The organism is Curtobacterium sp. MCLR17_034 (genome assembly GCF_003234485.1).
Lineage (GTDB): Bacteria > Actinomycetota > Actinomycetes > Actinomycetales > Microbacteriaceae > Curtobacterium > Curtobacterium flaccumfaciens.
In genome coordinates, this window is record NZ_QKTH01000011.1 from 1 (window position 1) to 55,274 (window position 55,274).

At 70.9% G+C, this 55,274-nt stretch carries 54 protein-coding genes, 4 tRNA genes and 1 pseudogene (1 of these 59 running past the window's edge); 36 read left to right on the plus strand and 23 right to left on the minus strand.

Annotation, left to right across the window (positions count from 1 at the left end):
* Nucleotides 1–111 precede the first annotated feature (111 nt).
* The 5 genes from DEI98_RS11905 to DEI98_RS11925 all read right to left on the minus strand — a co-directional run bounded on the left by DEI98_RS11905 (nt 112) and on the right by DEI98_RS11925 (nt 3,855).
* Nucleotides 112–456, minus strand: coding sequence for a metallopeptidase family protein (locus DEI98_RS11905; protein ID WP_035807616.1), 345 nt, complete (start codon nt 454–456; stop codon nt 112–114).
* Between the two features lie 139 nt (nt 457–595).
* Nucleotides 596–671, minus strand: a tRNA-His gene (locus DEI98_RS11910).
* Between the two features lie 75 nt (nt 672–746).
* Entirely contained in the window at nt 747–1,385 is a 639-nt protein-coding gene (gene orn, locus DEI98_RS11915; protein ID WP_071405505.1) for an oligoribonuclease, read from the minus strand.
* A gap of 782 nt (nt 1,386–2,167) precedes the next feature.
* Nucleotides 2,168–3,409 carry an MFS transporter gene (locus tag DEI98_RS11920; RefSeq protein WP_111100853.1) on the minus strand — a complete coding sequence of 414 codons (1,242 nt, stop codon included), beginning with the start codon at nt 3,407–3,409 and terminating at the stop codon, nt 2,168–2,170.
* Complete coding sequence (locus DEI98_RS11925; RefSeq protein ID WP_111024208.1) at nt 3,406–3,855, minus strand: MarR family winged helix-turn-helix transcriptional regulator; 450 nt, start codon at nt 3,853–3,855, stop codon at nt 3,406–3,408. The genes DEI98_RS11920 and DEI98_RS11925 overlap by 4 nt, the downstream gene beginning before the upstream one ends.
* 83 nt (nt 3,856–3,938) lie before the next feature.
* On the opposite strand from DEI98_RS11925, the gene DEI98_RS11930 reads away from it, so the two are divergent.
* Together DEI98_RS11930 and DEI98_RS11935 are read left to right on the plus strand one after the other, a co-directional pair.
* Nucleotides 3,939–4,229 (plus strand): hypothetical protein, encoded by a 291-nt coding sequence (locus DEI98_RS11930; RefSeq protein WP_071405508.1) that lies wholly within the window; start codon nt 3,939–3,941, stop codon nt 4,227–4,229.
* A gap of 29 nt (nt 4,230–4,258) precedes the next feature.
* The gene (locus DEI98_RS11935) at nt 4,259–4,519 is read left to right on the plus strand and encodes a thioredoxin family protein (RefSeq protein ID WP_027464648.1); all 261 of its coding nucleotides are present in this window, start codon (nt 4,259–4,261) and stop codon (nt 4,517–4,519) included.
* On the opposite strand, the gene DEI98_RS11940 is transcribed toward DEI98_RS11935, so the two are convergent.
* The 3 genes from DEI98_RS11940 to DEI98_RS11950 all read right to left on the minus strand — a co-directional run bounded on the left by DEI98_RS11940 (nt 4,463) and on the right by DEI98_RS11950 (nt 7,916).
* Entirely contained in the window at nt 4,463–5,902 is a 1,440-nt protein-coding gene (locus DEI98_RS11940; protein WP_111100854.1) for a DUF6716 putative glycosyltransferase, read from the minus strand. The two genes, DEI98_RS11935 and DEI98_RS11940, sit on opposite strands and share 57 nt — an antisense overlap.
* A gap of 353 nt (nt 5,903–6,255) precedes the next feature.
* Nucleotides 6,256–7,128 (minus strand): N-acetylneuraminate synthase family protein, encoded by an 873-nt coding sequence (locus DEI98_RS11945; RefSeq protein WP_071405510.1) that lies wholly within the window; start codon nt 7,126–7,128, stop codon nt 6,256–6,258.
* Complete coding sequence (locus tag DEI98_RS11950) at nt 7,125–7,916, minus strand: cytidylyltransferase domain-containing protein (RefSeq protein ID WP_111100855.1); 792 nt, start codon at nt 7,914–7,916, stop codon at nt 7,125–7,127. The genes DEI98_RS11945 and DEI98_RS11950 overlap by 4 nt, the downstream gene beginning before the upstream one ends.
* A gap of 152 nt (nt 7,917–8,068) precedes the next feature.
* Here DEI98_RS11950 and DEI98_RS11955 point away from each other — a divergent pair.
* Nucleotides 8,069–8,141 (plus strand) — tRNA-Arg (locus DEI98_RS11955).
* A gap of 62 nt (nt 8,142–8,203) precedes the next feature.
* Here the strand turns inward: DEI98_RS11955 and DEI98_RS11960 are convergent.
* Together DEI98_RS11960 and DEI98_RS11965 are read right to left on the minus strand one after the other, a co-directional pair.
* Nucleotides 8,204–9,544: a hypothetical protein gene (locus DEI98_RS11960; protein ID WP_111100856.1), complete on the minus strand. Its 1,341-nt coding sequence runs from the start codon at nt 9,542–9,544 to the stop codon at nt 8,204–8,206.
* Between the two features lie 89 nt (nt 9,545–9,633).
* The gene (locus DEI98_RS11965) at nt 9,634–9,900 is read right to left on the minus strand and encodes a hypothetical protein (protein WP_017886047.1); all 267 of its coding nucleotides are present in this window, start codon (nt 9,898–9,900) and stop codon (nt 9,634–9,636) included.
* A 150-nt stretch (nt 9,901–10,050) separates the two neighbouring features.
* Here DEI98_RS11965 and msrA point away from each other — a divergent pair, with 150 nt between their 5' ends.
* From msrA to DEI98_RS11980, 3 genes are all read left to right on the plus strand, one after another.
* The gene (gene msrA, locus DEI98_RS11970; RefSeq protein ID WP_071405513.1) at nt 10,051–10,578 is read left to right on the plus strand and encodes a peptide-methionine (S)-S-oxide reductase MsrA; all 528 of its coding nucleotides are present in this window, start codon (nt 10,051–10,053) and stop codon (nt 10,576–10,578) included.
* Nucleotides 10,579–10,615: 37 nt separating this feature from the next.
* Nucleotides 10,616–10,819 (plus strand): hypothetical protein, encoded by a 204-nt coding sequence (locus DEI98_RS11975; RefSeq protein WP_027464651.1) that lies wholly within the window; start codon nt 10,616–10,618, stop codon nt 10,817–10,819.
* A gap of 119 nt (nt 10,820–10,938) precedes the next feature.
* Nucleotides 10,939–11,622, plus strand: coding sequence for a single-stranded DNA-binding protein (locus tag DEI98_RS11980; protein WP_111100857.1), 684 nt, complete (start codon nt 10,939–10,941; stop codon nt 11,620–11,622).
* A gap of 72 nt (nt 11,623–11,694) precedes the next feature.
* On the opposite strand, the gene DEI98_RS11985 is transcribed toward DEI98_RS11980, so the two are convergent.
* Nucleotides 11,695–12,432, minus strand: a complete 738-nt coding sequence (locus DEI98_RS11985) for a hypothetical protein (RefSeq protein ID WP_071405515.1) — start codon at nt 12,430–12,432, stop codon at nt 11,695–11,697.
* A 189-nt stretch (nt 12,433–12,621) separates the two neighbouring features.
* On the opposite strand from DEI98_RS11985, the gene ettA reads away from it, so the two are divergent.
* On the plus strand, nt 12,622–14,307 hold the full coding sequence (gene ettA / locus DEI98_RS11990; protein WP_071405516.1) for an energy-dependent translational throttle protein EttA: 1,686 nt from the start codon (nt 12,622–12,624) through the stop codon (nt 14,305–14,307).
* Between the two features lie 32 nt (nt 14,308–14,339).
* On the plus strand, nt 14,340–14,792 hold the full coding sequence (locus DEI98_RS11995) for a thioesterase family protein (protein ID WP_071405517.1): 453 nt from the start codon (nt 14,340–14,342) through the stop codon (nt 14,790–14,792).
* Here DEI98_RS11995 and DEI98_RS12000 read toward each other — a convergent pair.
* Nucleotides 14,779–15,642 (minus strand): acyl-CoA thioesterase II, encoded by an 864-nt coding sequence (locus DEI98_RS12000; RefSeq protein WP_111100888.1) that lies wholly within the window; start codon nt 15,640–15,642, stop codon nt 14,779–14,781. The two genes, DEI98_RS11995 and DEI98_RS12000, sit on opposite strands and share 14 nt — an antisense overlap.
* Nucleotides 15,643–15,733: 91 nt before the next feature.
* On the opposite strand from DEI98_RS12000, the gene DEI98_RS12005 reads away from it, so the two are divergent.
* On the plus strand, nt 15,734–16,435 hold the full coding sequence (locus DEI98_RS12005) for a hypothetical protein (protein WP_071405518.1): 702 nt from the start codon (nt 15,734–15,736) through the stop codon (nt 16,433–16,435).
* Between the two features lie 82 nt (nt 16,436–16,517).
* Complete coding sequence (locus DEI98_RS12010; protein WP_111100858.1) at nt 16,518–17,360, plus strand: NAD(P)H-binding protein; 843 nt, start codon at nt 16,518–16,520, stop codon at nt 17,358–17,360.
* A gap of 218 nt (nt 17,361–17,578) precedes the next feature.
* Here the strand turns inward: DEI98_RS12010 and DEI98_RS12015 are convergent, their stop codons facing one another.
* The 3 genes from DEI98_RS12015 to pepN all read right to left on the minus strand — a co-directional run bounded on the left by DEI98_RS12015 (nt 17,579) and on the right by pepN (nt 21,816).
* Complete coding sequence (locus DEI98_RS12015) at nt 17,579–18,040, minus strand: globin (protein ID WP_258370845.1); 462 nt, start codon at nt 18,038–18,040, stop codon at nt 17,579–17,581.
* 56 nt (nt 18,041–18,096) lie between these two features.
* Nucleotides 18,097–19,161, minus strand: a complete 1,065-nt coding sequence (locus DEI98_RS12020) for a mechanosensitive ion channel family protein (protein WP_111057866.1) — start codon at nt 19,159–19,161, stop codon at nt 18,097–18,099.
* Between the two features lie 75 nt (nt 19,162–19,236).
* On the minus strand, nt 19,237–21,816 hold the full coding sequence (pepN, locus tag DEI98_RS12025) for an aminopeptidase N (protein WP_111100859.1): 2,580 nt from the start codon (nt 21,814–21,816) through the stop codon (nt 19,237–19,239).
* A 213-nt stretch (nt 21,817–22,029) separates the two neighbouring features.
* On the opposite strand from pepN, the pseudogene DEI98_RS12030 reads away from it, so the two are divergent.
* Nucleotides 22,030–22,589, plus strand: a pseudogene (locus DEI98_RS12030) (disulfide bond formation protein DsbA).
* Nucleotides 22,590–22,655: 66 nt separating this feature from the next.
* On the opposite strand, the gene DEI98_RS12035 reads toward DEI98_RS12030, so the two are convergent.
* Complete coding sequence (locus DEI98_RS12035) at nt 22,656–23,174, minus strand: GNAT family N-acetyltransferase (RefSeq protein ID WP_111100860.1); 519 nt, start codon at nt 23,172–23,174, stop codon at nt 22,656–22,658.
* On the opposite strand from DEI98_RS12035, the gene DEI98_RS12040 reads away from it, so the two are divergent.
* The 3 genes from DEI98_RS12040 to DEI98_RS12050 are packed head-to-tail and all read left to right on the plus strand — an operon-like array spanning nt 23,173 to nt 25,315.
* Nucleotides 23,173–23,814 carry a helix-turn-helix domain-containing protein gene (locus tag DEI98_RS12040; protein WP_084741142.1) on the plus strand — a complete coding sequence of 214 codons (642 nt, stop codon included), beginning with the start codon at nt 23,173–23,175 and terminating at the stop codon, nt 23,812–23,814. The genes DEI98_RS12035 and DEI98_RS12040 overlap by 2 nt on opposite strands.
* A gap of 46 nt (nt 23,815–23,860) precedes the next feature.
* The gene (locus DEI98_RS12045; RefSeq protein WP_027464669.1) at nt 23,861–24,349 is read left to right on the plus strand and encodes a ribose-5-phosphate isomerase; all 489 of its coding nucleotides are present in this window, start codon (nt 23,861–23,863) and stop codon (nt 24,347–24,349) included.
* Nucleotides 24,350–24,385: 36 nt separating this feature from the next.
* Nucleotides 24,386–25,315, plus strand: a complete 930-nt coding sequence (locus tag DEI98_RS12050) for an Fpg/Nei family DNA glycosylase (RefSeq protein WP_071246661.1) — start codon at nt 24,386–24,388, stop codon at nt 25,313–25,315.
* Between the two features lie 28 nt (nt 25,316–25,343).
* Here the strand turns inward: DEI98_RS12050 and DEI98_RS12055 are convergent, their stop codons facing one another.
* Together DEI98_RS12055 and DEI98_RS12060 are read right to left on the minus strand one after the other, a co-directional pair.
* Nucleotides 25,344–26,816, minus strand: a complete 1,473-nt coding sequence (locus DEI98_RS12055; protein WP_111100861.1) for an amidohydrolase — start codon at nt 26,814–26,816, stop codon at nt 25,344–25,346.
* Nucleotides 26,813–27,472 (minus strand): FMN-binding negative transcriptional regulator, encoded by a 660-nt coding sequence (locus DEI98_RS12060; protein ID WP_110864894.1) that lies wholly within the window; start codon nt 27,470–27,472, stop codon nt 26,813–26,815. Before DEI98_RS12060 ends, DEI98_RS12055 begins: the two co-directional genes overlap by 4 nt.
* Nucleotides 27,473–27,651: 179 nt before the next feature.
* On the opposite strand from DEI98_RS12060, the gene DEI98_RS12065 reads away from it, so the two are divergent.
* The 9 genes from DEI98_RS12065 to DEI98_RS18690 all read left to right on the plus strand — a co-directional run bounded on the left by DEI98_RS12065 (nt 27,652) and on the right by DEI98_RS18690 (nt 37,023).
* Entirely contained in the window at nt 27,652–29,238 is a 1,587-nt protein-coding gene (locus DEI98_RS12065; RefSeq protein ID WP_258370817.1) for an ABC transporter substrate-binding protein, read from the plus strand.
* An 8-nt stretch (nt 29,239–29,246) separates the two neighbouring features.
* Nucleotides 29,247–30,647 carry a M14 family zinc carboxypeptidase gene (locus tag DEI98_RS12070; protein ID WP_111100862.1) on the plus strand — a complete coding sequence of 467 codons (1,401 nt, stop codon included), beginning with the start codon at nt 29,247–29,249 and terminating at the stop codon, nt 30,645–30,647.
* Nucleotides 30,647–31,588 carry an ABC transporter permease gene (locus DEI98_RS12075; protein ID WP_110864891.1) on the plus strand — a complete coding sequence of 314 codons (942 nt, stop codon included), beginning with the start codon at nt 30,647–30,649 and terminating at the stop codon, nt 31,586–31,588. Before DEI98_RS12070 ends, DEI98_RS12075 begins: the two co-directional genes overlap by 1 nt.
* On the plus strand, nt 31,585–32,475 hold the full coding sequence (locus DEI98_RS12080; protein WP_110864890.1) for an ABC transporter permease: 891 nt from the start codon (nt 31,585–31,587) through the stop codon (nt 32,473–32,475). The genes DEI98_RS12075 and DEI98_RS12080 overlap by 4 nt, the downstream gene beginning before the upstream one ends.
* A gap of 70 nt (nt 32,476–32,545) precedes the next feature.
* A complete protein-coding gene (locus tag DEI98_RS12085) occupies nt 32,546–33,955 on the plus strand; it encodes a serine hydrolase (protein ID WP_258370835.1) in 1,410 nt (469 codons plus the stop codon).
* Nucleotides 33,952–34,533, plus strand: coding sequence for a GbsR/MarR family transcriptional regulator (locus DEI98_RS12090; RefSeq protein ID WP_110864889.1), 582 nt, complete (start codon nt 33,952–33,954; stop codon nt 34,531–34,533). Before DEI98_RS12085 ends, DEI98_RS12090 begins: the two co-directional genes overlap by 4 nt.
* Nucleotides 34,530–36,191: an ABC transporter ATP-binding protein gene (locus DEI98_RS12095; protein ID WP_111100863.1), complete on the plus strand. Its 1,662-nt coding sequence runs from the start codon at nt 34,530–34,532 to the stop codon at nt 36,189–36,191. Before DEI98_RS12090 ends, DEI98_RS12095 begins: the two co-directional genes overlap by 4 nt.
* Nucleotides 36,192–36,439: 248 nt before the next feature.
* Nucleotides 36,440–36,769 (plus strand): hypothetical protein, encoded by a 330-nt coding sequence (locus DEI98_RS12100; RefSeq protein WP_035807629.1) that lies wholly within the window; start codon nt 36,440–36,442, stop codon nt 36,767–36,769.
* Between the two features lie 101 nt (nt 36,770–36,870).
* Nucleotides 36,871–37,023, plus strand: coding sequence for a hypothetical protein (locus DEI98_RS18690; protein WP_163343414.1), 153 nt, complete (start codon nt 36,871–36,873; stop codon nt 37,021–37,023).
* A gap of 67 nt (nt 37,024–37,090) precedes the next feature.
* Here DEI98_RS18690 and DEI98_RS12105 read toward each other — a convergent pair whose 3' ends face one another.
* The 3 genes from DEI98_RS12105 to DEI98_RS12115 are packed head-to-tail and all read right to left on the minus strand — an operon-like array spanning nt 37,091 to nt 40,249.
* On the minus strand, nt 37,091–37,948 hold the full coding sequence (locus DEI98_RS12105; protein WP_111095452.1) for a DMT family transporter: 858 nt from the start codon (nt 37,946–37,948) through the stop codon (nt 37,091–37,093).
* 30 nt (nt 37,949–37,978) lie between these two features.
* Nucleotides 37,979–38,641, minus strand: coding sequence for a response regulator transcription factor (locus DEI98_RS12110; protein ID WP_027464682.1), 663 nt, complete (start codon nt 38,639–38,641; stop codon nt 37,979–37,981).
* 39 nt (nt 38,642–38,680) lie between these two features.
* A complete protein-coding gene (locus tag DEI98_RS12115) occupies nt 38,681–40,249 on the minus strand; it encodes a sensor histidine kinase (RefSeq protein ID WP_111100864.1) in 1,569 nt (522 codons plus the stop codon).
* A 132-nt stretch (nt 40,250–40,381) separates the two neighbouring features.
* On the opposite strand from DEI98_RS12115, the gene DEI98_RS12120 reads away from it, so the two are divergent.
* Complete coding sequence (locus DEI98_RS12120; RefSeq protein ID WP_111100865.1) at nt 40,382–41,212, plus strand: helix-turn-helix domain-containing protein; 831 nt, start codon at nt 40,382–40,384, stop codon at nt 41,210–41,212.
* A gap of 368 nt (nt 41,213–41,580) precedes the next feature.
* Here DEI98_RS12120 and DEI98_RS12125 read toward each other — a convergent pair whose 3' ends face one another.
* Nucleotides 41,581–42,612 (minus strand): LacI family DNA-binding transcriptional regulator, encoded by a 1,032-nt coding sequence (locus DEI98_RS12125; protein ID WP_071246680.1) that lies wholly within the window; start codon nt 42,610–42,612, stop codon nt 41,581–41,583.
* Nucleotides 42,613–42,730: 118 nt separating this feature from the next.
* Between DEI98_RS12125 and DEI98_RS12130 the strand changes: the two genes are divergently transcribed.
* From DEI98_RS12130 to DEI98_RS12160, 7 genes are all read left to right on the plus strand, one after another.
* Nucleotides 42,731–44,005 carry a sugar ABC transporter substrate-binding protein gene (locus tag DEI98_RS12130; protein ID WP_110864882.1) on the plus strand — a complete coding sequence of 425 codons (1,275 nt, stop codon included), beginning with the start codon at nt 42,731–42,733 and terminating at the stop codon, nt 44,003–44,005.
* Nucleotides 44,006–44,038: 33 nt separating this feature from the next.
* The gene (locus DEI98_RS12135) at nt 44,039–44,917 is read left to right on the plus strand and encodes a carbohydrate ABC transporter permease (protein ID WP_027464687.1); all 879 of its coding nucleotides are present in this window, start codon (nt 44,039–44,041) and stop codon (nt 44,915–44,917) included.
* A complete protein-coding gene (locus DEI98_RS12140) occupies nt 44,914–45,900 on the plus strand; it encodes a carbohydrate ABC transporter permease (RefSeq protein ID WP_204166197.1) in 987 nt (328 codons plus the stop codon). The genes DEI98_RS12135 and DEI98_RS12140 overlap by 4 nt, the downstream gene beginning before the upstream one ends.
* Nucleotides 45,900–47,297: a cellulase family glycosylhydrolase gene (locus DEI98_RS12145; RefSeq protein WP_111100866.1), complete on the plus strand. Its 1,398-nt coding sequence runs from the start codon at nt 45,900–45,902 to the stop codon at nt 47,295–47,297. Before DEI98_RS12140 ends, DEI98_RS12145 begins: the two co-directional genes overlap by 1 nt.
* A gap of 14 nt (nt 47,298–47,311) precedes the next feature.
* A complete protein-coding gene (locus DEI98_RS12150) occupies nt 47,312–50,332 on the plus strand; it encodes a glycoside hydrolase family 38 C-terminal domain-containing protein (RefSeq protein ID WP_111100867.1) in 3,021 nt (1,006 codons plus the stop codon).
* Nucleotides 50,333–50,396: 64 nt separating this feature from the next.
* Entirely contained in the window at nt 50,397–51,374 is a 978-nt protein-coding gene (locus DEI98_RS12155) for an endo-beta-N-acetylglucosaminidase H (RefSeq protein ID WP_111100868.1), read from the plus strand.
* A gap of 221 nt (nt 51,375–51,595) precedes the next feature.
* The gene (locus tag DEI98_RS12160) at nt 51,596–51,886 is read left to right on the plus strand and encodes a DUF1905 domain-containing protein (RefSeq protein WP_111092286.1); all 291 of its coding nucleotides are present in this window, start codon (nt 51,596–51,598) and stop codon (nt 51,884–51,886) included.
* A gap of 23 nt (nt 51,887–51,909) precedes the next feature.
* Here the strand turns inward: DEI98_RS12160 and DEI98_RS12165 are convergent.
* Nucleotides 51,910–51,983, minus strand: a tRNA-Gly gene (locus DEI98_RS12165).
* 54 nt (nt 51,984–52,037) lie between these two features.
* Between DEI98_RS12165 and DEI98_RS12170 the strand changes: the two genes are divergently transcribed.
* The 5 genes from DEI98_RS12170 to DEI98_RS12190 all read left to right on the plus strand — a co-directional run.
* Nucleotides 52,038–52,313, plus strand: coding sequence for a hypothetical protein (locus tag DEI98_RS12170; RefSeq protein ID WP_111030539.1), 276 nt, complete (start codon nt 52,038–52,040; stop codon nt 52,311–52,313).
* A 94-nt stretch (nt 52,314–52,407) separates the two neighbouring features.
* Nucleotides 52,408–52,484: transfer RNA gene (locus DEI98_RS12175), tRNA-Pro, on the plus strand.
* A gap of 53 nt (nt 52,485–52,537) precedes the next feature.
* Nucleotides 52,538–53,845: a trigger factor gene (gene tig / locus DEI98_RS12180; RefSeq protein WP_027464695.1), complete on the plus strand. Its 1,308-nt coding sequence runs from the start codon at nt 52,538–52,540 to the stop codon at nt 53,843–53,845.
* Nucleotides 53,846–54,012: 167 nt separating this feature from the next.
* A complete protein-coding gene (locus DEI98_RS12185) occupies nt 54,013–54,642 on the plus strand; it encodes an ATP-dependent Clp protease proteolytic subunit (RefSeq protein WP_071405541.1) in 630 nt (209 codons plus the stop codon).
* A 26-nt stretch (nt 54,643–54,668) separates the two neighbouring features.
* Nucleotides 54,669–55,274 carry the 5' portion of an ATP-dependent Clp protease proteolytic subunit gene (locus DEI98_RS12190; RefSeq protein ID WP_027464696.1) on the plus strand. Its footprint extends 54 nt past the window's final position, so the window shows 606 of its 660 coding nt (coding positions 1–606); the start codon lies at nt 54,669–54,671; its stop codon lies beyond the right edge, outside the window.

A 55,274-nucleotide genomic window follows, 5' to 3' on the forward strand; every position in this document is an offset into this window, starting at 1 on the left:
GGAGTACGCGCTGCACGGGCGGGGCCGGTGGGGGCGTGGGAGCAGTACCACGAGGTGGGGCCGACGCGGTTCTGAGGTGCGTGGGCGGGTGCGCGGGCGCGTCGCTGGCCGCTACGCCCAGCCGAGCTCGTGCAGCCGCTCGTCGTCGATGCCGTAGAAGTGGCCGATCTCGTGCACGAGGGTGGTGTGCACCTCGTCCTTGAGCTCCTCGACGGTGTCGCACTCGGCCAGGTGCTGCTTGCGGAACACCACGATGCGGTCGGGCAGCTCGCCGAAGCCGTACTGCCCTCGCTCGGTGGCCGCGATGCCGTCGTACACGCCGAAGAGCTCTTCGCCGTTCTCCGGTTCGTCCTCGACGACGAACACCACGTTGTCGAGCCCGTCGACCATCTCGTCGGGGAGCAGGTCGAGTTCGTCGGTCACGAGTTGCTCGAACGCGTCGGCGGACATCTCCATCACGGGTGGATCGTCCCACACCGCGCTGACCACTCGGGGCTCACCACTCGGGGCGAAGCCGCACGGCGCAGGAGGCGTCCAGGCAAAACACTGAGGGAGAGCCCCGGTTGCGTCACACGCAACAGGACTCTCCCTCGACTGGGGTGAATAACGGGTCTCGAACCCGCGACCTCCTAGACCACAACCAGGCGCTCTACCAACTGAGCTATATCCACCATGTTCGAACCGGCGGACCGGCGCGACCACTCAATAGTAGTACATGCGGGACGGGGTGCGGACCACCCGTGTCACTACTCGGCCGCGGGCTGCGCCAGCCGTGACTCCCACTTCGCCACGACGTCGGCCTGCACGGCACGCACGTCGTCCGTGCTCGGGCCGGGCTCGGCGACGAAGCCGGCGCGGCGGTAGTACTCGAGCTCGCGGATCGACTCGAGGATGTCCGCGAGGGCCCGGTGCCCACCGTGCTTCTCGGGCGCGTTGAAGTACACGCGGGGGAACCAGCGGCGGCAGAGTTCCTTGATGCTCGACACGTCGACGCTGCGGTAGTGCAGGTGCCCGTCGACCCGCGGCATGTACTTCGACAGGAACGCACGGTCGGTGCCGATGGTGTTGCCGGCGAGGGGGGCGGAGCCCTCGGCGGGGACGTGCTGGAGGATGTACTCGAGCACCTGGTACTCGGCGTCCGCCAGGCTCACGCCGTTCGGGATCTCGTCGATGAGCCCCGAGGTGACGTGCATGTTCGTCACGAACTCGTTCATGTTGTCGAGCGCCGACTGGTCCGGCTTGATGACGATGTCGAAGCCGGGGTGCACTGGCTCGAGGTCGAAGTCGGTGATGACCACGGCCACCTCGACGAGTTCGTCGACCTCGAGGTCGAGGCCGGTCATCTCGCAGTCGATCCAGACGAGGCGGTCATTCGCGGTTGCCATGTCCCCGATCCTATTCCCGCCCCGCGTGCCTCCCGTACGTGCCGCTGCGTCGTCCCACCCGTGCCCGACCGTGTCCGCCCGTTCCGCGAGCGGGCGAAATGCCGCGGTCGCCCTGCGGAGGCACCCGGACGTTCCGCCCGCTCGTCCGGGACGCGAGCCGCATGCGGTGCAGGCGACCGCCAGGAGGCCCGTGGCGACCCCGGCAGGCCGCCCCGCGCCTCCAGGCGGTCGCCCTTCACCCCGCCTGCCGCGCCGATCCCGCCCGCTCCCGCCTCCTCACCACGAGCGGGCGAAATGCCGCGGTCGCCCTGCGGACGGACCGCGGTATTCCGCCCGCTCGCCGACTGCGGTTGCGCCCCGGTCGCGGCTTCGCCCGCCCGCGTCCAGCCGAGCGGGCGAAATGCCGCGGTTGCCCTGCGGGCGCACCCGGATGTTTCGCCCGCTCGTCCGCGACGCGAGCCGCATGCAGTGCAGGCGACCGCCTGGAGGCCCGGGGCGACCCCGGCAGGCCGACCCGCGCCTCCAGGCGGCAGCTCTCTACCCCGCCTGCCGCACGGTTCTGGCCAGCCCCGTGCGAGCGGGCGAAATGCCGGACTCGCTCTGCAGTCGAGGCCGGGCATTTCGCCCGCTCGCGGGTGGAGCGTGCAACAGGGGGCGAGCGAGCCCCCGCGCGGACGCACGAACGGGCGAAATGCCGGGGTGCCCACGGGGGACACTCCGGCATTTCGCCCGTTCGTGGAGAAGTGGGGAAGGGGGAAGGCCCCCACCGCGCGCCCCGGCGGCTAGGCCATGTCGCCGGCGGTGATGGCCTCGGCCTCGATGCGCTCCGGCTCGGGACCGTCGTCGACGCGACGCAGGACCCTGGTGGTGCAGAGGATCACGACGAATGCGACCGCGACGGACGCACCCGCGAAGACGTAGGCGGCCGAGGGGGAGTACGCGTCGGCGAGCAGGGTCGCGACGGGCGGGGCGATGGCGCCGCCGATGAAGCGGACGGCGGAGTAGGCGCTCGAGGCGACGGAGCGGGGGAGGTCGGTGGCCTCCATGACGCACTCGGTGAGCACGGTGTTCAGGACACCGAGCACGAGGCCGCCGATGACGACGCAGATGATCAGGCCGACCTGGGAGCGCACGACGAGGGCCGCGGCGAACAGGTCGAGCGCGAGCAGGGGCAGTGCGATCTTCAACACCGTCGTCCTCCGGAGACGGGCGGTGAGCATCGGGGCGACCCACACCGACGTGATCGCGAGACCGACACCCCAGCCGAAGAACGTGAACCCGATGCCGAGCGCGCCGAAGCCGAGCGGGAACGGCGTGTACGCCAGCAGGACGAAGAAGCCGATGTTGTAGAACAGCGCGGTCGCGGCGAGGGCGGCGAGTGCCGGACGGGTCAGGGCGCGGAAGGGTGCGGAGAGCTTCGTCGGCGTGGGCTTCTCGAGGCTGCCGGTCTTCAGCAGGGCGACGATGGCGATGAACGCGACGGCCATCAGGGTCGTGACGCCGAAGAACGGGCCGCGCCAGCTCACCGAGCCGAGCAGACCTCCGACCAGGGGACCGACGGCGATGCCGAGGCCGAGTGCTGCCTCGTACAGGATGATCGCCGAGGCGGTGCCGCCGGACGCTGCCCCGACGATGGTCGCGAGCGCGGTGGAGATGAAGAGCGCGTTGCCGAGACCCCAGCCGGCGCGGAAGTCGATGATGCTCCACACGCTGTTCGACGTCGCGGCGAGCACCGAGAAGAGCACGATCAGGGCGAGTCCGATGAGCAGGGTGCGCTTCGCGCCGATGCGGCTGGAGACCCAGCTGGTGAAGAACATCGCGACACCGGTGACGGCGAGGTAGCTCGTGAAGAGCAGCTCGGTCTGCGCCGGAGTCGCCTTGAGGGACGCCGCGATCGCCGGGAGGATCGGGTCGACGAGCCCGATGCCCATGAACGCGACGACGCAGGCGAAGGCGATCGCCCAGACCGCGGACGACTGCTTGAGGATGGAGCCGGACTGGCCGGCGGGTGCGTGGGCGTTCACGCGGGGATCTCCGTTCCGTTGGGGGTTGTCCGGGTGCGCTGGGCGATCAGGTTCGCCGCGTGGTGCAGGACGTCCCAGTCGTCGTCGGTCAGGTCGGCGAACAACGGACCGACCGTGCTGGTGAGGGTGGAGCGCCAGGAAGCGAGTCGTTCGCGTCCGGCCTCGGTGAGTTCGATGAGCTGCCCGCGGGAGTCGTCCGGGTCGACGCTGCGGCTGACCAGGCCGTCGGCGAGCATGCCGGCGACGAGTCGGGTCATGGTGGGCTGCGCCACGCGGGAGGCGGTGGCCAGTTCTCCGAGTCGCAGGGGTTCGTCGGTCTCGAGGATGCCGAGCGTGCGCCAGACCGCGGTGGACGTGGTGTTGCCCGTCGACTGGACGGCGCTGCGGATCAGGCGGTTGACGGAGACGAGGAGGGTCTCGATCGTCTGCTCTCGCGGTGTTTCCATAGCTGAACTATATAGCCGTGCTATGAATAGCGCAACGACGGGCTGGACAGACTGCACCAGCCGCCGCCTGGTAGAAGGGAGGCATGAGCGACATCACCATCCACGAAGGCGACGAGTACACCGCGATCTTCCACGGCGGCCCCTTCGACGGCACGACCGACACCCGCACCGCCACGAGCGACGCGCTGGACGACGAGGTCACGGTGTTCGCCGACGTCGAGGGCCTGCAGACGGCCTTCACCTACCGCGCCACCAAGTCCCGCCAGGTCCTCGACCAGATCTCGGTCGAGTTCACCTACGAGCCCGGCGAGTCCGACCCGGTCGACGACCTGCAGGACCGCGGCGACCGCAGCGGCGAGTTCGACCGGGAGTAGAACCCCCACCCGCCGCGTTGCAGGACCACATGCAGCTCGACCTCTGGACGTCCGCCTTCTGTGCGCCGTGTGCCGCCGCCCGCCGGGTGTCGGCCGAGGCGTCGGCGCTCGTCCCCGGGCTCACCGTGACCGAACGCGACGTGGCGGCGCACCCCGACGACGCGGAAGACCTCGGTATCCGGTCCACGCCCACGATCATCGTGCGGCAGGACGACGGCACCGAGGTCTTCCGTTCACCCGGCGTCCCGACCCGCGACCAACTCCTGCTCGCGGTGGCCAAGGCGCTCTGAACGAGCCGCCGCCGCGGCCGGGGCGGCCGCCGCCGCAGCCGTCCCAGCGGTGGCCCCCGGCGCGGGCACAGCGGCCCGCGCCCCCGCACGCTGCGACGTCGGCGCCGCCACCACCACGGGTTCCGGCGGATCGACCAGTGCCCGCACGCGTCGTGCCAGACGCTTCGTGCCCCGGATCGGCGCCCCGATGCCCAGTGCCACCAGTCCGAGCGGGCTGCGATCGGCCCCACCGAGGGCGTTCTTCCGCTCCCACGCACGGCGCAGCACCCCACCGCGACTCCGCCGTGCCGGTGCCCGATCCACCAACGTGCCGGCGTCCCGTCGGGCCATCAGCTCCACGAGCCGGTGCTGCCAGTCGTCCTCCGAGGCCGGGTGGAAGTAGTTGTCCCGCATCCACTCCGGCCGGACGACGCCGAACCGTCCGTCGACCAGGTCGACGGCGTCACCCTCGAGGCCGCTCCCCACGAACACCTCGTTGATCAGGTGCCGGCCGATCCCGAAGTCGGTCAGCGTGAGCGCGGGCACGCCTCGCGCCGCCGCCTCGAGCACCGCGGTCGAGCTGATCGTCACGAGCGCCACCGCACGGTCGAGGTGCTCAGCCATCGGCCCGCTCTCCACCACGAGGTTGGTCGGCGCGTCCGCGGGCACCAGGTCCGGGTACGGGTGCTCCTCGCGGTGTGTCTGGTGCTCGCCGGCCGCAGCGCGCGTCTTGATGACGACGCGCCACTCCGGGTGCGCCCGCGCCGTCTCGACGAGCCACCGCATGACGAGTGCCCGGTCGGCCCGCTCGAACGGCACACTCGGCTGCGCAGCGAAGACGACGGAGTCACGGCCCGTCGAGTCCGCACCATCGCTTGCGCCGGCACCGCTGGTCGCGCCGGCACCCCGCGCGAAGGGCAGCGTGGCGAGCGCGAAGTGCGGCTCGACGCCGCCCTGGCGCGCCATCTCCTCGTACGCGCGGACCTCACGGTGGCTGTGCAGCACGAACAGGTCGGCCCGGGCGCGGAAGAAGATGCCCTTCCACTTCGACGGGAACGAGATCCCCGGCAGCCCCGAGACCAGCGCCGGCCGGTCCGGGATCCGCCGGTGCACCTCGTCGATAACGAGCTCGGCCACCGGTCCGATCAACGACACCAGGACGGCGTCCGGTGGGTCCTGTCGGAGCTCCTCGACGACGGCGTCGACGTCCTTCGGCGCGGGCGGTTCGCGGTGCAGGTGGGCGAGGCGCCGGTCCAGCCCGCGGAACGCCGACCGCAGCTGCTTCGGGCTCGCCGACCGCGGGGTCGCCACGGTGCGCAGCTCCAGGTCCCAGTCCGCCGGGGCGCTCGCCAGCAGGTGGGCGCCCCACTTCGCGAACGAGTCGGTGTCGACCAGGCCGACCACGCGTCGGACGCGTGGAGACGCGTCGGACGGGAGGCGCGCCTCCAGTCCGACTGTCGACCCGCTGCCGTCAGCCGGCGCTTCCAAGGCGCGGGTCCCGTCGACCGGGCCGGTCACGTGTGCGCCGCCCACGCCCGCTCCGCTCACGCGCCGACGCGACGCAGCTTCGCGAGCGGTGCCTGCTCGCCGGCGGTCGGATGGGGACTGCATCCGCTCACGCGCCGACGCGACGCAGCTTCGCGAGCGGTGCCTGCTCGCCGGCGGTCGGATGGGGACTGCATCCGCTCACGCGCCGACGCGACGCAGCTTCGCGAGCGGTGCCTGCTCGCCGGCGGTCGGATGGGGACTGCATCCGCTCACGCGCCGACGCGACGCAGCTTCGCGAGCGGTGCCTGCTCGCCGGGGAAGATCCTCTTCACGCCGTCGCCGAGGGCGGTCTCGATGATGCGGATGTCGCGGGCGAGCGTCTTCAGGCCGTGCGGCTCGAGCGACGCGGCGTGGTCGGAGCCCCACATCGTGCGGTCGAGCGTGATGTGGCGCTCGACGGCCGTGGCACCGAGGGCGACCGCGGCGATGGAGATCTGCAGGCCGGGCTCGTGGCCGGAGTACCCGACGGGGACGCCCGCGTAGCGGTGGGCGAGGGTGTCGATCATGCGGAGGTTCGCCTCCTCGGCCGGCAGCGGGTAGGTCGACGTCGCGTGCATGAGGACGAGGCGGTCGGTGCCGAGGGCCTCGACGGCGGCGTCGATCTGCTCGAGCGTGGACATGCCGGTCGACAGGATGACGGGCTTGCCGGTCGCGGCGACGGCGGCGAGCATGCCGAGGTCGGTGACGGACGCCGAGGCGATCTTGTAGGCAACGACGTTGAGGTCCTCGAGGAAGTCGACCGACGGCTCGTCCCACGGCGACGCGAACCAGTCGAGCCCGCGGAGGGTCGCGTGGTCACCGATCTCGATGTACTGGTCGCGGTCGAACTCGACTCGGTAGCGGTACTCCAGGTAGGTCATGTCGCCCCACGGGGTGCTGCGCGGGGTGTTCTTCATGTGCTCCGGCGTGGAGATCGCGGGGGTGCGCTTCTGGAACTTCACGGCCTGCAGGCCCGCGTCGGCGGCGACGTCGATGAGCTGCTTCGCGATGTCGACGTCGCCGTTGTGGTTGAGGCCGATCTCGCCGATGAGGTACGCGGGGTGGCCCGCGCCGATCGTGGACGTACCGATGGTGACGGTCATGGTGCTCCGTTCGGTGCGGGGGTGGCCCGCGTCGGGGATGGGTCTCGGGTCGTGGTGGGTGCTGGGGCCGGGTCGCCGACGCGTGCGTCGGTCAGCGCGCCGGGCGCGCCCGGCGCTTCGGCGAGGGCTTCGGCGAGGGCCAGGTCGGCCTCGTCGTCGATGTCGATCGCGCCGGCGCCGTCGACGACGGCCAGCTCGACGCGGCCGTGGAACCGGTGCCGGTTCTCGAGGAAGCCCGCCGTCCGCATCACGTAGAAGGCGCCGGTCTCGCGGTACTCGGGCTCGCGGTCCTGCCGGCGGGGCCTGGTCGCAGCGTCGTGGTTCACCGCGACCGCGGTGCCGTCCGGGGCGGTCCGCCACAGGAACGCGTGCGACGGCGTGGCGGCGAACACTGCGTCGGCGTGCCCGTCGATCACACGCGCGACGGCGGCGTCGAGGTCGGCCGGGTCGATGAACGGCGAGGTCGCCTGCAGGAAGACGAGGACCTCGGGCAACGGGGTGCTGATCGCGTCGAGGACGTGCAGCAGGGCTGACTCCGAGGACGCTTCGTCACCGGCGAGCTCGGCCGGACGGCGGACCACGGCGGCACCGGCGGCGACCGCCTCGGCAGCGATGGCGTCACCGTCGGTCGTGACGACGACCTCGTCGATGCGCGTGGCACGTCGTGCCGACTCGACCGCCCGACGGACCAGCGAACGGCCCGCGACCGTGCGGAGGTTCTTGCCGGGGATCCCCTTCGACCCGGCACGTGCTGGCACGACGGCGAGGACGGAACCGGTGGTGCGCATGCTCCGGACGCTACGAAGCGCGGGTGTCGCGGAGGGGAACGGGCGGCAGACGGCGGCCGACCGTTGGGCGACCGCCGGGTCCTGTCATGGCGACGCGGCGGGGCGCGCATCGAGCGTCCGGTGGCCGCTCGCCGCTACAATCGACGCTGCTCGCCTCCGTAGCTCAGTGGATAGAGCAGGTGGTTTCTACCCACCGTGCCGCGGGTTCGATTCCTGCCGGGGGCGCCGAAGACGAACAGGGCCGCCATCCTCTCCGGATGGCGGCCCTGTTCTCGTCGTGGTGGTGGTTACTCGTCGTCGTCCGCGGCGCGGCGTCGGAGTTCGGCGGCGCTGATCGGCTGCGTGTACGGCGCCTCCGACGTCTCGTTCGCGTCCGCGGGCTCGGCGGGGGCCTGGTTCAGACGCGTCGGGACGGACGTGGTGTTCGTCGCGCCGGGGGAGTCGACCCGGGGTGCCGATGCGGGCGGGACGTCGTTCGCGGGCGCCCGGTTGACGTGGGCGTCGGCCGCGGTGGGCGTCGCGACGGGGCGGTCGGACGAGGACGGACGGTCGTTCCGCGGCGCACGGTCGGTGTCGCCGAAGGCGCGGGTGGCACCGGCGTCGCCGGGTGCCCGCGTGGCGCTCGCGTCGCCGAAGGCCCGCGTGGCGCTGTCGTCGTCCACGACCTCGGTGTCGTCCGTGCCGCGGCCCTGGACGGAGCGGGCGGGCGAGGTCGGGGTGCCGAGTGCCGGACGGACCGGGGGTGCAGTCTCGTCGTCGCCGTAGACGCGGGTGGTGTTGTCACCGAAGGAGCGCGTGGCGTTCTGGTCGGCGCTGCCGCGGTTCGGGTTCGTGGCGGCACCACGGTTCACGGAGAATGACGGGGTCGACCCGCCGGCGGCCCCGGCAGACGCAGCGGGCGCGGCAGCACCGGCTGCGGCAGCGGCAGCGGTCGGCGCCGGAGGGGTCGAGGGTGCGGACGCGGGGCGCTGCGCCGGACGCAGCGAGGTCGTCGTCGGGGTGGGACGCTCGGCGGGAGCAGCCGCAGCCGCAGCCGGAGCCGTTGCCGGGGCCTGTGCCTGCGTGCGCGGGGGCTCGGCCTGGTCGGCGTTCCAGTCCTGCTGGCGCTTGATCAGGTCGGCGTCGGGGTCCGGGGACTCGAACTTCCAGCGCTCGAGGTCGGCCTTGAAGAGCTTGCGCGCACGGCTCGGCCGCGCCTGCCAGTCGAGCAGGCGGTCACGGAACTCGGCGAGGGACTGGTCGGCCTGGAAGCTGAACGTCGACGAGTTCTTCTTGATGTCGGCGATCTCGTGCTGGGCCCAGTTGGCGGCCAGCGGCGCACCCTGCACGGGGAGCAGGCGCAGCCGGATGTCGGCGTCCTCGGCGAGGTGGTCCGCGTACGCACGCTCGTCGTGTCCGAGCGATCCCCACGCCGCTGCCTTGCGCGCAGCCGTCAGGATCGCGGCGACGGCCGCGTTCTTCGATTCCCGCTCCTGGAGCGCCACGACCCGCTTGGTCGCGCTGCGCCCGATGAGCGCCGCGATGACGCCCGCCACGACGATGGCGACGAAGGGGATCACAGCGCCCGAGAGCACCCGCCAACCCGTGTCGGACGAAGTCCAGTCGGTCAGGTCGTTCCACCAGTCCATGCGCGCACCATACCCACGGAACGGTCAGGCATCGGGGAGGCCGGACGGCGTTCCGTGCATCCCGGTGCAGATGATTCCAATGTGGAACATCATGACCAGCGCAGGGTGTCCACGGCGTCGTCGGCGGACCACACGCTCGGCAGCTCGACGAACCGGCGCTCGGTCGCGACGTACCGGCGGGCACGGTAGGCGGTGTCACCGGCGACGTCGATGCGGTCGACGTACCCGACGATCTCTCCGTTGGCCCGGGTGACCCGGCTCAGGTCGTCGCGGACGTCGAGGATGCGGTAGTCGCCCCGGGCGCGGGCCAGCGGGACGGTGCGGATCCGCAGTGCGGGTTCGGTGATGGTCTGCATCGCTGGCCTCCTGGTCGGTGTGGTGCCGACGCTACGGGGGACCACCGACACGCCGAGGGGCAACGTCCGATCTGGGGAACAGGGTCTCCGCGCACACTGTTGTGGAGGAACGACGGGGCTGCACGGGCAGCCCGGAGAGAGGTTGTGCCCATGACCACGTTCGTGCTCGCAGGTGGATGTTTCTGGTGTCTCGACGCCGTGTACCGCACGCTCCAGGGTGTGCAGGACGTGGTGTCCGGCTACGTCGGCGGACAGGTCGAGGAGCCCTCGTACGAACTGGTGTGCACCGGGACGACGGGGCACGCCGAGGCGGTCGCGGTGACGTTCGACGAGTCGGTGATCCCGGCCGACGTGATCCTCGACGTCTTCTTCACGCTGCACGACCCCCGGCAGCTGAACCGCCAGGGGGCCGACGTCGGCACGCAGTACCGCTCCGCGATGTTCCCGGCCGACGACACGCAGCGCGAGCTGTTCGAGCGCGCGATCGAGCGGGCGTCGGACATCTGGGACGGCGGGATCGTCACCACCATCGAGCCGCTCTCGACGTTCTACACGGCAGAGGAGTACCACCAGGACTTCTTCGCGAAGAACCCCGGACAGGGCTACTGCCTCGCAGTCGCGCTGCCCAAGGTGAACAAGGTGCGGAAGGCCTACAGTCAGTACATCCTGGCGTCCTGACCCCGGGGCGGCAGGGCCACAAGGAGGTGGTTCGAACATGACGGACAACACGGGAACCTGGGTCGCGATCGGTCCGGCCGGAGCGGTGGGCAGCATCCACCGCGCGGCGGACGGGTTCCAGGTCGAGCTCTACGGGCGACGACGGGCGGGCGGGCCGTACCCGTCCCTCGAGTCCGCGAAGGGCGCGGTCCACGCCGCGCTCGGACCGTTGGCCGCCCGGCCCGAGTTCCGAGCGCACTGACCGGGTCCGGACAGGAGGCCCGGGGGACTCGTCCTCCACAGGTCGCCTGATCGGGTCCACACGCCACAGATCGAGCCCGGGGTCGCTGACGCGGCCCCGGGCTCCGTGACGATCGACGCATGAACGACATCATCACCGTCTGCGGAATCGTCGCCACCGAGCCCCGGCACCTCGTCACCGAGACCGGCATCGCCATCACGAGTCTCCGACTCGCCTCACCCTCTCGCCGCTGGGACCGGGCCACCGCCGCCTGGGTCAACGGCGCCACCAACTGGTACACCGTCACGGCGTTCCGGTCGCTCGCGTCGAACGTGTACAAGTCGCTGAAGAAGGGCGACCGGATCGTCGTCGCCGGCCGGGTCCGCATCCGCACGTGGGAACGCGACGGTCGCGGCGGGACCTCGGTCGAGATCGACGCCGACGGCATCGGCCACGACCTGGCGTGGGGGATCAGCAACTGGCTGCGGGTGCCGCGGCAGGTCGGCGACGGCGCCTCGGGGCAGGGTGGTCTGCGCGGGGTGGACCCCCGCACCGGCGAGGTCCGCGACCCCGTGGGGCACGGCGCCGCTCACGGCTCCGACCACGGGGCGGAGCCGGACGGTCCGCACGACCACGCACCGGCGACCGAGCACGGTCCGGACGGTGACGGTGACGGCGACGTCGACGGGGTGCACGGGGCACCGCCGCCCGGCGACGGCGAGGAGCCCGCGGGGCCGTCCGAGCACGTCCTCGAACAGGACGCCGCCCCCTGGGACCCCGCGCCGCCCCTCGACGACCACGCCCACGACGCCGAAGCGGCCTGACCCGCACGCCGACCGGAGTCGGGGTGCGGGTCAGGCCGCCAGGGACGCGCGCGGTTCACCGCGTCGCGTCGGTCACCACTTCTGGGCGATCATCCCGATGCCGGAGACCTGGGCGGTGTCCCAGTTGCCGCCACGGGGCAGCCCGGTCACGCGGCCGTCGATCGTGAAGCTGGCGCCCTGCACCCGCGGGCTGTTCGTCTGCTTCGCCTTCAGTCCGTGGAACGAGAAGCTCGTGTCCCACTTGCCGTTCAGGCCGGTGTTCGACTTGCGGTCGCCGACCGTGATGCGGGTGTTCTGCACCGTCGAGTGCACGACATCACCGTTCAGGCGGGCGTTGGCCTCGGCGTTGAAGAACAGGCGACCGTCGAGGTTGAGCTTGAGGGTGCCGATCGTCTTGTGGTTCACGATCATCGTCGCGACGTCGTTCTTGTACCAGCGCATGCCGATGGGGGTGAGCTTGTTGGTGGCCAGGCCCAGGTAGCCGTAGGTGAACTTGCCGTTCTGCACGCGCTCCCAGATGTAACGCGGCTTGCCCTTGCTCTGCGGGGAGCCCTTGTCCGACTGGATCCCGAACGAGTACGCGTTGTTGTGGGCGTCGTGCACGTTGATGTACGACGAGTAGCCGGTGCCCGTGCCGTTGGCACTGATGCTCGCCGTGTACAGCAGGTACGGGCTGCCCTTCGGCACGGCACCGGCGGCCGATGCCGGCGACACCGGGGCGATGAGCGCGACGGTGAGTGCGATCGCTCCGACGAAGGGGAGTGCGAGGCGGCGGAGCCGCGACGGGGTCGTGGTCGTGTGCGTGGTCATGGTCCTCGTCCTGTCCGTGGTCCTGATCCTGGTCCTCGTCGTGGTGGGCGACGGGCCCGAGGTAGCGGGGTGAGGCCAAGCTACGTCGTCCGTGCCACGAACAACAGGCCTGTTCGTACAGGTGCGGGAAGCGGCGATCCGGCGTCGGGCGAGCGGTGCTCCGACGGTGTCACTACACTTGGGGCCGATATGGCTGAGTACATCTACCAGATGGTCCGCGCCCGCAAGGCGGTCGGCGACAAGCTGATCCTCGACGACGTCACGATGTCGTTCCTCCCCGGTGCCAAGATCGGCGTCGTCGGACCGAACGGTGCGGGCAAGTCGACGATCCTGAAGATCATGGCGGGTCTCGACCAGCCGTCCAACGGCGAGGCGAAGCTCACGCCGGGCTTCAGCGTCGGCATCCTCATGCAGGAGCCGGAGCTCGACGAGAGCAAGACCGTGCTCGAGAACGTGCAGGAGGGCGTGGGCGAGATCCACGGCAAGCTCGCACGCTTCAACGAGATCTCGGCGCTCATGGCCGAGCCGGACGCCGACTTCGACGCGCTCCTGGCCGAGATGGGCACCCTGCAGGAGGACATCGACGCCGCCGACGCGTGGGACCTCGACTCCCAGCTCGAGCAGGCCATGGCCGCGCTGCAGTGCCCCCCGGGGGACGAACTCGTCACCCACCTGTCCGGTGGTGAGAAGCGCCGCGTCGCGCTCTGCAAGCTGCTGCTCCAGAAGCCCGACCTGCTCCTTCTCGACGAGCCCACCAACCACCTCGACGCCGAGAGCGTGCTCTGGCTCGAGCAGCACCTGCAGCAGTACCACGGTGCCGTCCTCGCCGTGACCCACGACCGGTACTTCCTGGACCACGTCGCCCAGTGGATCGCCGAGGTCGACCGTGGCCGCCTGTACCCGTACGAGGGCAACTACTCGACCTACCTCGAGAAGAAGCGTGCTCGCCTCGAGGTCCAGGGCAAGAAGGACGCCAAGCTCGCGAAGCGCCTGTCGTCCGAGCTCGACTGGGTCCGGAGCAACACCAAGGGTCGCCAGGCGAAGTCGAAGGCCCGTCTCGCCCGGTACGAGGAGATGGTCACCGAGGCCGAGCGCACCCGCAAGCTCGACTTCGAGGAGATCGTGATCCCGGTCGGCCCGCGTCTGGGTTCGCAGGTCATCGACGCCGAGCACCTGCGCAAGCAGTTCGGTGAGCGCGTCATCATCGGCGACCTGTCGTTCACGCTGCCCCGCAACGGCATCGTCGGCGTCATCGGCCCGAACGGTGTCGGCAAGACCACGCTCTTCAAGACGATCGTCGGCCTCGAGCCCCTCGACGGCGGCACGCTGAAGATCGGCGACACCGTCCAGATCTCCTACGTCGACCAGACCCGCGGCGGTATCGACCCGAACAAGAACCTGTGGGAGGTCGTGTCCGACGGACTCGACTACATCCAGGTCGGCAAGACCGAGATCCCGTCCCGCGCCTACGTGTCGCAGTTCGGCTTCAAGGGCCCGGACCAGCAGAAGCGCGCCGGCATCCTGTCCGGTGGTGAGCGCAACCGTCTGAACCTGGCGCTGACGCTCAAGCAGGGCGGCAACCTGCTGCTCCTCGACGAGCCGACCAACGACCTGGACGTCGAGACGCTCGGCAGCCTCGAGAACGCCCTGCTCGAGTACCCCGGTTGCGCCGTGGTCATCACCCACGACCGGTGGTTCCTCGACCGCATCGCCACGCACATCCTGGCGTGGGAGGGTCTCAACGAGGACGGCACGCCGAACTGGTACTGGTTCGAGGGCAACTTCGAGGCCTACGAGGAGAACAAGATCGAGCGCCTCGGTGCCGATGCCGCGAAGCCCGGTCGCGCGACGTACCGCAAGCTCACCCGCGACTGATCCTCGTGGCGAGACTGCACGCTCCCATCCGCATGCGGTGGAGCGACATCGACGCCTACGGTCACGTCAACAACTCCGCGATGCTGCGCCTCCTCGAAGAGGCGCGCATCGTGGGGTTCTGGGGTGCCGATCCCGGTGAAGACCCCGACGGCGACCTGCCCGAGCCGATCATCGACGGCCGGCCGGGTTCCGGCACCATGACGGTGATCGCCGGCCAGCGCCTCGAGTACCTGGCGTCGATCCCGTACCTCCGCCAACCGCTCGACATCCAGATGTGGATCGGGCGGCTCGGGGGCGCGAGCATCGACGTCTCGTACGAGGTCTGGTCGCCGGTGGGGCAGCACCCCGCCGTCCTGTACACCCGGGCGACGACGGCACTCGTGATGGTCGACGCGGCGACGAACCGTCCGCGTCGGCTGACCGACACCGAGCGTGCCGCGTGCGAGCGCTACCTCGAGGAACCGGTGCAGTTCAGCCGGCCGTAGGCACCCGCATCATGCCCTCCTGGGCGACGGTGGCCAGCAGCTGACCGTCACGGGAGAACATCCGGCCGAACGCAAGTCCCCGTCCGCCCTGTGCGCTCGGGGACTCCTGCGTGTACAGGATCCAGTCGTCGGCGCGACCGTCGCGGTGCCACCACATGGCGTGGTCGAGGCTCGCGCTCTTGACCCCCGGGGTGCCCCAGGCGACGCCGTGCCGCCGCATGATCGGCTCGAGGATCGACAGGTCGCTCGCGTACCCGAGCACCGCGCGGTGGAGCGCCGGGTCGTCCGGCAGGTCGCCCTGCACGCGGAACCAGACCGCCTGGTGCGGCACGTGCTCGCCCTGCACGTCGACGAACACCGGGCCCTCGACGTGTCGCAGGTCGATGGACCGCGCGGCCCAGGCACGTGCGACCGGGTGGTCGATCGCGGACAGGATCGACGCGGCCGACGGCAGGGACTCCGGGTCCGGGGTGTCCACCGGGTACGGGTCCTGGTGCTCGATGCCGGTGTCGGGCACCTGGAACGACGCGATCATCGAGAAGATCGGGACACCGCGCTGGTAGGCCTGCACGCGACGGGCCGCGAACGACCGGCCGTCGTGGATGCGCTCGACGCCGAAGGTGATCGGCACGTCGATGTCGCCGGGCCGCAGGAAGTAGCCGTGCATCGAGTGGACGTCGCGTCCCTCGATCGTGCGCTGCGCGGCGACGATGCACTGCGCCAGCACCTGCCCGCCGAACACCCGTCCGCCGGGGGACCAGTGGCTGGCACCGGTCAGGATCGTCTCGCCCGTGCTCGCGCCGGTGTCCTCGAGTCGCAGGGTCCGCAGGAAGTCGGGTTCGCCGTTCACGCTGTGCAGTCTACGAACGGCTGCCCGCCGCCGTCGCAGGTCGTCGCGCTCAGGTGCCGCGGCGTCGACGGCCGGTAGGATCGGGGACGACATGGGCAACTCGTTCACGCTTCCCGACGCCGCCTCACTCGGTGACCTCCGCACGTACCTCGGACGTGCCGCTCGGATCGAGGACGGCTCGGTCCGGCTCATCGCCGACTCCGGCGTCCTGGCCGTCTACACGGCGATCCTCTACCCGCTCGGGCTGCTCGACGAACTGCCGACGGTGCTCGGCCTCCGCACGTTCTCGCTCACCGAGCCGGCGTCGATCGACACCGTGGTCCCGCTGCAGTCGCTCCTCGAACGCCTCCGCCTGCTGGCCGAGGCGCAGGACGCCGAACACGCCGAGGGGGCCGACCCCACGCGGGCCACCCCGATCGAGGTCGAGCTGCCGCACGAGGTGCACACCGTGACGTGGGCAGCCATCTCGCCGCCCCGCGGTGGCTGGGTCCCGCTGCCGGACGTCTCACCGGAACTCCTCCGCCGCGCCACACGCGACGGCATCGCCGAGGTCGCCGACGCCGTGCCGTCCAACGCCGGCGAGGCCATCGTCCGACGGATCCGTGCCGAGGTCTGGGGCCGACCGGTCCCTGGCGTCGAGCACCTGCCCGCCGGTGCGGGCTTCGCGGGCGAGAGCCTCGGGTTCCTCGGGCACGACCCGGTCCGGCTGTTCGAGACGGGTCCGTGGAGCCGACTCACGACCTCGCGCGGCCACGTGCTCGTCAAGCGCCGCGCCTGGACCCTGAGCTCCTAACGACGACGACGACGACGACCGCGACGCCGCGGTCGACGGCGACGACGACCACACCGCCCGGCCGCCGTGGTTGGCTGGCCGCATGCACGTCTTCCTCACCGGCGCGTCCGGCTACATCGGCTCCTCCGTCCTCCGCTCCCTCGTGGCCCACGGCGACGAGGTCACCGCGCTCGTCCGGTCCGACGAAAAGGCCCAGCACGTCCGTGACGCCGGCGGCCGGGCACTGGTCGGCGACGTCACCGACACCGACGTCGTCGAACGCCTGCTGCACGAGAGCGACGGCGTCGTCCACACGGCATCGGCTCCGGGCGTCGACCCGGACTTCATCCGCACCGCGATCGGTGCCCTGGCCGGCACACCGAAGCCGTTCGTGCACACCGGCGGCATCTTCACCTTCGGTGACTCGACGGACATCTCCGAGCAGTCGCCGATCGACCCGCCGCCCTTGACCGCCTGGCGCGGACCGAACGAGGCGCTGCTTCGGGCAAGCGACGTGCGGAGCACCATCGTCGCCCCCGGCATCGTGTACGGGCGCGGCGCCGGCATCCCGGCGATGTTCGTCAGCGACGGCGAGCAGCCGGTGCGGCTGGTGGGCGACGGCTCGCAGCGCTGGACGACGGTGCACGTCGACGACCTCGGCGAGCTCTACGTCCTCGCGCTGCACCGCGGCGAGCCCGACGGGTACATCGTCGCCGCGACCGGCGACAACCCGACCGTCCGGCAGATCGCCGAGGCCGGGGCCCACGGTGCACCGGTCGTCGCCGAGAGCGTCGACGCGAGCCGCGAACGGCTCGGGCGCGACTTCGCCGACGCCCTGCTGCTGCACCAGGAGGCGTCCGGCGCACACGCCCGGTCGGCCTTCGGCTGGCGGCCGTCGCGGCCGTCCCTGGTCGAGGACCTCGCCTCCGGCTCATACGTGCGCTGACCGCGCTGAGACGCGCTGCCCGAAGACGCCGGCGTCCCGCGAACACGAGAACGTGCGGACAGTCGGACGGGAGGCCCGTGGCGGCGCCGCCACGGGCCTCCCGTCCGCCGCTCGCGACGATCACTGCACGCCGGCGTCAGCGGAAGACGCCTCGGGAGCGTCGAGACGCCGCCGGATTCGGCGGCGTCTCGACGACACGACGGCGTGTGCCGCGCGCGTCAGTCGAAGGTGTTCGTCATCGCGTGGGCAGCGCGGTCGAGGTAGCCCCAGAGTTCGGCTTCGTCGAGGGGTGCGAGCTCGAGCGAATCGACCGCCTCGTGCATGTGGTGGAGCCATCGTTCCCGGGCCTCGGACGTGATGCGGAAGGGGTTGTGCCGCATCCGCAGGCGGGGGTGGCCGCGCTGTTCGCTGTAGGTGCCCGGGCCGCCCCAGTACTGCTGCAGGAAGGCGGAGAGGCGCCAGATCGCACCCTCGAGGTCGTCGGCCGGGTACATCGGCCAGATGACCTCGTCCTGCTGCACGCCCTCGTAGAAGCGCCGGACGAGCCGGTCGAATGTCGGTGCGCCGCCGATCCGCTCGTACAGCGACCCGGTGGCCGAGGCGCCGTGCTCCCCGACGCGCAGGGTGATCGGCTGCGCCGGGACGCCGACCGAGCCTGGCATACCGGCGGCGCCGGGCATGCCGAGCGAGCCGCGCGCTCCGGGCCCGCCCGTGCTGCTCGGGGGTGTTGGGTCGGTCATCGGGGGTCCTTCCCGCTGTCGGGGTCGTCGGTGCGGATCGGCTGCCCGAGGATGTTGCGCTTGGTGCGCCGGGGCTTCGTGGGTGCCGGCGTCGGCTGGGTGCGGACGGTGCGCAGGCCGTTGATCGAGGTGGCGTTCTCCCAGCCCTCGGGCATGATCATCGCCATCGCGGGCAGGGTGATGCCGAGTTCGTCGACGGCGTGCTTCAGGCGGGTGCGGAGCTCCCGACCGACGACGTCGAGCTCGGACGCGCGGGTCTTCACGACGAGGCGGAAGACCATGCCGGCGTCGGTGATCGACTGCAGCCCCCAGATCTCGGGCTTCTCGACGATCCGCTGCCGCCAGCGGGACTCCTGCGACATCGTGACGGCGGCCTTGAGCAGGGCGTCCTGCACGGCGTCGATGTCGGTGTCGTAGGGGACGGTGATGTCGACGAGCACGCGCGACCAGCCCTGCGACAGGTTGCCGACGCGCAGGATCTGGCCGTTCGGCACGAACCACAGGATGCCGTTCACGTCGCGGATCTGCATGACGCGCAGCCCGACGTTCTCGACGACGCCGGTGGCCTGACCGGTGTCGACGACGTCACCGACGCCGGCCTGGTCCTCGAGGATCATGAAGATGCCGGACAGCAGGTCCTTCACGATGGACTGGGCGCCGACGGCGAGGCCGGCTGCGACGAGGGACGCACCACCGACGATGCCGACCGCGGCGCCCTTCCACACAGCAGTGGCGATGATGACGAGTGCGATCGCGACCACGACGACGGTGGCGAGGTTCTCGAGGACGCTGCCGAGCGTCCGGGTGCGCTGGACGACCCGAGCGGTCTGCACGGGCGACGCGATGAGGGCCTGGGTGTCAGCGGCTCCCTGGCGCTTCTTGACGCCGTTCACGATCCGGTCGACGACCTGCTTGATCATCCGGCGCAGGATCAGCCGGAGGATGATCGCGGCGATGATCGTGATGACGATCGTGATCGGTGCCTGCCAGGTGTCGACGAAGTCCGTGAACGCGTTCGAGACCAGTTTGGACGTGTCTTCGGTCGTTGCAGCCAAGTTCATATCCGGTCGATGCTAAGCGGCGGGGCCTCGGCATCCCTGGAGGAACACCAAGACCCCGCCGGATCAGAGCAGGGGTCAGGCGTCGGCGGCCTGGACCCGGAGCGCGCGCTCGGTGCCCGCGAGGCTCTCGGACACGATGCGGCGCAATGCCGGCGTCTCCGGGTGCTCCTCGAGCCACGCGGCGGCGGCGTCCCGGAGCTCGGCCGACGCGAGCGGCGCCGGGTAGAGGCCCGAGACGATGGTGTCCGCCATGTGGTAGCTGCGCTCGGCCCAGATGCGCGTGAGCACCTCGAAGTACTTCGGCACGAGCCCCTCGAGCAGCACCGGGCTGTTCACGTGCTGGAACCCGACCGTGGTCTGGCGCACGATGGCGTTCGGCAGCTCGGACGAGTCGACCAGCGACGAGAACGCCGCCAGCTTGCCCTCGGCCGTGGGGATCGTCGCCCGGGCGCGGGCAGCAGCCTGCTCACCCGACGCGGTCTTGTCCGCGGCGAGCTCGGCGTCGATCTCGGCGTTGTCGGCGGCACCCGCGAGCACGAGGCCCTCGAGCAGCTCCCAGCGCAGGTCGGTGTCGATCTCGAGGCCCTGCAGCGTGACCGTTCCGTCGCGGAGGCCCTGCAGGGTCGCGACGTGCTCGGGCGTGGACGGGACCTGCGCGAAGAACTTCACGAACTGGAACTGCGCGTCCGAGCCGGCCTCGGCCGAGGACGCGAGCTGCCAGAGCGTGTCGCCGACGGTGCGGACCGTGGCCTCGACCGAGCCCGGCGCCACGTAGTTGCGTGCGGTGAGCAGCAGCTGCGAGAGCGTCGTGCGGATGGTCGTCGACTCGGTCTCGGTCGCGATGTTGCCGAGCACGAGGCGGACGTAGTCGCTGGCCGGGGACTCGGCGTCGCGCGTGGCGTCCCACACGGAACCCCAGACGATCGAGCGGGCGAGCGGGTTCGCGATCGACGCGAGGTGCTCGATCGCGGTGCGCCGGGAGTGCTCGTCGAGACGGATCTTGGCGTAGGCCAGGTCGTCGTCGTTCAGCAGCACGAGGTCGCCGCGCTGGACGCCGACGAGCTCGGGCACCTCGGTGCGGGCACCGTCGACGTCGATCTCGACGCGGTGGACCCGCTCAAGCTTGCCGCCGGCGGAGGCCGTGTCGGCGCCGAACGGCGCGGACTCGTCGTTCCGGAAGGCGTACACGCCGATCGCCAGACGGTGCGGGCGCAGCGTCGGGTAGTCGGCGGGGGCTTCCTGCAGGACGGTGAACGACGTGATGACGCCGGACTCGTCGGTCTCGATCTCGGGACGCAGGGTGTTCACGCCCGCGGTCTCGAGCCAGAGCTTCGACCACTCGGTCAGCTCACGGCCGCTCGTCGCCTCGAGCTCGACGAGCAGGTCGCGGAGCTCGGTGTTCGAGTGGTGGTGCTTCTTGAAGTACGCGGAGACACCGGCGAAGAACGCGTCGATGCCGACCCAGGCGACGAGCTGCTTGAGGACCGAGCCGCCCTTCGCGTAGGTGATGCCGTCGAAGTTGACCTGGACGTCCTCGAGGTCGTTGATCGTCGCGACGATCGGGTGCGTCGAGGGGAGCTGGTCCTGGCGGTAGGCCCAGGACTTCTCCATGGCCTGGAACGTGGTCCAGGCCTCGGTCCACTCGGTGGCCTCGGCCGTGGCGATCGTGGAGGCCCACTCGGCGAAGGACTCGTTGAGCCACAGGTCGTTCCACCACTTCATGGTGACCAGGTCGCCGAACCACATGTGGGCGAGCTCGTGCAGGATCGTGACGACCCGGCGCTCCTTGATGGCGTCGGTGACCTTCGACCGGAACACGTAGGTCTCGGTGAAGGTGACCGCGCCGGCGTTCTCCATCGCACCAGCGTTGAACTCCGGTACGAACAGCTGGTCGTACTTGTCGAAGGGGTAGGCGACGTCGAACTTCTCCTCGAAGTACGCGAAGCCCTTCTTCGTGATGTCGAACACGTACTCGGGGTCGAGGTACGAGGCGAGCGACTTGCGCGCGAAGACGCCGAGCGGGATCGTCCGGCCGTCGCGGCTGGTCAGCTCGTCGCGCACGACCTCGTACGGGCCGGCGACGAGCGCGGTGATGTAGCTCGAGATGCGCGCGGTGGGCGGGAAGGCCCAGGTCGCGACGTCGCCGTCGACGTGCGGCTCCGGCGTGGGGGAGTTCGAGACGACCTGCCACCGCGACGGCGCCGTCACGGTGAAGGAGAACTCGGCCTTCAGGTCGGGCTGCTCGAACACCGCGAACATGCGGCGGGAGTCCGGGACCTCGAACTGGGAGTACAGGTACACCTCGTCGTCCACCGGGTCGACGAAGCGGTGCAGGCCTTCACCGGTGTTCGTGTACAGCGCGTCGCTGACGACCACGAGCTCGTTCTGCTCCTGCAGGTCGTCGAGCCGGATGCGCACGCCGTCGTTGACCGCCGCGACGTCGAGCGCCGTGCCGTTCAGCGTGATCGAGTGCACGGTCTTCGTGATGGCGTCGATGAAGGTCGATGCGCCGGCGGTGGCGGTGAAGCGCACCCGCGTGGTGCTGCCGAAGCTGTCGGCGCCGCGGGTCAGGTCGAGCTCGACGTCGTACGTCTGCACGGCGACGACGGCCGCGCGCTCCTGGGCTTCGATTCGGGTGAGGTTCTCTCCGGGCACGCAACGCTCCATCTTCGCTGGGGACGCGGACGATCGGTGTCCGCGTACGGGGCCCCGGACGGCGTCGTGCGCCGGCGGGACGATGGGTTCCAGCCTAGCGACGCCGCGTACGCTCGGATCGTGACCGAGACGACTGTGGACAACCCGACCGACCCCACCACCGCGCGCACCGCCGTGGAGTTCTGGTTCGACCCGAACTGCCCCTGGGCCTGGATGACGAGCCGCTGGGTGGGTGAGGTCGCCGAGCACCGCGACCTCGACGTGACCTGGAACGTGATGAGCCTGTTCGTCCTCAACGAGGACCAGGACGTGCCGGAGAGCTACAAGGAGCGTCTGCACGCCGGTCAGGTCTACCCGCGCATCGTCACGGCGGCGCGGCTCCGGCTCGGGCAGGACATCGTGAAGCCGCTCTACGACGCCCTCGGTGAGCACATCCACCACCGCCAGGAGTCCGACCCCGAGCAGGTCGTCCCCGCCGTGCTCGCCGAGCTCGGCCTCGACGCCGACCTGCTCGAGTACGCCTGGACGGACGAGGTCGACGCCGCCGTGCGCGCCAGCCACCAGGACGGCATCGACCGCGTCGGACAGGACGTCGGCACGCCGGTCATCGCCGTCGAGGGCACCGCGTTCTTCGGACCGGTCATCTCCCCGGCGCCCAAGGGCCAGGAGGCGCTCGACCTGTGGGACGGCGTCGTCGCCGTCCGAAGTACCCGGGCTTCTTCGAGCTCAAGCGCTCGCGCACCGTCGGCCCGATCTTCGACACCACCGACTGACCCGGTACCGACCGGCGGGGGACGGGCGGCCGGGAGGCCCGTGGTGCGCCCGCCCCGCCCGTCCCGTCAGACGAGCGGCAGGCGCATGAGCGTCAGGTCGAGCCAGCGGTCGAACTTGCGTCCGACCTCGGGCACGACCGCGACCGTGGTGAACCCCAGGCGTTCGTGCAGGGCGATCGACCCCGTGTTGGTGCTGCAGATCCCCGCGATCATGACGTGCCGCCCCTCGGCGGTGGCCCGCGCGACCAGCTCGGCCATCAGGGTCGTCGCGATGCCCCGGCCGCGGAACGTCTCGACCACGTAGACGCTGTGCTCGACGGTCTGCCGGTACCCGTCCGGTTGCCGCCACTGCGAGTACGTGGCGTACCCGGCCACGACGCCGTCGACCTCGGCCACGACCACCGGGTACCCGCCGCCCTGCCGCTCGGCGAGCCACCCGTCGAAGTACGCACGCGGGTGCGGGGTGTCCTGCCAGATGGCGGTGGAGTGCAGCACCGCATCGACGTGCAGGGCGTGCACGACGTCGAGGTCGGTCGGGGTGCAGTCGCGGATCACGACCCCGTTCGTCGCATATGCTGTCGTCATGTCTCACATCGTAGACGACGCGCACGCCGATCCCGCAACCGGCGCCGACGACACCTCGGTCGCCGAGCAGCGGGCGCTCGGTGAACGCCTCCAGCGCCTCCGCACCGAGCGGAAGTGGAGCCTCACCGAGCTGGCCGAGGAGTCCGGCGTCTCCCGCGCGATGATCAACCGCGTCGAGCGCGGGGTCTCCAGCCCCACCGCGACGATCCTCGGTCGCCTGTCGGGTGCCTTCGGTCTGACGATCTCGCAGCTCCTCGACGATGCCCTGGAGCACGAGGTGCCCAGGGTGACGGACCCCGACGAGGCGCGCGGGGTCCAGCGCGGCGCGACCGCCGATTCCTGGACCGATCCCGACACCGGGTACCGCCGCCGTCCGGTCTCGAGCGCGGCGTTCCCCGCTGACGTCACCGAGGTGCGCCTCCCGGCCGGCCGCGAAGTGGCCTACCCGGCGTCCGCCTACGCGTTCCTGCGGCACTGCATCTGGGTCGTCGACGGCGTGCTCGAGGTCGTCGTCGGCGGCGAGCCGACGCGCCTGGCGGCGGGGGACCGGATCGAGCTCGGCGACCCCGCCGACGTCGTCTACCGCAACCCGGGCGAGGACCCCACCCGGTACCTCGTGGTGGTGGTCCGCGCGCCGTAGTCCGTGGTGGTCCGGGCCCCGGAGCCGCAGGAATATGATCGGTTCCATGCGCATCCACCTCGGAACGGACCACGCCGGCCTCGAGTTCAACAAGACCCTCGCAACCCACCTGACCGAAGCCGGGCACGAGGTGGTGGACCACGGTCCGACCGAGTACGACGCGCTCGATGACTACCCCTCGTTCTGCATCAACGCCGCGCACGCCGTGGTGCAGGACCAGCGCGCCGGCGTCCAGGCCCTCGGTGTCGTCTTCGGCGGTTCCGGCAACGGTGAGCAGATCGCCGCCAACAAGGTCGAGGGCATCCGCGCCGCGCTCGTCTGGAACGAGTCGACCGCCCTGCTCGCCCGGCAGCACAACGACGCCAACGTCATCTCCATCGGTGCCCGCCAGCACACCGAGGACGAAGCGATCCGGTTCGTCGACCTGTTCATCGCCGAGCCGTTCTCCGGCGAGGAGCGCCACGCCCGTCGCATCGCCCAGCTCGCCGAGTACGAGACCACCGGGCTGATCGCCGGCCGCCAGATCGACGCGTAGTCCGACCCGTCAGGGGTACCGGGTAGAACGGTAGTCATGCCCGAGGGTCACTCAGTCCACCGCATCGCCAACCAGTTCACCCGGCACTTCGTCGGCAAGCGCTGCGAGGTGTCGAGCCCCCAGGGGCGCTTCGCCGCCGGGGCCGCGCAGCTCGACGGCAAGCGCATGATCGCCGCGCGTGCGGTGGCGAAGCAGATGTTCCTGGAGTTCGAGGGCGACCTGTTCCTCCGCGTCCACCTCGGGCTGTACGGGGCGTGGGACTTCGCGGGCGTGATCTCCACCGCCGAGGCGCTGTCCGACGACGACGACCGCGAAGAGTCGCTCAGCTCGATCGGTGCACCGCGGCTCGCCCGCTACCGGATGGCCGAGCAGGAGAAGGCGGAGGACCCGATCGAGTCCTTCCCGCCGGACCCGGTGGGCCAGGTCCGGGTGCGGATCCTCACCGAGGACACCGTCGCCGACCTGCGCGGCCCGACGGCGTGCGTGGTGGAGACCCCGGCCGAGGTGCAGCGTGCGCTCGACAAGCTCGGCCCCGACCCGATGAACGACGACGGGCCCGAGGCCGAGAAGACCTTCGTCGACAACGTCCGCCGTCGGAACGTCGCGATCGGGCAGCTGCTCATGGACCAGTCCGTCGTGGCCGGCATCGGCAACATCTACCGCGCCGAGCTGCTGTTCCGGCAGCGCATCGACCCGTACAAGCCGGGCAAGAAGATCACCGTCAAGCAGGCCAAGGCGCTCTGGGCCGACTGGTCGAAGCTGCTGCACGACGGCGTCCGCGACGGTCTGATGATGACGATGGACGACCTGTCCGAGGCCGACCACAAGAAGGCCCTGCGTTCACGCAAGGACCGCCACTGGGTGTACCACCGGCAGGGCGAGCCGTGCCGGGTGTGCGGCACCGAGATCCGGATGGCCGACATGGCCGGCCGGAAGCTCTACTGGTGCCCGAAGGACCAGAAGTAGCCCACGGGGCACGGGCACACCCGCGCGCTCACAGCTCCCGGTACGTGAACCGTCCGGCGACGGCCGTCCCGAGCACCCGCATGCCACGCAGTGCGGCGGACGAGGACGCGGCCAGCGGGTCGGTCTCGACGAGCACCAGGTCCGCCACGTCGCCGACGGACACCCCGACGCGCCCGTCGGTCGACCCCTGCCACGCGACGAGTGCCGAGAGCCGTTCGGCCGGGTGCCACGGGTCCCGCCCGTCGCGGTCCCGCCCGACGGCCGCCGCCATCGACACCCACGGGTCGAGCGGCGCCACCGGCGCGTCCGACCCGAGCAGCAGGTGCGCGCCGGCCCGGGCGAGCGAGGCGAAGGCGAACGCCCGGTCGGTGTGTCCGGCCCAGTGCCGGTCGGCGATGTCCCGGTCGTCCATGGCGTGTTCGGGCTGCACGGACGCGGCGACTCCCAGCCGGGCGAACCGGTCGACGTCGGTGTCGACGAGCAACTGCGCGTGCTCGATCGTGCCGCGGGCCCCGACGGTCTCGAAGACGTCGAGCGCCAGGGTGTTCGCACGGTCGCCGATCGCGTGGATCGCGGGGACGAGTCCGGCGTCGACGGCACGGCGGGTGATCGCGACGAGGTCCTCGAACGGCCAGGCGAGCACACCGGAGCCGTCGGTCATGGCGGCGGTCCGGGTGCCGAGCGACCCGTCCGTGACCACCTTGAACGGCCCCATCGTGAGCAGGCCCCGCGTGCCGTCGACCACGTCGCCGGTGCGCAGTCCCCGGGCGATGGCCTCGTCGAGCTCGGCCGGGTACACCCCGGACGCGACCCGGATCGCGTCGGTGCCGGCGTGGATCCGGCGGCGCCAGCGGTCGAGCCCGAAGCGCATCTCGAGGTCGACCACGCCCGTCACCCCGCGGGCTGCCGCAGCCTCGGCAGCGTCCGCCACGTAGGCGTCGAGCAGGTCGTCCGGCACCTGCGACAGCGCTCCGGTCACGTCGAACGCGTCCTGCTCGCGCAGGACCCCGTCCTCACCCGCCTCGAGCGGGCGGCCGACAGCAGCCGAGAAGTGCGCGAGCGCGAGGGCGTTGCACCACACCGCGTGCAGGTCCGCGCTGATCACGACGACCGGGAGGCCCGGTGCGGCCTGGTCGAGCAGCTCGCGTCGCGCAGGGCGCGGCCACATCCCGTCGCGGTAGCCGTGTCCGACCAGGACGCGGTCCGTCACGCCCGCCCGCGCGACGGCGGCGAGCAGGTCGGCGGTCGCCTCGGCGGAGTCGCAGCCGGTGACGTCGACGCGGCGGCGGACGAGCGCCCACTGGTCGAAGTGCGTGTGGTGGTCGCGGAGCCCCGGGCCGAGCCAGGCGCCGGCGGCCTCGACGACGTCGGTGTCGACGCTCCTGGGGTCGAGGGTGCCGGTCGGTGCGATCTCGGTGACGCGACCGTCGACGACGCGGACGTCGGCAGGGGCCCCGGAGGTGCCCACCCGCCGGACGGTGCGGAGCAGGATGTCCGTCACGACGCCTCCAGGCCGTTCGCCGGGGACGGGACGGGCCGGACCCGCTCGACCTCGTCGGCGAGCGCCGGCGACGCGTAGGGGCCGTCGCCCCGCAGCCCGGCGACGATGCGGTCGATCACCTCGGGAGCCTTGTTCTGCGACAGCTTGGCGCGGGCGTCGAACCGGGTGACGCGGATCCGGATGCCGACGGTGCCCTTGGCCATCCGGCGAGCGGTCTCCTCGTCGATCTGCAACGACACGGGCGAGGGCATGACCCGCTCGAAGTGGTCGACGAGTTCGCCGAGCACCCGGAAGTTCTCGTCGTCGGACAGGATCTCGGGGGTGCCCCAGACGTGGGCGGTGACGTGGTTCCAGGTGGGCACGAACTGCTCCGGCGGGTACCAGGCGGGGGAGACGTAGCCGTGCGGGCCCTGGAACACGACGAGGACCTCGTGCCGTCCGAGTTCGTGCGCGACCTCGTCGGGGCGGCCGACGTGGGACACCAGCACGAGGGCGTCCGGGTCGTCGTCGGGGCCGGGGGTCTCGAGCAGCACCGGGTAGTGCGACGCCACCAGCCCGGCCGCGGTGTGCGACACGATCGTCGCCCACGGGTTCCCGGTGATGAGGCGTCGGACCTCGTCGACGTCGGTCATCAGGAAGTGCGGTGTGTGGCGCATGTTCCGAGCGTGGCACAACGGGCCCGGTCGCGCGACGGGTGTCGTTTCGTCAGTGTTTCTGCGCGGTAAAACTCTCAGAGCGCATTGAAAGAAGTCTTGTGGTCGGGATTCGAACCGTCCTAGCTTTCCCACCACGACGACCGGGCAGGGATCCGGCCGCACCCGATCGAGGAGAGATCATGCGACGCAGGACGATCGCCGCGCTGGCCGCGGCGGCAACCTTGGCACTGGTGGCGACCGGCTGTTCGGCGGGCGGCGCGGCTGACGACGACGCTCCCTCGAGCCTGGTCTACGCGACCGGCGAGCCCGATCACCTGACCCCGGGCCGGCAGACCGTAGCCTTCGACCAGGTGATGAGCGTGTTCGCGCCGCTCACCCAGACCGACGCCGACGGTGATCTGCAATACGTCGCGGCGAAGAGCGTCGAGAGCGACGACGCCACCACGTGGACGATCACGCTGCGGGACGGCTGGACGTTCCAGAACGGCGAGGCCGTCACGCCGGAGAGCTACGTGAAGGCCTGGAACCACGTCGCCTACGGCCCGAACGCGTGGGAGAACAGCGGTCAGCTCGCCGGGATCGTCGGGTACACCGACCTCAACCCGGCGAAGGGCACCCCGAAGACCAAGGAGATGTCGGGGCTGAAGGTCACCGGCAAGGACACCTTCACGGTCACGCTCACCCACGCGGACAGCCAGTTCCCCCTGCAGCTCAGCCAGGCCCAGACGGCGTTCTACCCGATGCCCGAGGCCGCGTACGACGACCTGAAGGCGTACGACAAGAAGCCGATCGGCAACGGCCCGTACGAGATGACGAAGGCGTGGAAGGCGGACCAGGAGTTCACCGTCACGGCCTGGAAGGACTACGAGGGCACGAAGCCCGCCACCGACGAGGTGACCTTCCGCAGCTACTCCGACATGAACACCGCGTACACCGACGTCCTGGCCGGCAACGCCGACGTGCTGTTCCTGCCGACCGACAAGATGACGAGCGCGAAGGCCGACTTCGGCGACCGCCTGCACTCCTTCGACGCCCCCGGCATCGACTACCTCGGATTCCCGCTGTGGGACGACCGGTACTCCGACCCCGACGTGCGCCGCGCGATCTCGATGTCGATCGACCGTGACGAGGTCAACGACGCGATCTACGGCGGCCTGTACGACCCGGCCACCGCGCTGACCCCACCGTCGATGTCCGGCACCGAAGAGGGCATCTGCGGCGACGCCTGCGAGTTCGACCCGGCAGCGGCGAAGAAGCTCCTCGCCAGTGCCGGCGGCTTCGACGGCACCATGACGCTCGTCTACCCGGGCGGCACCGGCCTCGACTCCCTGTACGAGGCGTACGCCAACCAGATCCGGCAGAACCTGGGCGTCGACGCCGAGGCGAAGGCCACCACCGACTGGGCGTCCTACTACTCGGAGCTCACCGACAAGACCGTCGCCGGCCCGCACTTCGGCCACTGGGGCGCGCTGTACATCAGCCAGCAGAACACGCTCCGTGCGCTGTTCACCACGGCCGGCGGCTGCTCCCCGTGCACCGGCTACTACCAGTCCGACGACGTCGACTCGCTGCTCGAGAAGGCCGACTCCGCCGGCTCGCAGGACGAGGCGAACGGGTACTACACGAAGACGCAGCAGGCCGTCCTGAAGGACTTCCCGATCGTCCCGACCTTCTTCGACAAGTACTCGTACGTCACGAGCGACAAGATCGCGAAGCTGCCGGCGGTGGCGGGCAGCCCCGTGATCGCGCAGATCGCCGTGAAGTAGGGCGGGGCATGGAGCAGCACACCGTCCTCGACCTGGTCCGCGACGTCCCCGACCGCGACGGCTTCCCGCTCGTCGACGACCTGCACGCCCGGTTCGCCGCGCTCGCCGCGGCGCACCCCGACCGGGTCACGGTCACCCGGATCGGCACGAGCCGCCTCGGCGAACCCCTGCACAGTTACCGCATCGGCACCGGGTCGCACGCGGCCGTCGTGGTCGGCGGGGTGCACCCGAACGAGCCGATCGGTTCGTGGACGGCACTGCACCTCGCCGAGACGGCCCTCGGTGACGAGCGGGTGCAGGCGCTCGACGTCACCTGGCACATCGTCCCGACGATCGACCCGGACGGCATGCGGCTCAACGAGGCGTGGTTCCACGACCCGCACGACCGCGTGTTCTACTCGCGGCACTTCTACCGGCCCGCTCCGGACAGCCAGGTCGAGTGGACGTTCCCGAACAGCTACAAGTCGGTGTACTTCGACCAGGTGCTGCCCGAGACGCTCGCGTTCATGCGGCTCATCGACGACACCGAGCCGGACCTGCTCGTGAGCCTGCACAACGGTGAGATGGGCGGGGTCTACTACTACCTGTCCGAGGACCTGCCCGACGTCGTCGAGACCCTGCACGCGGTGCCGGCCGCACTCGGGCTGCCGCTCGACACCGGGGAGCCGGAGTCCCCGTACCTGCGGGAGCTCGCCCCGGCCGTGTTCGCGATGGACGGCATCGAGACGGCGTACGCCTACCTCGAGGAACTCGGCGTCGACCCCGGCGAGCACATCCACGGCGGATCGAGCGCGGCGTGGGCGATGCGGCACGGCGCCCTCTGCATGGTGGCCGAGCTGCCGTACTGGAGCCACCCCGACGCCGACGACCAGACCCCGACCGGCGAGCCGTACGCCGACCTGCTGCGCCGGTGCGCGGACGAGCTCGGCGCCTCGGGTGCGGAGCTGCAGGCGTTCCTCGACGAGGCATCGCCGATGCTCACGATCCCGTCCCCGTTCGTCGAGGCCTCCCGTGCGTTCGTCCCGATGCTCGCCGGGATCGCGGACACCGACCGCCGCCGTGCCGAACGGGAACCGGCCGACCGGACGGCCACCGTCGCGGAGCGCTTCGGATGCGAGGACCTCGTCCGCTGCTTCCGCCTGCGCTACGGCGGCATGCTCCTGCGCGCCGTCGAGGCGGAGACGACCGCCGGCACGGCGTCCGCGCCGCTCCGGCGGCTCCGCGACCGCCTGGCCGAGCGCTACGCGCGCTGGCAGGCGGACGCGTCGACGGGTGCGCAGCCGATCCCGGTGGGGAAGCTCGTGGGCGTGCAGTACGGGGCGATCCTCGCCTGCGCGGCGCACGTGGCGGACCCGACCCACGCCTCCCGTCCGCCCCTGATCACCACGGGACAGACGGGAGGCGCGTGATGCGTCCGACGCTCGCCGTCGGTCGCCGACTCGGCGGCCTGGTCATCGTGTTCCTCGGGGTGACCTTCCTCATCTACGCGATGACGTTCGCGCTGCCCGGTGACCCGATCAAGGCGCTCGGCGGCGAGCGCCCCCTCACCGACTCGGTCGTGCGGGCGCTGCGGGCGGAGTACCACCTGGACCAGCCGCTGTGGCTGCAGTACGTGCAGTACCTGGGCGGCCTGTTCCGGGGTGACTTCGGCACCGACTTCAACGGGCAGTCCGTCGGCGAGCAGATGGCCTCGCGATGGCCCGTGACGATCACGCTGGCGCTCAGCGCCTGGGCGCTCGAGATCGTCCTCGGCATCGGGCTCGGCGTGGTCTCGGCGCTCAGGCGCGGCACCGTGCTCGACAAGACGGTGCTCGTCGGCACCATCGTCGTCGGAGCCGTCCCCGTGTTCGTGCTCGGCGTGGCCCTGCAGCTGGTGTTCTCGGTGCGGCTCCACTGGTTCCCGGTCGCGGGCGTCAGCGCCGGGTGGCCGACCGCGTACGTCCTGCCGGCGTTCGTGATCGCCCTGTTCGGCCTGGCCGCGGTGTCCCGGCTCACCCGGACGTCGATGATCGAGACACTCGACGCCGACTACGTGCGGACGGCCCGCGCCAAGGGGCTCGCGCCGGGCCGGATCGTCGGCGTGCACGTCCTGCGGAACTCGCTCATCCCGACCGCCACCTACCTGGCGACCGACCTCGGGTACCTGATGGGCGGCACCGTCATCATCGAGGGCATCTTCAACCTGCCGGGCGTCGGGAACCTGCTGTTCCAGGGCATCCGCTCGCACGAGGGTGCCGTCGTCGTCGGCATCTCGACCGCCCTCATCCTGGTGTTCCTCGTCACGAGCGTGCTCGTCGACCTGCTGCACGCCGCCCTCGACCCGCGCGTCCGGACAGGAGCCTCCCGATGACCACCGAAGCCCTCGGCGCCACCGTCGACCCCGTCGTCGGGGTCCGGCGTCGGCCACTGCTCGCCGCCGCACGGACGCCGGGGTTCTGGGTGCCCGCGTCGGTGCTCGTGGTGGTCCTGCTCATCGCGGCGTTCCCGCAGCTGTTCGCCGGGCTGTTCGGCCACGGCGACCCCCGGGTGTGCGACCTCGGCCGGAGCGGGGCGTCAGCGACCGCCGGGCACCCGTTCGGCTTCGACCTGCAGGGCTGCGACGTGTACGCGAACGTCATCTGGGGCACCCGGTCGTCGATCGCCGTCGCGGTGCTCACGACCCTGCTCGCCGGCATGGTCGCGGTCGTCGTCGGGACCGTCGCGGGCATGGTCGGCGGATGGGTGGACGCCGTCCTCGCCCGGCTCACCGACGTGTTCCTCGGGTTCCCGTTCCTGCTCGGCGCCGTCGTCGTGCTGAACAGCGTGGGGGAGCGGTCGGTGCTCACCGTGTCGCTCGTGCTCGCCCTGTTCGGGTGGCCGACGATGGCCCGGCTCGTGCGGTCGAGCGTCCGCAGCGTCCGGGGCGCCGAGTTCGTGCTCGCCGCCCGGACGATGGGGTTGTCGACGTGGCGGATCACCACCCGGTACGTGCTGCCGTCGTCGATCTCGCCGCTGCTCGTGCTCGCCACCATCACCGTCGGTGGGGTCATCGTGTCCGAGTCGTCGCTGACCTACCTCGGCATCGGGCTGGAGCGTCCGGCGATCTCGTGGGGGCTGCAGCTGTCCGCGGCGACGTCGCAGTTCCTCCGGGCCCCGCACATGCTCATCGCGCCGGCGGCGTTCCTCGCCGTGACCGTGCTCGCCGTCATCGCGCTCGGCGACACGCTGCGCGCCGCACTCGACCCGCGTCGGCGCTGACGTGCGTCGCGGCGGGCACCGTCGCGACCGACGCGCCAGACTCGAACCACCGCCCTTCGAAAGGACCACCGTGACCGACACCCTCTCCGCGTACCGGAAGACCCTGCCCTACATCCGCGAGTGGGTGTCGTACAAGGTGTGGCAGTTGCGGGTGCCCGGCGTGCAGGTCGCCGTCGGCTTCGGCGGCGAGGTCCTGTTCGACGAGGCCTGGGGCTACGCCGACGTCGAGGCCGGGCGCCGCCTGACCACCTCCGACCTGTTCCGCATCGCCTCGCACTCGAAGACCTTCACCGCGACGGCCCTGCTGCAGCTCGCCGAGCGCGGGTCGCTCCGGCTCGACGACACCGTCGGCACGTACGTCCCGGTCCTGGTCGACGGCGGCTCGCCGCTCGCCGACGCCACCCTGCGCGAGCTCATGGAGATGGGCGCCGGCGTCATCCGCGACGGACACGACGGCGACTACTGGTCCCTGCTCCGCCCGTTCCCCGACGAGCAGGAACTCCTGGCGCTCGTGCTCGACCGGGGCCAGAAGGTGCCGACCGGCTCGTCGTTCAACTACTCGAACCTCGGCTACTCCCTGCTCGGCCTGGTCATCGCCGCGGTGTCCGGGCAGTCGTACAACGACTTCGTGCGCGAGTCGATCACCGAACCCCTGGGCCTGCGGAACACCGGCCCCGACTGGGACCCCGCACGCGCCGACGACTTCGTGGTCGGGTACACCGGCTTCCACACCGCCCGGCACCGGCAGCGCATCGACCACGTCGACACCCGCGCGATGGCCGCCGCCACCGGGTTCCACGGCACCGCGTCCGATCTGGTCCGCTACTTCTCGCAGCACGTGATCGGGCAGGGCACCCTGCTCGACGACCACTCCAAGCGCCTCGCGCAGCGGAAGGCCTGGAGCGCCACCGACGACCCCGCGGCCCGCGGCTACGGTGCCGGGTTCATCGTCGACCGGATCGACGGACGCGAGATCCGCGGCCACTCGGGTGGGTTCCCCGGCCACATCACCCAGTCGATGTTCGACCCGGCGTCCGGGCTCGTCGTGTCCGTGCTCACGAGTGCCGCCGCCGGACCCGCCACGCTCGTCGCCACCGCGGTCATCGCCATGCTCGACGCCGCGGCCGACGCCGACGCCCCGGGGACCCCGGTACCCGACGACGTCGACACCGCCACGTTCACCGGACGCTTCGCCAACCCGTGGGGCGTCACCGACGTCGCCCGGATCGGTGACCGGCTCGTCGAGGTCGACCCGTCCGGCGCCGAGCCGATGGACACCCCCACCCGACTCGAGGTCGTCGACGCCGACACCCTGCGGATGACCCACGGCAACCGCTTCGGCTCGGTCGACGAGGACATCACCTACACCCGCGACGAGGACGGCACCGTGCGGGCGATCCGTGGCGGTGGCGGCATGTCGCAGGAGCCGTGGTCGATCCCGGACGAGCGACCCGAGGTGGCCGCCGGGCTGGCCTCGTGACGGACGACAGGGGCGCCGACGGCACCGACGGCGCCGGCACCGACGCCGACGACGACCGGCTGCTCGGACCGGAGCGCCAGGCGTTCGTCGAGGAGTTCGCCCTGATGCTCAACGACGGCGCTGGCATGCCCCTCACCGACGCCCGGGTGCTCGGCTACCTGATGATGACCCGCGCACCGCACTCGTCGTCGTCGGACCTGCAGGCAGCGCTCGGTGCCAGCTCGGGGTCGGTGTCGATGGCCACCCGACGGCTCGTCGACTCCGGGTTCGTGAAGCGCCACATCGTCCCCGGCGAGCGCAGTCACTACTTCCGCGCCGAGGCCGACGTCTGGGGCTCCTGGCTCGCCAGCGAACGGAAGTACCTCGACCGGCAGCGCGACATCATCGGCCGCGGGCTCGCCGTCGTCGAGGGCGCCGGCCGCACCGGCACGGGCGACGTGGACGCCGAGGTCCGCGAGCGTCTGCTCAACGGCCGCGACTACATGCAGTGGCTGCAGGGCTACCACCGCAAGATGCTCGAGGAGTGGGAGGCCTTCAAGGCCGCCCGCGACGACACCGACCCCCCGGAGACCCCATGAGCGGCACCACCGACGTCCTGACCGTCGAGCACCTCACCGTCACCTTCGACGTGGACGGCGAGGTGGTCCGCGCCGTCGACGACGCCTCGTTCACCGTGGCCCGGGGCGAGGTCGTCGCGGTCGTGGGGGAGTCCGGCTCCGGCAAGAGCATGACCGCGATGACCGCGATGGGCATCGCCCCCGACGGTGCGCGCGCCTCGGGGAGCATCCGGCTCGGCGACCTCGAGGTCATCGGCACCGACGAGCGCACCCTCCGGTCGGTCCGGGGCCGCAGCGTGTCGATGATCTTCCAGGACCCGTCCGCGGCGCTGAACCCGGTGTTCACCATCGGGTTCCAGCTCGCCGAGGCCGTCCGACGCACCGACGGCCAGCACGACCGCGCCGCCGTCCGGGAACGCTCGCTCGAGCTGCTCCGCGCCGTGGAGGTCCCCGAACCCGAACGCCGCCTGGGCCAGTACCCGCACGAACTCTCCGGCGGGCAGGCCCAGCGCGTGATGATCGCGATGGCGCTCGCCGCCGACCCGGACCTGCTCATCGCGGACGAGCCGACGACCGCCCTCGACGTCACCGTGCAGGCCGAGGTGCTCGACGTCCTCCGCGCGCTGCGCGAGCGCACCGGCACCGCGATCCTGCTCATCACCCACGACATGGGCGTCGTCGCGGACCTCGCCGACCGCGTGGTCGTGATGCGCCGAGGCCGCGTCGTCGAGACCGGCACCGCCGAGGCGGTCTTCGCCGCACCGTCCGCCGACTACACGCGCGAACTCCTCGCTGCGGTCCCGCGCATGGGCACCGGGTCCGGTCTGGAGGCCCGGCTCGGCTCCGCCACGGAGCCCCCGGCCGCCGTCCTGGACGTCCGGCACCTCGTGGTCGAGTACGGCGGCGCCCTGCGCGGGCGCTTCCGTGCCGTCGACGACGTGTCGTTCACCGTCGGCCGTGGCGAGATCGTCGGCCTGGTGGGGGAGTCCGGCAGTGGCAAGACCACCATCGGCCGGGCCGCGGTGGGCCTCGCGCCGATCACCTCGGGCTCGGTGGTCGTCGACGGCACCGACGTCGCCGGCGCACGACGAGCCGCCCGCCGGCAGATGCGCCAGCACGTCGGCGTGGTGTTCCAGAACCCGCTCCGGTCGCTCAACCCCCGGTACACCGTCGGGCAGACCGTCGCCGAGCCGCTCCGCCAGATCCTCCGGCTGCCGGCGGTGCAGGTCGAGGAGCGTGTCGAACGGCTCCTCGCCGACGTCGGTCTCGACGGCGGGTACGCCGAGCGCTACCCGCACGAACTCTCCGGCGGCCAACGGCAACGCGTCGCGATCGCCCGCGCGGTGGCGCTCGACCCCGCGCTCCTGATCGCCGACGAGCCGACGAGCGCACTCGACGTGTCGGTGCAGGCCCGCGTGCTCGACGTGTTCCGCGAGCTGCAGGAGCGCCTCGGGTTCGCGTGCCTGTTCGTCACGCACGACCTCGCCGTGGTCGACACCCTGTGCGACCGGGTCGTCGTGCTGCACGGTGGCCGGGTCGCCGAACACGGCACGCGCGACGCCATCCTGCGCTCGCCCCAGGACCCGTACACACGACGGCTCATCCAGGCCGCCCCGGTGCCGGACCCCGGGGAGCAGGCACGCCGACGCTCCGAGCGTCTGGCGGCCCGCGCGGGCTGAGCCGGAGCCGGAGTGTGCGTCGACTCCCGCTGCTCTGCCCGGCGAGGGACGGACGTTCGTGTCCGCGCGATGACGGTTCCGGTTCGCGCCGCCCGGGGATCGTGAACCAGAACCGTCAACGAGGTGGGAACGCGTGCCCATCCGCCCCGGCTCGCCGCTCGCCGACGACACGCCCGTCCGACGCCAGGTCGTCGTCCAGACGGCGCGGTCGACTTGACTGTCGTTCGAACACACGTTCGAATACCGTCGTGGGACGGCGTCGCGAGAACCGGTGGCAGCCCCCGGAACACCCGGAGGTCGAGCGTCCGCGCGCGTACTCCCTGTCCGAGGACGCCCGCGGCGGCGACGTCTGCCACGCCGTCACCCCGAAGCCGGTCTGGGCGTGGATCCAGTTCCCGACCTTCCACGTCCGGGTGAAGGCCTTCGCCAAGAGCTGGACCCGCGACGCCGTGCTGGTGGAGTGGGCGCAGTTCGGGCAGCAGGCCGAGGCGTGGGTGTGGCGCTCCGCGGTGAAGCACCGCACGCTCCGTGCCGACCGGGACAGCGCGAACCGGAGTCCACAGAACGCACTGCGTTGACTTCCACCCGCACCCCGAGGATGGTTTAGCGAGCGCGGGTTCAGCAAGTAACTCACTGATCGAGGCATTCGATCCGGACCCGTTCTCACGAAGGAGGCACCATGAAGAACGCAGCGGTGCCGTCCTGGGTCGCCCACGTGCTCACCCCGCCCGAGGTCATCAGCGCCTACGTCGAGCGTCGGATCAACGATCCGTCCCTCCTGTCGGGTGAGCAGTCGGAACCCACGTACGCAGACTTCCTGCGCGACGAGTAGACGGTCTTCTCAGGAGGCCCGGATCACGCACCGCCGTCGGCGGACGTGATCCGGGCCTCCTCTTCGTTCACCCCGTGCTTCCGCCGCGTCGGCGACGGGCCGAGAGCGTCACGCCGACGCTCGCGGCGGTGACGCACGCCAGGGCGACCGTCTCGAGCACCGAGAGCCCCTCGGCCAGCACGACGAGGCCGGCCAGGGCAGCGATCGCCGGGCCGAGGCTCTGCAGCACGCCGAACACGCGTGTCGGCATCCGGCGGAGCGCGAGCATCTCGAGGGCGTACGGCAGCACGCTGGACAGCACGGCGACGGCGCCGAAGACGAGCAGGAGCGTCGGTTCGCGCAGGACGCCGTCGACCGCGGACCGGAGCCCGAACGGCAACGACACGAGCATCGCGACCACCATCGACACGACGAGCCCGTCGACGCCGGGGATCGCGGCGCCGACGTGCCGGTTCATCACGATGTAGCCCGCCCAGCACGCGGCAGCGAGGACCGCCCAGACGACCCCGCCCACCTCGGTCACCGCGGTCGGGCCGACGCCGAGCAGCACGACCCCCGCGAGCGCCAGCACGGCCCACAGTGCATCGCGCCAGCGCCGGGTGTGCACGAGCGACAGGGCGAGCGGCCCGAGGAACTCGATCGTCACGGCGACACCGATCGGGATGCTCGCGAACGACAGGTAGATGAAGACGTTCATGCCGCCGAGCGCCAGGCCGAGGCCGACCGCACCGAGCCACTGCGCCCGCGTCCAGTGCCGGACGCGGGGACGGACCACCAGGGCGAGCACGACGGCGCCGATGACGAGCCGCAGCGTGGCGGCACCGACCGCGCCGACGTCGTCGAAGTGGGTCTTCGCGATCGCGGCGCCGAGCTGGACGGACACCATCGCGGTGAGGGCCAGCAGGGGTGCGGGGACCCGGTTCATCCTTGGGCTCGGCTCATCCTCGGGCTCGGCTCATCCGAGGTAGGCGAGGACGGCGAGGACGCGGCGGTGGTCCTCTCCGGTGTCCTCGAGCGCGAGCTTGCCGAAGATGCTCGACACGTGCTTCTCGACGGCTCCGGTGCCGATCACCAGGGCGCGGGCGATCGCGGCGTTCGTGCGGCCCTCGGCCATCAGCCCGAGCACGTCACGCTCGCGCGGGGTCAGGGCTGCGAGCGGGTCGCGGCGGCGGCTCATCAGCTGCGTGACGACCTCGGGGTCGAGCACGGTGCCCCCGGCGGCGATGCGGCGGACGGCGTCGTCGATCTCCTCGAGCCGGGTGACGCGGTCCTTGAGCAGGTAGCCGATGCCGGTCGCGCCGGCCGCGAGGACGTCCTCGGCGTAGGTGGCCTCGACGTACTGGGAGAGCAGGAGCACACCCGTCCGTGGAGCGATCCGGCGGGTCTCGACGGCGGCGCGGACACCCTCGTCGGTGAAGGTCGGCGGCATCCGCACGTCCATCACCACGACGTCGGGTGCACCCTCGGGCAGCGTCGCCAGGAAGGCCCGGGCGTCGGAGTACTGCCCGATGACGTCGATGCCGGCCTCGTCGAGCACGCGGGCCAGGCCCTCGCGCAGCAGGACGGCGTCGTCGACGACGACGGCCCGGATGCGTGCTGCATCCGGGCCGTCTGTCATGCCGACCAGCCTAGTGGGAGCGCGGGCGCCCCCGTGGGGTCACGACCGCTGGTTCGCCGCCGTCGGGACGCCGTTCAGGGCACCGAGGGGGATCCGGGCGGTGGCCTCGGTCGGGCCACCCTCGGGGCTCGAGACGACCAGGTCGCCGTCGAGGGCCCGCATGCGGCCGATCAGGCCCTCGATCCCGTGGCCCTGCTGCGGTCGGGCACCGCCCCGGCCGTCGTCGGTGACGCTGACCGTCAGGTACCAGAGGCCCGAGGCGTCGACGACCAGCCCGAGGTACACCCCGGCGGTGGTGGCGCCGGCGTGCTTCATGGTGTTCGTCAGCAGCTCGCTCACCGTGAAGTACACGTTGCGCTGGATCTCCGTGGCGAGCTCCAGGCCCTCGGGCAGCCGGACGTCCAGACCGACCGGGATCGGGGTGCGGGCGACCAGTGCCTCGAGCGCCGCGACGAGTCCGCGGTCGAGCAGGATCGGCGGAGCGAAGCCGCGGGACAGGGCGCGCAGTTCGTCGAGGGCGTCCTGGGCGTGCTCGGACGCCTCACCGATGAGCTGCTTGGCCTTCTCGGGGTCCTTCTCGAAGGCGCGCTCGGCGGCGGACAGGTCCATGCGGAGTCGCACCAGCCGCTGCTGCGGGCCGTCGTGCAGGTCGCGCTCGATCTGGCGGAGTGCCTGCCCCTCGGCGGTGACGGCACCGGCGCGGGAGGCCTGCAGGCCGGCGACGCGCTGCTCGAGCTGCTCGGCGCGGAAGCCGCCCAGCAGGCCGAAGTCGACCCAGTAGTGCGCCAGGACGGATCCGCGGGCCCAGAGCGGGAAGAGCACGACCGAGGCGGCCATCGACAGCAGGCCGAGGGCGCCGACGCCGGTCACGAACCCGACGCTGTCCGTGAAGTAGCCGACCCGGACGTTGTTCGCGAAGTACAGTCCGCCCACGACGATCGGCCAGGCGAAGCCGACGAGCAGCAGTGCACCGGTCCCGACGGTCACGACCGCGACGAGCGGGTAGACGACCGCGGCGTGCAGCAGGTAAAGCCAGTAGTGCGGGTTGGCGACGGCCGAGCCGGTACGGGTCCACCAGTTCTGCTGCCACCGGGGCGTCCAGTCCACCGGGCGGATCGGGCGTCGGTCGGCCCAGCTCATGCGGAGCTTCTCGAACTGTCCGAGCCACCGCGCCACGAACAGCGCGATGAAGAACATGAGCAGGACGAAGGGGTTGAACAGGTCCCGGAACCCGCCACCGAAGATCGCCGTCGGGAACGCGAAGTACAGCGTGCAGAGCAGCACGGCGGTGAGCGCCATGTAGCCGAAGTCCCGCGGCAGGCGCCTCCACGCGTCGTGGTAGAACTGCCCGGCGGTCATGCCGGACCCGCGACCGGAACCACCGACCGGACCGGACCCGACCCGCGGGGTGGCGCTCCACGACGCCGGCGGGGACTGCGGGGCGTCCTGGGGGTCCTGCTGGTGCTGGCGCGGGTACTGGGGCATCGGCTTGGTGGCTCCAGGGGGCACGGAGTCGCCCAGCGGGACGGTCTGGGCCTGGTCGGGCGAAGGCGTGACGTCGTCCAGCGGGACGGTTCGCGCCTGGTCGAGGCGGTCGGTGTCGGTCATGCATCCAGCCTCGCGATCGCGGAGCCGTTCCCCCATCCTGCCCTCTCCCCACCCCGGGTGGGGTTATCCCCCCTCTTCCACAGGTCGCCCGATCCACGCCCGCGCGTCCTGCCCGTGGATCACGCTCGTCGGATGGCTGATGCGCTCCGAGCACTGATCGACGCCGTCGGGCTCCAGGTGGGGCCGGGCACCGAGGTCCGGTCCGACGACGAGGCGTGGACGCTCGACGTCGAACCGACGGGCACCCACGTCTGGGTGGCGACGCGGTCCCGTTCCGTGTGGATCCGGCGCGGAGACGACATCGCGATCGTCGACGCCGGCACCGCCGCCCTCGTCGAAGGGCACGCGACGATCACGATCAGCACGGGCCCCGAGCGCTCCGGCCCGCCCCGCGTCGCGGAGACGTACGCGTTCCCGCACGAGGCGCTCTTCGCGCTCACCGGTGTCCTCGTCGGTGCCGCAACGCTCGGCCCGCTCGTCGACGAGGTCCTCGCACTCCCGCCCATCGCGAGCACCGGCCCACCCGGTGCGCCCTCGCCAGACGTCGGCCTCGCGCTGCGCCACGTCGGGCACCTCGACGGCGGGAGGTGGCACGGCGCGCAGCAGCAGGCCCTCGCCCGGCTCGTCGTCACGACGGTGCTCCGCGACAACCCGCCCCCGATGCTCGGCGACAACGGTCTCGCGCGGATCCTCGACCGCCTGTTCGATCCGGCTGGTCCGTCGTCTCTGCAGGGCATCCTCGTCGGTGTCCGGATGTCGGAGCGCGCCCTCGAGCGCCGGTGCGCCGCAGCAACGGGATGCTCGCCCGCGCAGCTCGGCCGCTGGTACCGCAGTCTCGCCGTCCGCAGCGCACTCACCCGTGGCGACCGCCCGTCCGACGTCGCGACACGCTTCGGCTTCAGCACGACGTCGTCCATGCGGCGAGCCCTCGAGCGGGTCCGACCCCCGACGACCCGCCGGTGACCGTCGACCGCGGGGAAGGAGGTTCCGATCCGCATCGATGACGGTTCTGGTTCACGATCCTCGGGTTTCGTGAACCAGAACCGTCACGGCGCGGAGAAGACCACGTCGTCCCGCGTCGGTGCAGTGCAGTGCGGTGCGTGCGCCAGTTGCAGGCAGCCGCGCCGCGCTGCGGGAGGGGGAGCGGCGGCAGCGGGAGCCGGACCGGCGAGCACGGCGGGCGCCTGAGCGCGCGGAATCAGCGGCGGGAGCGGGAGCGCGCGGAATCAGCGGCGGGAGCGGGAGCGGGCGGAATCAGCGGCGGGAGCGGGAGCGGGCGGAATCAGCGGCGGGAGCGGGAGCGGGTCGTCGGCGCCGACGTCCGAAGCGGGTCAGGCGGGGGCGCGGCCGGTGGACTCGCGGACGCTCAGGGTGAGCGAGGGGCCCGGGCGTGAGGGGAGCGGGGCGCTGGCGTCGATCTGCGCGCGCAGCAGGGTCGCCGCACGCTGTCCGAGCTCGACCGTGTCGCGGGTGAGCGAGGTGATCGCCGGCCGGACGAGCCGGATCATCGCCGAGTCGTCGAAGGACACGATCGAGACGTCGCCGGGCACCGCGACGCCCATCTCGCTCGCCACGCCCAGCCCGGCGACGGCGAGCACGTCGTTGTCGTAGACGATCGCGGTCGGTCGGACGCTCCGGGACAGCAGGGTGCGGGTGGCGCTCGCGCCGGCCTCGGCCGAGTAGTCCGTCGGCACCGAGACCGCGTCGTCGAGCCCCTCGTCGGCAGCGAACGCCCGGAGCCGGTCCATGCGCATGGCGGTGTGCTCGAACTCGGGCCGCCCGGCGACGTGCGCGATGCGTCGGTGCCCGAGAGCGTGCAGGTACCGCAGAACGGTGTCGGTGGCGTCCGAGTCGTCGATCCAGACCGTGGGTGCTGCGCCGTCGGGGGAGGGGTGCGAGCCGACGACGACGGTCGGCATGCCGAGGTCGGCGAGCAGGGCGAGCCGGGCGTCGTCGCGACGAGGGTCGATCACGATCACGCCGTCGACACGGTGTCCGCGCCACCAGTCCCGGTAGGTCTCGAGTTCTTCCTCGGCATCACGCGCGACGAGCAGGTTCATGCCGACGTGGGTGCCGGCGAGCCCGAGCTGGATGCCGGAGATCAGGTCGCCGAAGAACGACTCCGTGCCCAGGGTCCGGGCCGGGCGGTTCAGCACGAAGCCGATGGAACCGGCCTTCGCGCCGCCGAGTGCCCGGGCCGCGGTGTGCGGCTGCCAGTCGAGCTCGCGGGCGATCTCGCGCACGCGGCGACGGGTCTCGTCGGAGACACCGGGGCGGTCGTTCAACGCGAACGACACCGCACTGATGGACACGCCGGCCCGCGCGGCGATGTCGGCGATCGTCGTTCGACGCTTGGTGGCCACAGGGTTGACTATAGCGCTTTAGTCATTCACAGTGGCTGCCACACACGGGTTCGGTGACTGCTGCTGAACCGGTTCAGCTATGACGAGGGAGTCAGACGCCATGAGGACCACCACACGCATGACGAGGGGCCGCGCCACCGCGCTGCTCGCGACGGCCGCCGCCACGGCGCTCGTCCTGACCGGCTGCTCGAGCGGCGGGAACGCGGCCGACAACGGCGGCGGCGAGATCAGCGGCACCATCACCCTGCAGACCTGGGCGCTCACGCCGACCTACACGGGGTACCTCAACGGGGTCATCAAGGACTTCGAGCAGGCCCACCCGGACGCGAAGGTCAAGCTGCAGGACCAGCCCGGCGACGGGTACGCCGACAAGGTGCTCAGCCAGGCCTCGTCGAACAGCCTGCCCGACGTGATCAACCTGCCGCCGGACATCGCCCTGCCCCTCGCGAAGCGCGGGTTCCTGCAGGACGTCGCGAAGGACGACTCGAAGCTCGCCAGCACGTACGTCGCCGGCGCGTTGGACTCGTACAAGTACAAGGGAGTGGACGGCACGTTCGGGTACCCCTGGTACCTCAACACCGACGTGAACTACTGGAACTCGACGATGTTCGCCAAGTGCGGCCTCGACGCGAAGAACCCGCCGAAGACCACCGACGAGCTGTTCACGCAGGCGAAGACCATGCACGACAACTGCCCGACCGACTACCTGATGAGCCGGAAGCCCGGCCTCGGTGACTTCACGCTCGCCGGCGTCAAGGTGCTCAACGCCGACGGCACGAAGTTCACCTTCGCCGACTCGTCCAAGGCCGCCGACCTGATCGACCGCTACAAGGACGCGTACCAGGACGGCTACATGCCCTCCAACGTGCTGAACAGCGACTACCTCGGCAACTCCACCCTGTTCACGCAGGCCAAGGTCGCCTGGACCACCGGTGGTGCCACCTCGCTCGCCGACTTCGAGAAGAACAACCCGTCGCTCAAGGGCAAGGTCACCGTCAGCCCCGCACTCGACACCCCGCCGCTCTACGTGCAGGGCCTGTCGGTCTCGAGCAAGTCGAAGCACCTCGCCACCGCCGAGGCCTTCGCGAAGTTCATGACGAACGCGGAGAACCAGGAGGCGTTCGCCCACAAGGTCAACATCTTCCCGTCCACCACGTCGTCGCAGTCCGACCCGTACTTCTCGAAGGACGACGGCACCGTGAACGGCGAGGCCCGGGTCCTCGCGAACGAGGCCCTGAAGACGGCGAAGGTCATCAACCCGGTCGAGGCGAACTCCGCGATGACGGACTTCCTCGACCAGCAGATCGCCCTCGCGATGAAGGGCCAGGTGGCGCCGAAGCAGGCGCTCGAGACCGCCCAGACCAAGATGAACAGCCTGCTGGCCAACGGCTGATCCGGCCCCGGAGAAGGAAGAGGGAGGATCGTCATGCGTGCGAACCGCTGGTACACGCCCTGGTTGCTCGTCCTGCCGGCACTGATCTGGCTCGTCGCGTTCAGCCTGTGGCCCTCGATCAACACGGTCCGGTTGTCGTTCACGAACGCCAGCCCGCTCGGCGGCGTCAGCCAGTGGGTCGGGGTCCAGAACTTCGAGACCCTGCTCGCCGATCCGCAGGTGTGGGAGGCGCTGCTCAACAGCGTCATCTACATGGCGGTGTGCCTGCCGCTGCTGACGGTCCTCCCGCTCCTCATCGCGGTGCTCGTGCAGCAGAAGCTGCCCGGGATCGCGTTCTTCCGCACCGCGTTCTACACGCCGGTCATCGCGTCCGCGGTGGTCGTCGGGCTCATCTGGACGTGGATCCTCGACGACCGCGGCGTCATCAACGAGATGGCGCAGGCCCTCGGCGTCGTGCAGGGCAGCGTCCCGTTCCTGACCGACCGGTGGCTGCTGCTCCTCAGCGCCATCAGCCTGACGGTGTGGAAGGGGCTCGGCTACTACATGATCATCTTCCTGGCCGCCCTCGGGAACGTCGGCAAGGACCTGCACGAGGCCGCCGCCCTCGACGGCGCCGGAGCCGTCCGGCGCTTCTGGTCGGTCACGATGCCCGGGGTCCGCGGCACCATGACACTCGTCGGGATCCTGGTGTGCGTCTCCGCGCTCCGGGTGTTCAGCGAGCTCTACATCCTCACCAACGGCACCGGCGGACCCGGCGGGCAGGACAACTCGCTCGTCATGCTCATCCAGCAGTACGCCCGCGGCTTCACCGGCAACCTCGGCTACGCGTCCGCCCTGAGCCTCCTGCTCTTCGTCGTGACGCTCGTGCCGATGCTCGCCCTCGCCCGGATGAACAGCAAGGCGGACAAGTGACGAACACGACCAGCACGACCGAACCCGTCATCGGCGGCGCGCAGGGCGCAGCCAGCCCGACGCCGGACGTGACCGGCGCGACGGGCGCCGGACGGGCCTCCAGGCAGAACGGACGGGGCGGACGCGACGGACGCAAGCGGCGCCGCGCGGTCTGGGGCGTCATGTCCACCCGCGAGAAGGTCGTCCGCTACGTCCTGCTCATCGTGGTGCTCTTCATCACGATCGGCCCGTTCCTCTGGCAGCTGTCCACGTCGCTCAAGGGCGCCGGTGAGGACATCTACACGGCGAACCCGTCGTTCATCCCGTCCGAGCCGACCATCGAGAACTACCTGAAGGTCGCCGCCGCGATCCCGGTGTGGCGGTACATCGGCAACTCCCTGCTCGTCGCCGCGATCGACGTGCTCGGCAACATCGTGTTCGCGACCCTGGCCGGCTTCGCCCTCGCCCGCCTGCAGTGGCGGCACCGGAAGCTCGTGCTCGGCCTGTTCCTCGGCACCCTCGTGCTGCCCGGCGAGGCGACGATCATCTCGCAGTTCGTCACCGTGAAGGACCTCGGCCTCGCCGACAACCTGGTCGGGGTCGCCCTGCCCGGCATGATCGCGGCGCTCAACGTCCTGCTGATGTTCAACGCGTTCCGGCAGATCCCCGAAGAGATCGACCAGGCCGCGGTGATGGACGGTGCGAACGCGATGCAACGTCTGCGCTACATCTCGCTGCCCGCCGTGCAGGGGACCATCGCGGTCATCGCGATCTTCTCGTTCATCGGTGCGTGGGACGACTTCCTCTGGCCGCTCATCGTGCTGCAGTCGCCCGAGAACCTCACCCTGACCGTCGGGTTGCAGTATCTGCAGGGCACGTTCGCCACCGACCAGCGGATGATCGCGGCCGGCACCATGATCGCCTTCATCCCGATCGCCGTGATCTTCGCCGTCCTGCAGCGCTTCTTCTTCAAGGGCGTCGAAGAGGGCGGTGTGAAGGGCTGATGCGGTTCGGGGTCAACTACACGCCCTCGGTCGGCTGGTTCCACTCGTGGCTCGACTTCTCGCGGTCGGACACCGCCAGGGACCTCGAGGCCATCGCGTCGATCGGCGCCGACCACGTGCGGATCTTCCCGCTCTGGCCGGTGGTTCAGCCGAACCGGACGCTCATCCGGCAGCAGGCCCTCGACGACGTCACGACGGTCGTCGACCTCGCCGGCTCGTTCGGACTCGACGTCAACGTGGACGCCCTGCAGGGGCACCTGTCCAGCTTCGACTTCGTGCCGTCCTGGCTGGACAGCTGGCACCGCCGCAACATGTTCACGGACCCGGACGTGGTCGCGTCGACCGCCGCCTACGTCCGGGCGCTCGCCGGAGCGGTCGCCGACAAGCCCAACCTGCTCGGCATCACCATCGGCAACGAGGTCAACCAGTTCGCACACGCCCCGCACCCCGCACCGCACACGATCACGGGGGAGCAGGGGCACGCGTGGGCGGCGGCGATGGTCGCAGCGGCGCGGGCGGGGCTGTCGGACGGGTCGTCGGCGTCGCCCGCGTCGTCCGTGTCGGTCGGCGTGGAGGCGCGGCTCGACCCCGCCTCGTCGGTCGCTTCCGCCACCGGGTCGCGTCCCGGGCCACTGGTCACCGTCGCGCAGTACGACGCGGCCTGGTACGACGACGCCCAGCCCTTCGGCCCCGAGCACGCGGCGGACCACGGTGACGCCACCGTCACGCACTCGTGGGTGTTCAACGGCTCGGCGGCCCTGCACGGTGCCCTCGGAGCCGGGTCGGTGCGGCACGGGGAGTACCTGCTCCAGCTCGCCGCGGCCTGGAACCGCGACGCCGCCCGACCGAACTGGCTGCAGGAGGTCGGCGCCCCCACCAACGTCGTCGACCCCGCCGACGCCGCCGCGTTCACCGAGCAGACCATCCGGCACGTCCTCGACGCGCAGCAGGTGCTCGGGGTGACGTGGTGGTGCTCCCACGACGTCGCCCGGTCGCTCGCGGACTTCCCGGAGCTCGAGTACGACCTCGGGCTGTTCACGAACGACGGACGCCTGAAGCCCGCCGGCGAGGCGTTCGCCGTCCTCGCCCGCGCCGAGCACACCCGAGACGCCCGTGCCGCACCGCCGACCACCGCGCTCGTCCTCGACGACGTGCTGTCCGACGGCACCGACCGGCACGGCACCCGCGCCGACTGCGCCCCCGGCGGTCGGTTCGCCGCCGCCTGGCTCGCCCTGGCCGGGGCCGCACCGGACGGCCGCGGGCCCCAGGTCGTCCTGCGCTCCCGACTGTCGGACACCGCGCTGCTGGCCGCGCGGGGCATCGACCGCTGCGTCGACGTGCCGTCCGACCTCGACACCACCACCGTCCGCGTCGCCCACCCGGCGACGACGCCCTGACCCCGGAAGGCCCCATGCACGACGACATCCCCCTCACCACCGGACGCGCCCGACGGGTGCTCGACGAGCGGATCACCCCCGCGGTGCACGCGACCACGACGGCCCTCCGGGCCGCGTGGCACGAGCTGCCGGGGGAGCCGGTCCCGCCGACCGAGGGGCTCGCGCTCACGTTCGAGCCCTACGAGGTCGGCACCCCGTGGGGCGCGGCCTGGGGCACGACGTGGTTCCGGCTGACCGGGACCGTACCGACCGAGTGGGCCGCACGCCGGGTGGAGGCCGTGATCGACCTCGGCTTCGACAAGAACATGCCCGGGTTCCAGTGCGAGGGACTCGTCTACCTGGCCGACGGCACCCCCGTGAAGTCGATCAACCCGCGCAACCAGTGGGTCCTGGTCACCGAGCGGGCCGAGGGCGGCGAGACCGTCGAACTGTTCGTCGAGGCCGCATCGAACCCCGTCCTGCTCGACTACCACCCCTTCCTGCCGACACAGGAGGGTGACGTGCAGACCGCGTCCTCGAAGCGCCTCTACGCCACCCGCCGGATGGAGCTCGCCGTCTTCGAGTCCGAGGTGCACGAACTCGCCCTCGACATCGACGTCCTGCTCGAACTGCAGGCCGAGCTGCCCGCCGGACCCCGACGCATGCGGATCCTGCAGGCCCTCGACGACGCCCTCGACGCGCTCGACCTGCAGCACATCCCGGAGACCGCCGGGGACGCCCGTGCGGCGCTCGCCGAGGTGCTGGCCGCTCCCGCCGAGGCCTCGGCGCACACGATCTCGGCCGTCGGGCACGCCCACATCGACTCCGCCTGGCTCTGGCCCGTGCGCGAGACCATCCGCAAGGTCGCCCGCACCACGTCGACCATGACCGAGCTCATCGACCAGACCGACGACTTCCTGTACGGCATGTCGAGCGCGCAGCAGTACGCGTGGATCAAGGAGCACCGCCCCGAGGTCTACGCCCGGGTCAAGGCCGCGGTCGAGGCCGGCCGGTTCCTGCCGATCGGCGGCATGTGGGTCGAGTCCGACACCGTGATGCCGACCGGCGAGAGCATCGTCCGGCAGTTCTCGCAGGGCCAGCGGTTCTTCGAGCGCGAGTTCGGCATCCGACCCAAGGGCGTCTGGCTGCCGGACAGCTTCGGGTACTCGCCGGCGCTGCCGCAGCTCATGCGCCGCGCGGGCTTCGAGTGGTTCTTCACGCAGAAGATCTCGTGGAACCAGGTGAACAAGTTCCCGCACCACACGTTCCTGTGGGAGGGCATCGACGGGTCGCGGGTGTTCTCGCACTTCCCGTCGATGGACACCTACAACTCGCGGTTGTCCGGCAGCGAGGTCGCGAAGGCCTCCCGCCAGTTCCGCGAGAACCGGCTCGCCAGCGGCTCGATCGCCCCGGTCGGTTGGGGCGACGGCGGCGGTGGCACCACCCGCGAGATGACCGGCACCGCCGCACGGTTGGCTGACCTCGAGGGCAGCGCGAAGGTCCGCTGGGAGCACCCGGACACGTTCTTCGACCGGGCGAAGTCCGAACTGACCGATCCGCCCGTGTGGGTGGGGGAGCTGTACCTCGAGCTGCACCGGGCCACGCTCACGTCGCAGCACGGCACGAAGCAGGGCAACCGCCGGTGCGAGCAGCTGCTCATCGAGGCCGAGCTCTGGGCCGCGACCGCCGCCGCCCGCACCGACTTCGCCTACCCGTACGACGAGCTCGACGCCCTGTGGCAGCAGGTCCTGCTCCAGCAGTTCCACGACATCCTGCCGGGCACCTCGATCGCGTGGGTGCACCGCGAAGCGGTCGAGCGGTACGCCGAGACGGCCGCGGCGCTGACCACGATCATCGACCAGGCGCTCTCGGCGCTCGCCGGCGCCGGGGACGCGGCCGTCGTCGTGAACCCGGCCCCGTTCCTCCAGGCCGGTGCACCCGCGCAGGGTGCCGTCGTGGCGACCGACGTGGCGGCGGCGACCGCCGTGTCCCTGACCGAGCAGGACGGCGGGTACGTGCTGGCGAACGACCTGGTGCGGGTCGTCGTCGACGCGCAGGGGCTCGTGACGAGCGCCGTCGACCTGGCGAGCGGGCGCGAGGCGATCGCGGCCGGCCAGGCGGCGAACCTGCTGCAGCTGCACCAGGACTTCCCGAACATGTGGGACGCGTGGGACGTCGACCGGTACTACCGCAACCGCGTCGAGGACCTCGTGTCGACCACCGGGCTGACCGCGTCGGTCGACGACACCGGGGCCGCACGGGTCGTCGTGTCCCGGGCGTTCGGTGACTCGACGGTGACGCAGGAGATCGTCCTGGCGCCGGGGTCCCGCACCCTGGAGTTCGACCAGGTGACCGACTGGCACGAGACCGAGAAGTTCCTCAAGGTGGCCTTCCCGCTCGACGTCCGCGCCGAGCACACCGTCGCCGAGACGCAGTTCGGCGCGCAGAAGCGGGTGACCCACACCAACACCTCGTGGGAGGCCGCGAAGTTCGAGACCTCGATGCACCGCTACGTGCTGGTGTCCGAGCCGGGCTTCGGTGTCGCGCTCGTGAACGACTCGATCCACGGCTTCGACACCACGCGCGACGCCGTCGACGGGCACGTCACCACCACCGTGCGGCTGTCGCTGCTGCGGGCACCGCGGTTCCCGGACCCCGAGACCGACCAGGGCGTGCAGACGCACCGGTACGGCATCGTCATCGGCACCGACCAGCTCGGAGCCACGTCGGCCGGCGTGCGGATGAACGCGGGCGCGCGGACCATCACGGGCGCGCACGGCTTCGAGCCGCTGGTGCAGGTGTCCGGCGACGTCGTGCTGTCGAGTGTCAAGCTCGCCGACGACCGGTCGGGCGACCTGGTCGTGCGCGTCTACGAGCCGTCCGGGCAGCGGGGGACCGGGGGCATCGCGGTCTCGGCCGACGAGGCGACCTTCGGCGCTGCCGTCGAGGTGACCCTGCTCGAAGAACCGCTCGGTGACGCGTCGTCCGACGCCGATGCCTCCTCGTTCACCGTCGACGCCTACGAGGTCCGCACCTTCCGGTTCCCGCGCAACTGACCGACCAACTGACCGACTGAACGACCGACTGACCGACCGCCCGTCCCACCCAAGGAGGAACCACATGAAGCAGTCCACGAAGTTCAGCATCGCGACCGCACTGGTCGCCATGCTCGCGGCACCACTGGTGCCCGCCGCAGCATCCGCGGCGCCCTCCTCGTCCGGGTCCAGCCACGGGCACGGACACGGTTCGTCCCACGGCGGCGGGCATGGTCATGGTCATGGACACGGGCACCACGCTGCGCCCACCAAGTCGGGGCCGACGAGCATCGCCTACGTCGAGGTGAACAACGACGAGCTCGCCAACGTCGGGCGGTACACGCTGGAGAACGGCGCGAACGCGTTCGACGTGGCGATCATCTTCGCCGCGAACATCAACTACGAGGACGGCAAGGCGGTCCTGTACAACAACGAGAACGTGCAGCGGACCCTCGACCAGGCGGCCACGCAGATCCGCCCGCTGCAGGCCAAGGGCATCAAGGTGACGCTCTCGGTGCTCGGCAACCACCAGGGCGCCGGTCTGGCGAACTTCCCGACGAAGGCCGCGGCACGGGACTTCGCGGCGCAGGTCTCCGCGACGGTCAAGAAGTACGGACTCGACGGCGTCGACCTGGACGACGAGTACTCGGACTACGGCGTGAACGGCACCCCGCAGCCGAACCAGCAGTCCATCGGCTGGCTCATCAGCGCCCTGCGTGCGGACATGCCGGGCAAGATCATCTCGTTCTACGACATCGGCCCGTCCTCCGATGCCCTGAAGACCGCGAACCCGTCGATCGGTGGCAAGCTCGACTACGCCTGGAACCCGTACTACGGCACCTACACGGCGCCGACGATCCCGGGCCTGCCGAAGTCGAAGATCTCCGCCGCCGCGGTCGACATCCAGAACACCCCGCAGGCCACGGCAGTGTCGCTCGCGCAGCGCACGAAGGCCGACGGCTACGGCGTCTTCATGACGTACAACCTGCCGGGAGGCGACGAGTCCTCCTCCGTCTCCTCCTTCACGAAGGTGCTGTACGGACAGGCCGCGTCATACCGCTGACGCGTCCGTCCTGACGGCGACTCGCGCCCCGTGCTCCCCGGCTCCGGCCTGGAGGCACGGGGCGCGTCGTCCAGGTCCCGCTGGCCCGGGGGAGGCACCAGTTCCTCCTCGCCCGTGACGGTTCCGGTTCGCAGACCCCGGCGATCGTGAACCGGAACCGTCATCCACCGAGAACGAATCCCGACCCGGCGCGCTCGACGCCGCGGCCGTACGATCGCCGCATGGAGCTCGAGTTCCGCGGCGAGGTGATCGAGTGGCGCGGCCCGTCACCGTTCTTCTTCGTCGTCGTGCCACCGGACGCTGCCGAGGTCATCGCCGACCTCGCGCCGGTGCTCACCTACGGGTGGGGTGTGATCCCGGCCCGCGTGACGATCGGCTCGGTGACGTGGACGACGTCGCTGTTCCCGAAGGACGGCGGCTACCTCGTGCCGTTGCGTGCGGCGGAGCGGAAGCGTGCCCGGGTGGAACTCGGCGACTCCCCGGAGATCACCCTCGAGTTCGCCGACCCCTGACGCGCGTGCACCGTGGGGTTCTGTGGAGGGGATGACGGGAATCGAACCCGCGTAGCCAGTTTGGAAGACTGGGGCTCTACCATTGAGCTACATCCCCGCGCCTGCGCACCAGGCGCAGCCCGACCATCGTAGCGGACGAACGAGCACCGACATGCCGACGCGCGTCATCCCGAAGCCGGACGCCGGTGCGGAGCGCACCATCCGATGGTCGCGGGTGGTCTCGTACGTGCTGGTGGTCCTCGCGGCCGCGGTCCTGTCCCTGCGCCCCGACCTGTTCGGCGATCCGCAGTCGCAGCCCGCGCACGCACTGCTGCACGTCGGGCGGATCGTCGTCGGGCTGCTGCTGGCGGTGGCTGCCCTCGGGGTCCAGGTGGCCGTCGGGATCCGGTGGCGGCGGGGTCTGCGACGCGCCGCGGAGGACGACTGAGCAACCCCCGGGAACAGCGCGCCGTCGGACCGCTAGACTCACCGGGGTCGCATGCGCCCCTCGGCGTGCGCGGCTGATCCCTGGCACGAAGCAACGGGGCGTAGCTCAGCTTGGTAGAGCGCCCGCTTTGGGAGCGGGAGGTCGCAGGTTCAAATCCTGTCGCCCCGACCAGGTCCTCCGAGCACCACCGACCACACGAACGTCAACCAACAGGAGAACATCCCTTGGCCACCAGCACCGTCGACAAGGTGAGCGACACCCGCGTCAAGCTCACCGTGAACGTGACGCCGGACGATCTCAAGCCGAGCATCGACCACGCCTACAAGCACATCGCCGAGCAGATCAACATCCCCGGCTTCCGCAAGGGCAAGGTCCCGCCGGCGATCGTCGACCAGCGCGTCGGCCGCGGCGAGGTCCTGAACCACGCCGTCGGTGACGCCATCGACAACTTCTACCGCCAGGCGGTCGAAGAGCAGGAGCTGCGCATCCTCGGCCGTGCCGAGGCCGACGTCGCCGAGCTGCCGAACGTCGCGGACTTCACCGGCGACCTCGTCCTCACCTTCGAGGTCGACGTCCGCCCCGAGTTCGACCTGCCGGACTACTCCTCGTACGAGCTCACCGTCGACGCCGTCGAGGTGTCGGACGACGAGATCGAAGAGGAACTGCAGAACCTCCGCACCCGCTTCGGCACGCTCGTGACGGTCGACCGTCCGGCGAAGACCGGCGACTTCGCGCAGATCGACCTCACCGCCAGCATCGGCGACGACGAGGTCGACTCGGCCACCGGCGTCTCCTACGAGATCGGCTCCGGCGACCTGCTCGAGGGCATCGACGAGGCGCTCGAGTCCCTGACCGCCGGTGAGTCGACGACCTTCGAGTCGAAGCTCGTCGGTGGCGACCGCGAGGGCGAGACCGCTCAGATCGCCGTCACCGTCACCGCCGTCAAGGAGCGCGAGCTCCCCGAGGCCGACGACGAGTTCGCCCAGATCGCCAGCCAGTTCGACACGATCGACGAGCTCAAGGCCGACCTGAAGGAGCAGATCGCGAAGTCCAAGACCTTCGGTCAGGGCGCCGCGGCTCGCGACAAGCTCGTCGAGAAGCTCACCGAGGACGTCAACATCCCGATCTCGGAGCAGCTCATCGCCGACGAGGTGCACCGTCACCTCGAGCAGGAGAACCGCCTCGAGGACGAGGAGCACCGCAAGGAGGTCTCCGAGTCCAGCGAGACCGCCTTCCGCTCGCAGATCCTCCTCGACGCGATCGCCGAGAAGGAAGAGATCCAGGTCTCGCAGGAGGAACTGACCCAGTACCTCATCCAGGCCGCCGCGCAGTACGGCATGGAGCCGGCCGAGTTCATCAAGGTCATCGACCAGAACGGCCAGATCCCCGGCATGGTCGGCGAGGTCGCTCGTTCGAAGGCGGTCGCGACCGTCCTGTCCAAGGTGACCGTCAAGGACACCAACGGCGACGCCGTCGACCTGTCCGCCTTCACGGCGGGCGTCGCGCAGGAGCCGGCAGGGGACGCCGAGTAACGATCTCGACGCCACCAGTACGACAGACGGGAGGCGCGGTGCCAGCTGGCACCGCGCCTCCCGTCCGTATTTCCGCACCACCGCATTGCTGTCGGCGAACAGACGAGAACTGGTGCGTTGCACCCGATAAGTTCGACAACAAGCGACAACTGAACGGGAGCTTTTCCATGGCCGAAGCAACACTGAACCCCAGTGTTTTTGACCGCCTTCTGAGAGACCGGATCGTGTGGCTCGGCTCCGAGGTCCGCGACGACAACTCGAACGAGATCGCAGCCAAGCTGCTGCTGCTCGCCGCCGAGGACCCTGAGAAGGACATCTACCTCTACATCAACTCGCCCGGTGGTTCGATCACCGCCGGCATGGCGATCTACGACACGATGCAGTTCGTCCCGAACGACATCGTCACCGTGGGCATCGGCCTCGCCGCGTCGATGGGACAGTTCCTGCTGTCCTCCGGCACGCCCGGCAAGCGCTACATCACGCCGAACGCGCGCGTGCTGCTCCACCAGCCGTCCGGTGGCTTCGGCGGCACCGCTGCCGACATCCAGACGCAGGCCAAGGTCATCCTCGACATGAAGCAGCGCATGGCGGAGCTCACGGCCGAGCAGACCGGCAAGTCGGTCGAGCAGGTCCTCAAGGACAACGACCGCGACAACTGGTTCACGGCGCAGGAAGCGCTCGAGTACGGCTTCGTCGACCACCTCCGCGCCTCGAGTGCCGAGGTCATCGGCGGTGGTGGCACCGTCGGCGACGGCGAGACGCCCACCAGCGCAGCCGAGCCCGACGCCCAGTCCTGATCACCACCGAAGAAAAGGAAACGAGAATGCATCTCCCCATGCTCGGTGGCGCGCAGAACGTCCCGGCTCCGTCCAATCGGTACATCCTGCCGAGCTTCGAAGAGCGCACGGCCTACGGCTACAAGCGCCAGGATCCGTACGCCAAGCTGTTCGAGGACCGCATCGTGTTCCTCGGCGTGCAGGTCGATGACGCGTCGGCTGACGACGTCATGGCCCAGCTGCTCGTGCTCGAGTCGATGGACCCCGACCGCGACATCGTGATGTACATCAACTCGCCCGGTGGCTCGTTCACCGCGATGACGGCGATCTACGACACGATGCAGTACATCCGTCCGCAGATCCAGACGGTCTGCCTCGGACAGGCCGCCTCGGCCGCCTCGGTGCTCCTCGCCGGTGGTACCCCCGGCAAGCGCCTCGCGCTGCCGAACGCCCGTGTGCTGATCCACCAGCCCGCGACCCAGCAGGGTGGCGGTCAGGCGTCCGACATCGAGATCCAGGCGGCGGAGATCCTCCGCATGCGCACCTGGCTCGAGGAGACGCTGTCGAAGCACTCCAACAAGACGCCGGAGGAGATCAACCACGACATCGAGCGCGACAAGATCATGTCCGCGCAGGAAGCCGTGGAGTACGGC

Coding starts and splice junctions, on each gene's coding strand:
- DEI98_RS11905 (WP_035807616.1), bottom strand. CDS start 456: ATGGAGATGTCCGCCGACGCGTTCGAGCAACTCGTGACCGACGAACTC.
- orn (WP_071405505.1), bottom strand. CDS start 1,385: ATGGCAACCGCGAATGACCGCCTCGTCTGGATCGACTGCGAGATGACC.
- DEI98_RS11925 (WP_111024208.1), bottom strand. CDS start 3,855: ATGGAAACACCGCGAGAGCAGACGATCGAGACCCTCCTCGTCTCCGTC.
- DEI98_RS11930 (WP_071405508.1), top strand. CDS start 3,939: ATGAGCGACATCACCATCCACGAAGGCGACGAGTACACCGCGATCTTC.
- DEI98_RS11935 (WP_027464648.1), top strand. CDS start 4,259: ATGCAGCTCGACCTCTGGACGTCCGCCTTCTGTGCGCCGTGTGCCGCC.
- DEI98_RS11945 (WP_071405510.1), bottom strand. CDS start 7,128: ATGACCGTCACCATCGGTACGTCCACGATCGGCGCGGGCCACCCCGCG.
- DEI98_RS11950 (WP_111100855.1), bottom strand. CDS start 7,916: ATGCGCACCACCGGTTCCGTCCTCGCCGTCGTGCCAGCACGTGCCGGG.
- DEI98_RS11960 (WP_111100856.1), bottom strand. CDS start 9,544: ATGGACTGGTGGAACGACCTGACCGACTGGACTTCGTCCGACACGGGT.
- DEI98_RS11965 (WP_017886047.1), bottom strand. CDS start 9,900: ATGCAGACCATCACCGAACCCGCACTGCGGATCCGCACCGTCCCGCTG.
- msrA (WP_071405513.1), top strand. CDS start 10,051: ATGACCACGTTCGTGCTCGCAGGTGGATGTTTCTGGTGTCTCGACGCC.
- DEI98_RS11975 (WP_027464651.1), top strand. CDS start 10,616: ATGACGGACAACACGGGAACCTGGGTCGCGATCGGTCCGGCCGGAGCG.
- DEI98_RS11980 (WP_111100857.1), top strand. CDS start 10,939: ATGAACGACATCATCACCGTCTGCGGAATCGTCGCCACCGAGCCCCGG.
- DEI98_RS11985 (WP_071405515.1), bottom strand. CDS start 12,432: ATGACCACGCACACGACCACGACCCCGTCGCGGCTCCGCCGCCTCGCA.
- ettA (WP_071405516.1), top strand. CDS start 12,622: ATGGCTGAGTACATCTACCAGATGGTCCGCGCCCGCAAGGCGGTCGGC.
- DEI98_RS11995 (WP_071405517.1), top strand. CDS start 14,340: ATGCGGTGGAGCGACATCGACGCCTACGGTCACGTCAACAACTCCGCG.
- DEI98_RS12005 (WP_071405518.1), top strand. CDS start 15,734: ATGGGCAACTCGTTCACGCTTCCCGACGCCGCCTCACTCGGTGACCTC.
- DEI98_RS12010 (WP_111100858.1), top strand. CDS start 16,518: ATGCACGTCTTCCTCACCGGCGCGTCCGGCTACATCGGCTCCTCCGTC.
- DEI98_RS12015 (WP_258370845.1), bottom strand. CDS start 18,040: ATGCCCGGCGCCGCCGGTATGCCAGGCTCGGTCGGCGTCCCGGCGCAG.
- DEI98_RS12020 (WP_111057866.1), bottom strand. CDS start 19,161: ATGAACTTGGCTGCAACGACCGAAGACACGTCCAAACTGGTCTCGAAC.
- DEI98_RS12040 (WP_084741142.1), top strand. CDS start 23,173: ATGTCTCACATCGTAGACGACGCGCACGCCGATCCCGCAACCGGCGCC.
- DEI98_RS12035 (WP_111100860.1), bottom strand. CDS start 23,174: ATGACGACAGCATATGCGACGAACGGGGTCGTGATCCGCGACTGCACC.
- DEI98_RS12045 (WP_027464669.1), top strand. CDS start 23,861: ATGCGCATCCACCTCGGAACGGACCACGCCGGCCTCGAGTTCAACAAG.
- DEI98_RS12050 (WP_071246661.1), top strand. CDS start 24,386: ATGCCCGAGGGTCACTCAGTCCACCGCATCGCCAACCAGTTCACCCGG.
- DEI98_RS12060 (WP_110864894.1), bottom strand. CDS start 27,472: ATGCGCCACACACCGCACTTCCTGATGACCGACGTCGACGAGGTCCGA.
- DEI98_RS12065 (WP_258370817.1), top strand. CDS start 27,652: ATGCGACGCAGGACGATCGCCGCGCTGGCCGCGGCGGCAACCTTGGCA.
- DEI98_RS12070 (WP_111100862.1), top strand. CDS start 29,247: ATGGAGCAGCACACCGTCCTCGACCTGGTCCGCGACGTCCCCGACCGC.
- DEI98_RS12075 (WP_110864891.1), top strand. CDS start 30,647: ATGCGTCCGACGCTCGCCGTCGGTCGCCGACTCGGCGGCCTGGTCATC.
- DEI98_RS12080 (WP_110864890.1), top strand. CDS start 31,585: ATGACCACCGAAGCCCTCGGCGCCACCGTCGACCCCGTCGTCGGGGTC.
- DEI98_RS12095 (WP_111100863.1), top strand. CDS start 34,530: ATGAGCGGCACCACCGACGTCCTGACCGTCGAGCACCTCACCGTCACC.
- DEI98_RS18690 (WP_163343414.1), top strand. CDS start 36,871: ATGAAGAACGCAGCGGTGCCGTCCTGGGTCGCCCACGTGCTCACCCCG.
- DEI98_RS12105 (WP_111095452.1), bottom strand. CDS start 37,948: ATGAACCGGGTCCCCGCACCCCTGCTGGCCCTCACCGCGATGGTGTCC.
- DEI98_RS12110 (WP_027464682.1), bottom strand. CDS start 38,641: ATGACAGACGGCCCGGATGCAGCACGCATCCGGGCCGTCGTCGTCGAC.
- DEI98_RS12115 (WP_111100864.1), bottom strand. CDS start 40,249: ATGACCGACACCGACCGCCTCGACCAGGCGCGAACCGTCCCGCTGGAC.
- DEI98_RS12120 (WP_111100865.1), top strand. CDS start 40,382: ATGGCTGATGCGCTCCGAGCACTGATCGACGCCGTCGGGCTCCAGGTG.
- DEI98_RS12130 (WP_110864882.1), top strand. CDS start 42,731: ATGACGAGGGGCCGCGCCACCGCGCTGCTCGCGACGGCCGCCGCCACG.
- DEI98_RS12135 (WP_027464687.1), top strand. CDS start 44,039: ATGCGTGCGAACCGCTGGTACACGCCCTGGTTGCTCGTCCTGCCGGCA.
- DEI98_RS12145 (WP_111100866.1), top strand. CDS start 45,900: ATGCGGTTCGGGGTCAACTACACGCCCTCGGTCGGCTGGTTCCACTCG.
- DEI98_RS12150 (WP_111100867.1), top strand. CDS start 47,312: ATGCACGACGACATCCCCCTCACCACCGGACGCGCCCGACGGGTGCTC.
- DEI98_RS12155 (WP_111100868.1), top strand. CDS start 50,397: ATGAAGCAGTCCACGAAGTTCAGCATCGCGACCGCACTGGTCGCCATG.
- DEI98_RS12160 (WP_111092286.1), top strand. CDS start 51,596: ATGGAGCTCGAGTTCCGCGGCGAGGTGATCGAGTGGCGCGGCCCGTCA.
- DEI98_RS12170 (WP_111030539.1), top strand. CDS start 52,038: ATGCCGACGCGCGTCATCCCGAAGCCGGACGCCGGTGCGGAGCGCACC.
- DEI98_RS12185 (WP_071405541.1), top strand. CDS start 54,013: ATGGCCGAAGCAACACTGAACCCCAGTGTTTTTGACCGCCTTCTGAGA.